The sequence below is a fragment of the Rhizobium sp. BK060 genome (assembly GCF_014193145.1).
Classification (GTDB): Bacteria; Pseudomonadota; Alphaproteobacteria; order Rhizobiales; family Rhizobiaceae; genus Rhizobium.
This window is the reverse complement of the sequence record NZ_JACHYW010000012.1, coordinates 56,965-113,927: the sequence shown is the minus strand read 5'-3', so window position 1 is coordinate 113,927 and position 56,963 is coordinate 56,965. Positions and strand designations below refer to the sequence as shown.

The following is a 56,963-nucleotide window of genomic DNA, read 5'->3' as shown; positions in this document are numbered from 1 at the left end:
ACGCATTGCGTCCGCCAAGATCGTGCTTGAAAAGACCGACCACGCCGGCCGCGTGCTGGAGATCATGGGCAGCTTCGGTGCAGACACCGACCGCTATGCCGTGCATCATCCGTGGGGTGCCCGCCTGACGCGTGAGGCCGATATCGGCGCAGCACGCCAGGGCGGCGACATGCGCCTCTCGGTCTTCCACTATCCCTTGCAGGGATGGATCGACGCGGTTGTCATGAATATGCTGATGGGCACTGCAGGCACCATCCAGCTGCGGGAACTGACCCACGTCTCCTACCAGCCGCTCGCCGAAGTGTTCCGCGCGATTCTGCCGCGAGAGGCGCATCACACCGAACTTGGCGTCGAGGCGCTGAAGCGGATTGCTGAAAATGAAGACGGAGCGACGGCCGCGCGTGAAGCGATTGCCTACTGGCGCCCGCGCGTTGCGGCAAGCTTCGGACTCTCCGGCTCGACCCGCTACGAAACGCTGGCGCGTTTCGGTCTGCGCCATACCCCCAACGAGGCGCTGCTATCTGAATGGCAGGCAGCCGTCGATGCGCAGCTTGCTGCGCTCAATCTGAACTGACCGGAAGGATAAGACAATGAACGTTCTGGTAAACCCGCCGCGCCGCCTCCAAAGCTATGTCTACGGCCGCTGGGTTCCCGGCACGAAGGATGGCGCCGAACTGCTTGATGCCTCGACAGGCGTGCCGGTGGCGTTGATCGATTCCACCGGCGTCGACTTTGCGGCGTCTTTGGCGTACGGCCGCCAAAAGGCAGGCCCGGCGCTGCGACGCATGTCGTTTCACGAGCGCGCCGCCATGCTGAAGGCGCTTGGCCAGGCGTTGATGGACCGAAAGGAAGAATTCTACGCCCTTTCGTCGGCAACCGGTGCAACGAAGGCAGATAGCTGGATCGATATCGACGGCGGTATCGGCACGTTATTGTCCTACGCCTCAAAAGGCCGACGCGAGCTGCCCAATACCCGCGTGCTCGTTGATGGCGACGTGGAAACCCTGTCGCGCGACGGTACTTTCTCGGCCCGGCACATACTGTCGCCGCTGCAGGGCGTCGCTATTCATATCAATGCCTTCAACTTCCCGGTCTGGGGCATGCTGGAGAAGCTGGCACCGACACTGCTTGCGGGGATGCCGGCGATCGTCAAGCCGGCGAGCCAGACGGCCTATCTCACCGAACTCGTCGTCCGTCGCATGGTCGAAACCGGTCTGTTGCCGGAAGGCGCCGTGCAATTGATCTGCGGCTCCGTCGGCGATCTGCTCGACCACGTCGACGGCCAGGATGCTGTCACCTTCACCGGTTCGGCCTGGACGGGCCGAAAGCTGAAGACGCATCCTCCGATCATTGAGAATTCGGTACGCTTTACCATGGAGGCCGACAGCCTCAATGCCTCGGTTCTCGGTCTCGATGCCGCCCCCGGGACGGAGGAGTTCGATCTTTTCGTCAAGGAGGTCTCCCGCGAAATGACGGCAAAGGCCGGGCAGAAGTGCACGGCCATCCGCCGTGTCATCGTACCCCGCGCCTATTGCGAGGCACTGGTTTCCGTCCTTGGCGAGCGTCTTGGCAAGACTACGCTTGGCAATGCCACCGATGAAACCGTCCGCATGGGCCCGCTTGCAAGCCTTGCCCAGCGTGACGAGGTTCGCCAGCGCATCGGCGATCTCCTCGCCGATGCCGAGATCGTCGTCGGCGATCCAGATAATCCGCGCATTGTGTCGGGTGATGCCGAGGCCGGCGCCTTCCTCAATCCGGTCCTGCTTTATTGCGACAAGCCATGGCAAGCCAAGGCGGTGCACGATGTCGAAGCCTTCGGCCCGGTCAGCACGGTCATGCCTTATGACAGTGCCGAGGAGGCGGTGGATCTTGCCCGTCGCGGCAAGGGAAGCCTGGTATCCTCGGTCTTTACCAACGACCCTGCCTTTGCCGAAGAGGTCGTTCTCGGTATGGCCCCCTTCCACGGCCGCGTGCTGATCGGCAACCGCGTGAGTGCCAAGACGTCGACCGGGCATGGCTCACCGCTGCCGGGCCTGGTGCACGGTGGTCCAGGACGCGCCGGCGGTGGCGAGGAGCTCGGTGGGCTGCGCGGCGTCAAGCACTACATGCAGCGCACCGCCGTGCAAGGTTCGCCCACACTTCTGTCGGCGGTCACGGGCCGTTGGGTTTCGGATGCCGAGGTGCGCAAGGATGGTGAGCATCCCTTCCGCAAGTCGCTGGCCGAATTGCGCATCGGCGACCAGCTGGTCACCGGCACGCGCAAAGTCACGCTTGAGGATATCGAGCATTTTGCCAATTTCACCGGTGATACCTTCTACGCTCACATGGACGAGGAGGCTGCCCGCGCCAATCCGTTCTTCGATGGGCGCGTTGCCCACGGCTATCTGATCGTTTCCTTCGCTGCCGGTCTCTTCGTCGACCCAGCCCCTGGCCCGGTTCTCGCCAATTACGGGGTCGACAACCTGCGCTTCCTCACGCCAGTCAATCCGGGCGATACGCTGCAGGTGCAATTGACCTGCAAGGAGATCAACCCGCGTATCGGCGCCGAGCATGGCGAAGTGCGCTGGGATTGCCGTGTTAGCAACCAGAGTGGCGCGACGGTTGCTCAATACGACGTGCTGACGATGGTGGCCAAGACAAGGGCTTGATTAAGATGGCGCAGGTCTATTCCTATGATGGCGTCGTACCGGTGATCCACCCAACGGCTTTCGTCCATCCGGCCGCCGTGGTGATTGGTGACGTCATCATTGGATCGGCCTGCTATGTTGGCCCCTGCGCCGTATTGCGCGGCGATTTCGGGCGGATCGTCATGGAACGTGGCTCGAACGTCCAGGAGACCTGCGTCGTTCACAGCTTTCCTGATGTGGAGGTGGTGATCGGCGAAGACGGTCATATCGGCCACGGCGCCGTGCTGCACGGCTGCCGCATCGGTCGCAATGCCATGGTCGGGATGAATGCAGTCGTCATGGACGAAGCGGTAATTGGCGAAAATTCGATTGTTGCCGCCTTGGCTTTCGTCAAGGCAGGTGCTGAAATCCCGGCAAACAGCCTGGCGGTCGGATCACCTGCCAGGGTCATTCGCGAACTCAGCGAAAAAGAAATCGCCTGGAAGCGCCAGGGAACGGGCGTCTATCAGCGCCTCGCGCTGGAAGCCAAGGACAAACTTCGACCCGTCGAGCCGCTCAGCGAACCAGAGGCGGATCGCCGGCGGATCCAGGCTCCCGCGTATGACCCGCTGATCTTGGAGCGGCTGAAATTCGGTGATTGAGCCAAGGCATGCCCCCGAACGGGAAAGGGGTTCGGGACAAGACATGCAGCCGCGGCCAGCTGGATGCTATCGCCCAGTCAAGAGCGGATAGGGGAACGCGATCTTCTCGGCTGGAAAAAGCTCGCGGCCGTCGTGGACAAGGCAGCGCAATTGCTCAAGGCGCCAAAAAAGCATGTGCATCAATCTAGGACCAAAACCGGGATCGCCACGGTTAGCGAGCAGATTCGCGCGTCAGAACATAGAGGTTGCCGTCCAACGCGGAAACGACGATCCGCCGCTCGTCCCAGACAAGCACAGACACCGGGCGGGTCAGGCCCTCGAGAATAACCTTCGGTTCCCGCGTCATCTTATTGAACTTAAGCAATCTCCCACTCGCCTTGCGAAAACCTTCCTTCTGGTCGTAGGTGCCGTGCTCGAGGACAAGCATCTCTCCATCGTTGTCGAAAGCAATGCTGACGGGCGCATTGAGCGCTTCGACGTCAATGTGCGGCATTGACTGATCGCCAGCCTCGGGAACAGAAACGATCTCTCCGGCATCGGTAAGGAAGGGAAAGCCGCCGAACAGCGCTATATAGAGGCGTCCACCGTGAAGGGCGATACCGGTCGGCACCGCATCGGTTTCGTAGCTGTTGCCTTCGGTGAACTCCGTCGGCGAAAGGTTGCGGAGTGCCGTGGCTGCCTGCCCCATGCGGCGGAATGTCAGAATCGTGCTTTTGCTGCCGTCTGGCTGTAGACGTTCGACACTGTTTCGAGCGGAGTCTATCACGTAGTAGCTTGCGCGCGCCGCAATGAAGTCGAACGGATTCCAGAAATCGCTGCTGATGACACGGACCTGACCGGCCGCGTCGAGCGCAACGAGCGCGTGGTCAAACGGCCCTTCTTTCGAGCCGACTGGCGTCCATCCCTGAGCGACGACAAGGCCATCGTGGGCGCGCACGACACGATATGGACCGGTCGGGTCGCCGATCACGTCGAGGCCATGGGGAAATACCGGACCGAATGCGACAAGCTTGCCGTCCGTGCCGCGCCGGTAGAGCCGGCCGCTGGCCAGATCACTGACGAGCAGGCCTTCGCCGTCGCGAGATAGGCCGGCGAAGGCAGCACCAGGCGTGTTGAAGGTCTTAAGCGTGTAACCGGGCGGCGCCGTCGGTTCCGCACCGGCGCCGGCGGCGAGCAGCAGAAAACCGGTGACGACGATCAAGGTGTAGAACGGACGCATCTGAAGCCACCGTTGGCTGAGAACCGGAATTCCGGATCATAGGCGAGCCGATAGGTCGTTGTCAGGTGGTTTGGATCGCTGTTCCAAGAGCCACCACGAAGCACGCGGTACAGCCCGGCACTCCTCACCGCGCTCCCGCCTTCATACGGCGCGTAGACGTCACGGGTCCACTCCCAGACATTGCCGACAAGATTGAGGATGCCCTCTTTGCTTGCGCCATCAGCGAAGGACACCGCTGGTGCGGTCATCGGATACCCATCGCGCGCGTCGCCGGAACAACAGACATCCGCTCCCGAATTTGCCCGCGCATTGCCCGGTGGCACCTCGCCCCATGGAAACGCGCTGCCCTGAGTTCCTCGCGCCGCCCGCTCGTATTGTTGTTCCGATGGAAGAACCAACCCATAGTGACGGCAAAATGCATCGGCGTCTCCCCAACTCACCCCGACGACCGGCCGGTCGTCCAATCCCAGGATTGGATGATTGGCGTAAAAGGCTGCACGATGGCCGGTCTCCTTGACGAAGAGCCCATACTGCTGGTTTGTAATCTCGGTGCGATTGATTGCAAACGCCTGCCCCTCCAGTTCGCGTCGCGGGCGTTCGTTTTCAGGGCCGTCGTCGCGGCCGAAGATGAACGTCCCGGGAGGAATCTCAATCAGCGGATTTCCAGCGATGAGGCCGCCATCGTCAGCGGTCGCAGCAAATGCAAGGATGATCACCATCACTGCCGCCCAAAGGCTAGAAGTCCACACGATCTTTGGTCTCGCCATTGAACAGAAATACGCGATCCGCCGCGACCTTGACGCCGATCTGCTGGTCGATCTGACCCGTGAAATTCTTGTCGGCACGCAAGGTCATGAGTTGACCTCCCAACCGTAGGCTCACAAGCGTGTTCTCGCCGGTGAGTTCAGCCGAATAGATCGGCGCGACCAGATTGACGTCTGCGTCACCGGCATCAGTCGGGTGGACGTCCTCCGGCCGGACGCCGAGGACAGCGCCAGAGAGGGTCACCCGGCCGATACCGCCGACCCTGAGACCGCCGCTAACGAACACACCGTCTCTCACTTCTCCTGGAATTAGGTTCATCGGCGGCGAGCCAATAAAGCCGGCAACGAAGAGCGTGCGCGGATCGTTATAGATCTCCCGCGGGCTCCCAAGCTGCTCGATAACGCCCTTGTTCATCACGGCCACGCGATGGGCAAGCGTCATCGCTTCGATCTGGTCATGGGTGACGTAGATCGTCGTGACCTGCAGCTCATGTTGCAGGTGCTTCAGCTCGGCGCGCATCTGTGTGCGCAGCTTGGCATCGAGATTGGACAGCGGTTCGTCCATCAGAAAGACGCGTGGCGTGCGCACGATAGCGCGGGCAAGTGCCACGCGCTGGCGCTGACCGCCGGAAAGTTCCTTCGGCAGCCGCGACAACATAGAGTCGAGTTCCACACGCCGTGCGACCTCGGCTATTCGTCGCTTGCATTCAGCGGGCGGCACTTTGCGGATCTTCAGCGGGTAGCCGATGTTGTCTTCGACGGTAAGGTGCGGATACAAAGCATATGACTGGAATACCATTGCAACGTCGCGATACTTGGGAAGGACACCGTTGACGCGGTCCTCGTTGATGTAGATGTCACCGAACGTCGCTTCCTCGAGACCCGCGACCATCCGCATGGTCGTTGTCTTGCCGCAACCGGAAGGTCCGAGCAAAACGAGAAACTCCTTGTCCCTGATGTCGAGGTTGAAATCATTTACGGCAACGAATTCGCCGAATTTCTTGCAGACGTTTTTGAATGTGACGGACGCCATAGGTCTCAACCTTTGATGGCACCCAGGGACAATCCCCGGACGAGATGCTTCTGGACGATGAAGGCGAAGATGACGATTGGCACGCAGGCCATGAAGCCCGCCGCACTGATTTCACCCCAATAGGTGTTGTACTGCGTTACGCGCCCGGCAATGCCGATCGGCAGCGTCTGCGACTGCTCGGTGAGCGTGATGATGAGGGAAAGTAGAAACTCGTTCCACGAGATGATCAGACAGAAGATGGCGGTGGCCGCAAGCCCAGGCCGGGCAAGAGGTAACGCCACATGCAGGAATGCGCCCCACCGTGTGTCGCCGTCGACGATCGCCGCCTCCTCCAGTTCGACCGGAAGATCCTGGAAATAGCTCTTCATCATCCACGTTGCGAACGGCAGATTGAAGGCAGTGTAGGCGACGATGAGAGCCGACTTGGTGTTGAGCATGTCGAAATAGTTGAAGAACAGGTAGAGCGGAATGATGCTGACGATAGGCGGCATCATGCGCGTCGACAGGATCCAGAACGAAATCTGCTTCCGCCACTGCCAGGGATAGCTGAACCGTGCCAAGGCATAGCCGGCCATTGTGCCGAAGGTCACGGAAATGATCGTCGTTCCTACAGCGACGAGAAAGCTATTCAACGCGTAGCGTAGGAACGGACGCTGAATAAACGCTTCGCTATAGTGTTTTAGGGTGGGGTTGCGCGGCAGCCACTCCGGCGGCACCGCGAATATGTCGATATCATATTTGAACGAGTTGGTCGCGATCCAATAGATCGGAAAAAGTGTGACGACCAGCGCGACAACGATCGTCAGATAGGCCAGCAGGCGGATGAGCACCTCTGTGGTCCGACTGCGCGCGTGTATGGTTTTGGGCAGTGTCATGGTCATTCCGCCAACCGCATGCGTTTCATGAACCAGGTGCTTAAGACGATCGTCACAAAGAGCACGAAAAGCGACATCGCCGCCGCGTAGCCTGGATCGGCGAAGCGGTAGGCGACCTGATAGATATAAAGGCTCAAGACCTTGGTCCGGTCAGCCGGCCCTCCTCCCGTCAGTATGAAGACCAGATCGAAAAGACGCAGTGCATCCATGACACGCAGAAGGAGCGCAATGGCGATAACCGGCTTGAGGAACGGCAGCGTCAGGTCCCGGAACTGCTGCCAGGACGAGGCTCCGTCGAGCGCGGCGGCCTCGTATGGCTCGACCGGCAAGCTGGCCAACCCCGCCAACATGAGAAGGAATATGAAGGGTGTCCATTGCCAGACATCAGCGACGATGATCGAGAACATCGCAAGATTCACGTCGCCCGCCCATGCCTGCAATGGCAGACCGAGGCGGAACATGATTTCGTTCAGGACGCCGAACTGAGGTTCATAGATGAGCTTCCATGTGATCGCGACCGCGATCGGCGGCAGCATCATCGGGATCATCAGGACTGTCTTCAGAAAGGTCAACTTGCGAATGAACTTATCGAGGAGCAGCGCCAGGCCGAGACCGAGGATGAATTCCGCCGTCACCGCCGCGACCGTAAATACGGTGGTGTTCCAGACAGCGACGTGAAATTGCGTGTCGGAAAAAAGCCGCGCGAAATTACCGGCACCGACGAACGTCCAGGGCAGATCGGGATTCGGGCTGATTTTGTGAACCGCCGCATAGAACATGTAGACGCTGGGAAAGATCGTCAGGCCGAGGAGTATGAGTACCGTCGGCGCAGGCATGAGGAAGCGCAAATGCCGCTCTACCCATCGCTCCAAACCGCCACCCGTTCGAAGCGGCGCGGCCACAGTTCCGCTCTCCGACGTCAACATTGACCACTCCCGTAAAGCCCTGCCCCGACGCGCCTGAATTCTCGGGTTTCAAGCTCATCGGACGCGATTGCCGGCGCAGCAAGGGAGCGGCGTCCGAAAACCCCGCTCCGAATAGCTGTTGCCTAGTAAAGGTTGGTAATCCGTGAGACCGCCTCCTGCGAGTTCTTCAGAGCCTCTTGCGGCGTGATCGTACCTGCGACCGCCTTGGAAAGCTCTATGCCGAAGGCGTTCTCGATCTCTGGCCACTTCGGGTGACGCGGACGGGGAGTCGAGGCCTGGATCGCCTCCATCAACACCGGATAGTGCCGGAACTTCTCCTGCGAGGTCAGTTCCGGGTCGGTGAAGACCGAGGTCCGGACAGGCGGATTGCCCCGTAGGGCCGAAATCTTGATCTGTTCAGGCGAGGTCGCCCACATCATGAAGTCGAAAGCTTCCTGCTTATTCTTGGAGGCCGACATGATGCCCATGGTCCAGTGGCCGATTTCCGAGCTGCCCGGTTTCGTTCCAGCAGGAATGGGACTGTAGGAGATTTTGCCGACCATCTTCGATTGGGTCGGATCTTCAAAGGTCGCAACCCAGTTCGGCCAGTTGATCGATGAAGCAGCAGTACCGGCGGCTAGCGCCGTGCCAACCTCGTTGGCGTTGTAGCTCTCCACTCCCTTCGGCGAGACATCGCGTAGCGCCATGAATGTCTTCATGGCAGCGGCCCCTTCAGACGTGTCGATCGTTACCTTGGTTCGGTCGGCGTTGAACATATCCGCACCATAGGACCAGAAGATCGGCATGAAATCGGCAACCACCGGATTTCCCTGGCCGCCTCGGAAGACGTAACCGAAATAACGGCCACCTCCGCTTTCTGTCAGCTTCGTACTCGCCTTCAACACGTCATCCCAAGTCTTTGGAGCATCTACGCCAGCTTCCTTGTACTTGGCAGCGTCATAGAAAAACATCTGCGCATTTCCCACATAGGGCAGACATACATAGGGCCCCGTATTGTAGGGATTGCGGCAGACCGCCAGCGACTTCGAAAGGAAATCACTGTCAGGCCCCTCCATTCCGGCCTTCTTGAAGTAGGCGGTCAGATCTTCCAGATGTCCATTCTCGGCGAAAAACGGAATCCACGGATCGTCCATCAGGATAATGTCGAAGACACCGGACTTGGTGGCGCCGGCATTGGCGCCCTGCTCGAACACGTTGGCATAGGGCGCCTGGACGGCCTCCACCTTCGTGCCCTTCAACTTTCCATAGTCTTCGGCAGCGGCCCTGAGACCGTCGCCCTCGCTGCCCGATGGCACGAGGATCGTGATGTCAGCCCATGCGGCTCCGTTGATCGCCAGCGCGGACGTCGCTATAGCCAAGGTGAGAAACAATCTGCGAAGCATTGTACACCTCCCATTCCGAGATGTTATCCCGAGGCCTCTTTATCGGGGGATTCAGTCTTTCCAGCATGGCGGAAACGCTACCTCGACACACAGGCGAACCACTCTGCGAAAAGTCGAAACGTCGCCGGGCATCTCATCCTCGAGCGAGTTGCAAATTTTATCACATCGGGAGCTATATTTAGAGTGTCTGTATTGGCATTTTCTGTATTTTTGCCCTGGTGGTCATCGCAGTTCTGGGGTCAGTTTTCCGACCTCCGAAGCTTTCTGAGGAAGGGGTTGCGGCAACAATCGCCATTGCGCTTTGCAGCCCGTCCGAGGATCGAGACGTCGCATCCTCGCAAGCTAAGCGTTCGAGCGAAAGCTTGAGCTTTGCGTTCGTCTCTGGACGTCCCTGCGATGCTTTCCTTTCTCTTTGTGATTTCTGACATATATTAGAAATCATGCGCGTTCCGCAGGTCGTAGCGCTGAACTTAAAGCGTTGGCGGTGGCTGCCGCCAATCCTGATCTTGTTGTTCTCGCTGCTACCAACTCTGGGCATCTTCGCGCTATCGGCGTCGTCGCAATCCAATCGCGCTGCGGTCGTCCTGAAGGTGAACGGCGCCATCGGGCCCGCAACAGCAGATTATGTGATACGAGGCCTTCAGCGTGCTGGCGAACATGGAGCGGGCTTGATCATCCTGCAGATGGACACGCCCGGCGGCCTTGACACCTCGATGCGGAAAATCATTCGCGCCATCCTTGCCTCGCCCGTGCCTGTCGCGGGCTTCGTCGCACCGAGCGGGGCACGGGCTGCCAGCGCCGGCACCTATATTCTCTACGCAAGCCACATTGCGGCGATGGCGCCAGGCACCAACCTAGGAGCAGCGACACCGATCGCGCTCGGCGCAAACCCTTTTGGCGGCGATACGAAACCCGGACAAGAACCGAGCAAGCAAAATGACAAGCAGGCCGAGGCTCCAGGCAGCGCCAGCGACAAAAAACTCGTTAACGACGCGGTGGCGTACATTCGCGGGCTTGCGGAATTGCGCAATCGCAACGCCGAATGGGCAGAGCGGGCTGTGCGGGAAGCCGCAAGCCTTTCATCGACGGCTGCCGTGCGCGAACATGTCATTGATTTCACGGCAGTTGATGTCAACGATCTCCTTGCGCAGACACAGGCGCGCATGGTGCGGGTCGGTCAAACGGATGTCCGCCTCGATACCGCCGGTTTAGCCGTGCAGGAATTCGAGCCGGACTGGCGCACACGCCTGCTTTCCGTGATTACCGATCCGAACATCGCGATCATCCTGATGATGGTCGGTATCTATGGCCTGATCTTTGAATTTCTTGCCCCCGGGACAATGCTTCCGGGCACGATCGGCGGCATCTGCCTCCTTCTTGGTCTCTATGCCTTGGCATTACTCCCGGTGAGTTTTGCCGGCATTGGGCTCATTTTCCTCGGCGTCGGATTGACAGTGGCTGAGATACATTCGCCAAGCTTCGGCGCCTTGGGCGTCGGTGGCGGGGTAGCCGTGATCCTGGGCGCAACCATTCTGTTTGATACGGATATGCCAGGCCTGGAGGTTTCGCGCCCGGTACTGGGCGCAATCGCTCTTGCATGCCTCGCTTTCAGCCTTCTCGTTGCTCGCCTCGCATTTACCTCGCGGTGGCGCGTAGTCGCTACTGGTGCGGAGCAGATGATCGGGATTTCGGGCCAGGTTGAGAGCTGGGGTGGGGCCACGGGTTACGTCATCGCGCATGGCGAGCGCTGGAAAGCGATTTCCACCGAGACGCTTACCGCTGGCGACGCCGTCAGCGTGATCGCCCGCAACGGGCTGACGCTTAAGGTCGAGAGGCGCCCCAACGAGACTTAGCCGCCTTCAGAAAGCAGGAGAAGACGTCATGGGTATGTTTGTAAATCTCGCCTTTTATCTCGTGGCGATCCTTATCTTGCTCATCATCGTCGCATCCGCGGTCAAGATCCTGCGGGAATACGAACGCGGCGTCGTTTTCACGCTTGGCCGCTTTACCGGCGTTAAGGGACCCGGCTTGATATTCCTCATCCCCTACGTCCAGCAGATGATACGGGTCGACTTGCGCACGCGAGTACTCGATGTCCCCAGTCAGGACGTTATTTCTCATGACAACGTCTCGGTCCGCGTCAGCGCAGTGATCTACTTCCGCGTCATCGATCCCGAGAAGTCGACGATACAGGTCGAGGACTTCATGATGGCGACAAGCCAGCTTGCCCAGACGACATTGCGCTCGGTACTCGGCAAGCACGACCTCGATGAAATGCTGGCGGAACGTGACAGGCTCAACTCCGACATTCAGGAAATCCTTGACGCTCAGACGGATGCCTGGGGCATCAAAGTCGCCACTGTCGAGATCAAACATGTCGACATCAACGAATCGATGATCCGCGCGATTGCTCGCCAAGCGGAAGCCGAGCGCGAGCGCCGCGCAAAGGTCATCAATGCCGAGGGTGAACAGCAGGCAGCCGCAAAGCTCCTCGAAGCGGCCGAAATACTCGCCAGGCAGCCGGAGGCCATGCAACTACGCTATTTAAGCACTTTGAACATCATCGCCAGCGAAAAGAGCTCAACGATCTTGTTTCCCTTTCCGATGGAGCTCGGTAATCTAATGCCGGCCAAACCGAAATAATCAACCGTCTGGGTTCAGCCCCGTTTGCAAAGCGCAACAAGTGAATCTGAACGATCGCCATGCGCTTCAGCGCTCAGCGCACCGCCTTGACGCCCTCGAGGATCAAGGTGGTGGCGATGTCGGCATATTCGTCACGACTGACGGGACCGCCCGGGCGGAACCACATATAGACCCAGTTCATCATCCCGAAGAGCGACATTGTCACCGGCATCAGCAGCGGCTTGTTTGCATTGAGATCCGGATTGATCTCGATGATTGTGTTGGAAAAGCGCTTGACGATCCGGCGCTCGATTGCCCGCAGTTCGTCAAGCTGCTCAGTTGAGAGCGCGCTCGTGCCGTTCAGCTGCACTTTATGCTCGTTGTCCGCGTCGCGATAATTTTCCAGCACCTGCCGCACCAGCAGCCGAAGTCTCTCCTGAGGCGTCGCCTCAGGTTCGTCTGCGGCGGCGACGGCGGCTTCCAGTTCCTCGAGATGGTTGCGAATGATGTCGAAAATCAACGCGTCCTTGCTCGGGTAGTAATGGTAAAGCAGGGCTTTGGAAACGTTGCTGCGCGAGGCAATGTGAGCCATGGAGGCTTTCTCCATCCCCATCTCGGCAAAGACGGCGGCGGCGCTGCTCAAGAGGCTGCGTTGTTTCTCTTCAAAGTCGATCGCGCGCGTTCGTGCCATGTTGTCCTGCGTTCCTGTTCTTCCTCCGCGCCCTCCACGCGACGAGCTCGTGACAGCTCTTGTTGGGTGCTACCGGAATGGTCATCACGCCGGGAAGCCGTCATCCTTATTCCTTCGGTCTGTTGTCGACGACCCGTTTCGCCTTGCCCTCGGAGCGTGCGACTCCACCGGGGTCGCGAATCTCGATCTTTGTGGTAACACCAACGACGCTCTTGATGTAGTGGGCAAGGGATTTTGCCGAGGAAGCACGTGCAATTTCGTCGGCAGCCTCCGGCGTACACTCGACATGAACCGTCATCTCGTCCATGCGGCCGGTGCGGCTGAGCTCGATCTGGAAATGCGGGGCAAGCCCCCGACACTTCAGGATCTGCTCTTCGATCTGCGTCGGGAAGACGTTGACGCCGCGAAGGATCATCATGTCGTCCGATCGACCGGTGATCTTTTCGATGCGCCGCATGGAGCGCGCCGTGCCAGGCAGGAGCCGCGTCAGGTCGCGGGTGCGATAACGAATGATCGGCAAGCCTTCCTTGGTCAGCGTCGTGAAGACGAGTTCGCCCATTTCGCCATCAGGCAGAACGTCGCCCGTCGCCGGGTCAACGATCTCCGGATAGAAGTGATCTTCCCAGATGTGCAGACCATCCTTGGTCTCGACGCACTCACTGGCAACGCCGGGCCCCATGACTTCCGAAAGACCGTAAATATCGACCGCATGCATGTCGAACGACTGCTCGATCTCCTGGCGCATGGCGTTTGTCCAAGGCTCGGCGCCAAAGATCCCAACGGCCAGCGAGCTTTCACGCGGATCGATCCCCTGGCGGCGGAATTCGTCGAGGATGGAGAGCATATAGGAGGGCGTCACCATGATGATGCGTGGCTTGAAGTCCTGCATCAGCGTGACCTGCCGCTCGGTCATGCCACCCGACATCGGCACGACAGTACAGCCAAGCCGCTCGGCGCCGTAGTGGGCACCCAGGCCGCCGGTGAAGAGCCCATAGCCGTAAGCGACATGAACCATATCGCCGCGGCGGCCGCCGGCGGCGCGAATGGAGCGTGCCACCACATCCGCCCAGATATCGATATCCTTCTGCGTATAGCCGACGACGGTCGGCTTGCCGGTGGTGCCGGATGAACCATGAATGCGGGTCAGCTTTTCGCGTGGGACGGCAAACATTCCGAACGGATAGGTATCGCGGAGGTCCTTCTTGGTCGTGAAGGGGAACTTTGCAAGATCGGCCAGCGATTTCAGATCCGAGGGATGGACGCCTGCCTCGTCAAATCGCGCACGGTAGAAGGGTGAGTTCTCGTAGGCGTGGCAAAGCGACCATTTCATCCGGTCAAGCTGAAGTGCTGCAATCTCGTCACGCGATGCTGTTTCGATCGCGTCGAGATCCCCGCAGCGGGGTGATAGGTCTTCCATGTCTGTCTCCTCCGAGATGAATGACCGGCGGCTTTACGCCTCTTCCGGCAAAAGCGTGCCCTTGACGGTGCGCGAGTGGCCGCGGAACTCGGCAATGTGCTCGCCGTTCTGATTGGTCACGTTGATATCGTAAATGCCGCCACGACCGCGCCGCGAGACCTCCCGCGCGATTGCCGTCAGGCAGTCGCCGGCAAAGGCCGGTGCGATATAGGTGACCGAACAGTGCTGTGCGACGGCCCGGTGATTGTAGGTGTTGCAAGCAAAGGCGAATGCGGAATCGGCCAGCGTGAAGATGTATCCGCCGTGGCAGGTCCCGTGGCCGTTGGTCATCTCAGGCTTGATGGCCATCGATATCACCGCCATCCCGGGCGCCACGCGTTCCATCGTCATGCCGAGGTGACGCGTCGCATTATCCTCGCGCCACATTGCGTCGGCGCAGGCATCGGCAAGCTCCTGCGCTGTCAGAACGAGCCTATCCGTCATTGTCCCTTGAACTCCGGCTTGCGCTTTTCCAGGAAGGCTAAGACGCCTTCGGCGTAGTCCGCGCTGCGTCCAGCCTCGCGCTGCAGATCGCGTTCAAGCTCCAGTTGCTCATCCAACGAATTGGTCGTCGCAGCCTGGATGGCGCGCTTGGTCATGCCGAGGCCCTTTGTCGGTCCGGCTGCGAGTCTGGTGGCAAGAGCATTGGCTTCATCAAGAAGCTCAGCATCGTCGACCGCCTTCCAGATCAGGCCCCAGCTTGCCGCTGTTTCCGCATCGAGCGGCTCGGCGGTCAATGCCAGCGCCTTGGCGCGCGCCTCGCCAAGCAGGCGTGGCAGGCTCCAGGTGCCCCCGGAATCGGGTACCAGACCGATCTTGGCGAAGGCTTGAATGAAACGCGCCGAGCGCGCAGCCAATGTGATGTCGCAAGCAAGCGCGATATTGGCGCCGGCACCTGCGGCAACGCCGTTCACGGCGCAGATGACCGGCTTTTCGAGTGTCCTGATCAGACGGATCAGGGGGTTGTAGAAAAGCTCGATCGTGCGTCCAAGGTCGGGGGCCGCCCCACCATTGCGCGGATCGCGATCGCCGAGATCCTGCCCGGCACAAAAAGCCCGACCGGCGCCAGTCAGAAGCACAGCCCGCACGGATGCATCCTGATGCGCGCGTTCGAAGCCGGCGCGCAGCGCCAGATGCATCTCTTCGTTGAAGGCATTGAGCTTGTCGGGGCGGTTGAGGGCCAAAGTAAGGACGCCACCTGCAAACGCCGATAGGACGGTGTCGGATTCGGACATGTTTCCTCCAGTTCCGCCAGGATCGGGCGGTGCATGAAAAAACTCTTGCATAAACCGACCGGCCGGTCAATTATAATTCCACAGCGTGAAAGGAACATGTGATGGATGCCCTTTTTGACCGCCACCAGCCGACACTTACCGCAGCCCTAAAGGCTGCGCAGGAACGCGGCTATTGGTCGGCCTACCCGGAAATCCCGAGTGGCAAGATCTATGGCGAAACCGCCAAGGACGATGGTCTGGCATCCTACAACGCCCGGCTTGGCAAGCCCTTCGACATGTCCGGTCATCCTGCGACGGCACAGGTCGGCGCGGAAGTTTCGCCGTTCGGCCCAACGCTCGATATCACCTATCCGGCTGCCGATGCCGGCACCCTGATTGCCGCCTCGCAGTCTGCAGCACCGGGATGGGCCACCGCCTCTGTGAAGACACGTGTCGGCATCTGCCTTGAAATTCTCGCCCGCCTCAATCGGCGCAGCTTCGAAATGGCCAATGCCGTCATGCATACGACGGGACAGGCCTTTGCCATGGCGTTTCAGGCTGGTGGACCGCATGCGCAAGATCGCGGCCTTGAGGCTGTTGCCTATGCCTACGCGGAGATGACCCGCACCCCGACACAGGCCCTGTGGACCAAGCCGCAAGGCAAAGGCGAGCCGATTGTACTGGAAAAGCATTGGCGGATCGCACCGCGCGGCGTCTCACTGGTGATCGGCTGCCAGACCTTTCCGACCTGGAATAGCTATCCGGGCCTGTTTGCCAGCCTTGCGACCGGCAACACTGTCATCGTCAAACCGCATCCGGGCGCAATCCTGCCCTTGGCGATCACGGTTGCAGTCATTCGCGAGGTGCTTGTTGAGGAGGGATTTGACGCCAATATCGCGCTCCTTGCGGCCGATGCGCCAGGAGCCGAAATCACCGGCGATCTCGTAAAGAGCGATGCGGTGTCGATCATCGACTACACTGGCTCGAACAGTTTTGGCGAATGGGTGCGCAAGCATGCTGGCGAGGCGCAGGTCTATACCGAAGAGGCCGGCGTCAATTCGATCGTCATCGCCGCCACCGGCGACTTTGTCGGCATGTGCGCCAACATCGCCTTTTCCCTGTCCCTTTACAGCGGCCAGATGTGTACCGCTCCACAGAACATCTACGTCGCCAGGACCGGCATCCAGACGAATGAGGGTCACAAGAGTTTTGACGAGGTGGCAGCCGGCATTGCCGCGGCGATCGACGATCTGCTTGCCGAGCCCGTGCGTGCCGCCGGCGTCTGTGGAGCGATCGCCAACCCCGCGACCGTTCAGCGTGTCGAAGCCGCACGCAGCCTTGGAAAAATCATTCGCGACTCTGCCCGGATCGGGTCAGGTGATGCGCGCACCGCGACCCCCCTCATCCTTGCCGTCGATGGCAACGAAACGAATGCGCATGCCCAAGAGCTCTTCGGTCCGATCGTCTTCATCGTCGCCGTCACCGATGCGACCGACGGTATTGCGCAGGCGACCTCGCTTGCTCGTCGCAAGGGTGCAATTACCGCAGGGCTTTACGACACCGACGACAGCCGTATCCACATGGCTGTCGATGCCTTTGCCGCCGCTGGCGTCAACCTCTCGGTCAACCTCACCGGCAGCATTTACGTGAACCAGAGCGCCGCCTTCAGCGATTTCCACGTCACCGGCGCCAACCCGGCCGGCAATGCCAGCCTGACCGATGCGGCCTTCGTGGCCAACCGATTTTGCACCGTCATGTGGCGCCGCCCGAAGACGGCGTGACGGGCTTTGATTTAACCTTTGTTCTCTTGGGAGGAGACTGACATGAAATTTGCGATAACGACCGCGCTGGCGGGCACGCTGGCGTTTGCCCTCGGTCTGGCCGGCCCCGCCCTTGCCGATATCCGTATCGGCGCAAGCGTCTCGGAAACCGGTCCCGCCTCGTTCCTCGGCGATCCGGAAGCAAAGACGCTGAAGCTTCTGATCGACGAGATCAATGCCGCCGGCGGCGTTCTTGGCGAGAAACTCGAACTCGTCATCTACGACGATGGTGGCGACCCGAACAAGGCACGCACCTTCGCAACGCGACTGGTCGAGGACGACGAAGTAACTGCCGTGATCGGCGGCACCACCACCGGCACCTCGATGGCGATCATTCCGGTCGTCGAAGATGCCGAGATCCCCTTCATCTCGCTTGCCGGCGCAATCGAAATTGTCGACCCGGTGAAGCCCTATACCTTCAAGACACCGCATACCGATCGCATGGCATGCGCAAAGATCTTCGATGACATGAAGAAGCAGGGCTTCACGAAGATCGGCATGATTTCCGGTTCCGACGGCTTTGGCGCCTCGATGCGCAAGCAGTGCATGGCAATCATCGGCGAGTACGGCATTGAGGTGGTCGCTGACGAAACCTATGGACCGAGCGATGCGGACATGACCCCGCAGCTTACCAACATCAAGAACACGGCTGGCGTCCAGGCGATCCTCAACCCGGGCTTTGGCCAGGGGCCTGCGATCGTCACGCGAAACTACGCACAGCTCGCGGTCGGCCTGCCGCTCTATCAGTCGCACGGCGTTGCCTCGAACGGCTTCATCGATCTTGCTGGTGCAAGTGCTGCCGAAGGTATTCGGCTGCCTGGCACGGCTCTTTTAGTGGCCGACCTGTTGCCCGAAAATGATCCGCAGCGCGCCGTCGTTGCTGCCTACAAGAAGAGCTACGAAGCAGCGACCGGCAAGCCGGTATCGACCTTCGGGGGCTATGCCCATGATGCACTGCGGATTCTGGTCGACGCGATCAACCGCGCCGGCAAGGCCGATCCGGCCGCTATCCGCGAAGCCATCGAAGGGACGAAGGGCGTCGTCGGAACGACCGGCACCGTCACCATGGCAAAGGACGACCATCTCGGCCTCGATCTCACCGCCTTCCGTATGCTCGAGATCCGAGACGGTGGTTGGAAGATCGTCGACTGAGCGCGAAGCCGCTTCCGTTGGGAGGGACCAGCTCTCCCGACCTCGGGCAGCGCAAACGGAGGGACCCATGGCCGAGTTCATGCAATTTTTGCTGTCCGGGGTGACGGTCGGCGCGGTCTACGCGCTGGTCGCGCTCGGCTTCACCATCATCTACAACGCATCCGATGTCGTGAATTTCGCTCAGGGCGAGTTCGTCATGCTTGGCGGCATGATCACCGTCTTTTCCTATCAGGCGGGCATTCCTCTGCCCCTGGCGGCGATCCTCGCAATCCTCGTCACAGCGGCAATCGGAGTCGCGCTCAACAAGCTCGCCATCGAGCCTGCGCGAGGGGCTCCCGTCGTGTCCCTGATCATCATCACGATCGGCGCATCGATCTTCATCCGCGGGCTGACGCAGATCACCTTCGACAAGCAACTGCATCGCTTTCCCGCCTTTTCAGGTGATACGCCGATCGCGATCGCCGGAGCGACCATTTTGCCGCAAAGCCTGTGGGTCGTTGCTGGCGCGTTGGCAGTCTTCATTGGCCTTTGGCTGTTTTTTACCAAGACGCTGACCGGGCGCGCGGTGCTGGCGAGCGCCAACAATCGCATCGCCGCGCAGCTGGTCGGCATCAACACCCGCTACATTATGACGTTGAGCTTCGCGCTTTCGGCGGCGATCGGCGCGCTGGCGGGGGTTCTCGTGACGCCGATCACGCTGACCAGCTATGACGTCGGCATCTCGCTCGCGTTGAAGGGATTTGCCGCCGCCATGCTGGGCGGCATGGGCAATCCCAAGGGAGCGCTGGTGGGCGGCCTTCTGCTCGGCATGCTCGAAGCAATGACGGCCGGCTACATCAGCTCACAGTACAAGGACGCTGCCGCCTTCATCGTCATCCTCGCGGTCCTCTTCGCCATGCCGCAGGGCATTTTTGGCCGCAAAGTCACGGATCGGGTATGACGATGAAACTCTCCTCGAAAGCCACCACCTTACTGGTGCTTGCGCTCCTCATCATTGCGCTGCCCTTCCTGTTTCCCTCGTCCTACTATTTCCGCGTCGGCTCGCTGATCTTTGTCAACGGACTTGCGGTCACGGGCCTCGTCATCCTCACCGGATATGCCGGCCAGATCAGCCTCGGCCATGCCGGCTTCGTCGGCATCGGCGGCTATAGCTGCGCGCTTGCGCCGCTCCATCTCGGCCTGCATCCCGCTCTGGCCGCTATCCTTGGCGCCGTGCTCTGCGCCCTCGTCGCCTGGCTGGTCGGCCGACCGATCCTGAGGCTCAAGGGATATTATCTCGCTGTCGCAAGCCTGGGGCTTGGAGCGCTGGTCGCCATGGTCCTTGCCAACGAGGCCGCCTGGACCGGCGGGCCCGACGGCATCGCTGTCGCAGATCTCGGACTTCGGGCGCTGCTGAAATCGCTCGGCCTCGACATGTCGAACCCCGTCTTCTGGTACGCATTTACCGGGCTCATCATGCTGATCGGCGCCTGGCTTGCGCTCAACCTCTTTCACAGCCCCACCGGGCGGGCGCTACGCGCGCTGCACGGCTCGGAGATCGCGGCTCGGACCGTGGGCGTCGATGTCGCCAACTACAAGCTGCGGGCATTCGTGATCTCCGCCGTCTACGCGTCGGTCGCAGGATCGCTACTGGCTCTGCAGAACAAGTTCATCACGCCCGACGTGGCCGGCTACATGCACTCGATCGAGCTGGTGACCATGGCGGTTCTGGGCGGTGCGGGTTCGGTCGCCGGCGCGATCCTCGGCGCCGCGATCCTGACGACGTTGCCGCAGGTTCTGACCGTGTTCCAGGAATACGAACAGCTGGTACTCGGCCTCATCATGATGCTTGTCATGATCTTCATGCGCGACGGCTTGCTGCCGAGCCTTGCGCGCCTGATCAGAGGGAGGGGAGAATGAGCCTGCTTCAAGTCGAGAGCCTAGGGATCGACTTTGGCGGTCTGCGTGCCGTCAACGATGTGAGCTTTTCCCTGAAGGCGGGCGAAATCGTTTCGGTGATCGGGCCGAATGGCGCGGGTAAGACGACGCTCTTTAACATGATCTCAGGCGTCTACCTGCCCGGGCGCGGGCGAATATTGCTCGCCGGGGAAGAGGTCACCGGCCTCGGCCCGCATCTTTTGGCCGAGCGCGGCCTGTCGCGCACCTTTCAGAACCTGCAGATATTCCAGACGATGACCGTCCTCGAAAATGTCACCGTGGGCCATCACCTGCATGAGCGGGGATCCGTCCTGGCCGATCTTTTGGCGCTACCGGCGTCGCGCCGCCGAAGCCGTACTTCGGAGGCTGGCGCCTACACATTACTGGAACGGGTGGGCCTTGCCCAGGCGGCGGAAAGAACGGCCGGATCGCTGTCTTATGGTGCGCTGAAGCGCCTGGAAATCGCCCGCGCGCTCGCCTTGCAGCCGCGTGTCCTGCTTCTCGATGAACCTGCCGCAGGCTGCAATGCCGTTGAGACAGAGGAGATCGATCACCTGATCGCCGAGATCGCCGCTGCGGGCGTTTCCATTCTGCTGGTCGAGCACGACATGAAGATGGTCATGCGAATATCGAACCATATCGTGGTCCTCGATCACGGCGAAAAGATCGCCGAGGGAGAACCGTCGACCGTGGCGCGCAATCCGCGGGTCGTCGAAGCCTATCTCGGTGCACAGGGTGTGGAGGCGGCCAATGTTGACTGTTGAGGGACTACGCTCTCGTTACGGCCGCATCGAGGTGCTGCACGGCATCGACCTTGAGGTGGGCTCCGGTGAAATCGTCACGGTGGTGGGCGCGAACGGGGCGGGCAAGACGACGCTCCTGCGATGCCTATCCGGCATACAGCCGGTTTCAGCTGGCACCATCGTGTTTCGTGGCGAGGCCCTGAACGCCGTTCCGGCTTACCGTCGCGCAGCACGCGGTCTCTCGCAATCGCCGGAGGGCAGGCAGATCTTCACAAATCTTTCTGTCGAGGAAAACCTGCGTCTGGGCGCTTTCCTCTATTCGGATGACAAGGTCGAACGGGACATGGAGGACGCATTCGCCATGTTCCCAATCCTGCGCGAGAAGCGCAATCTGGCGGCCGGCGGCCTCTCTGGCGGTCAGCAGCAGATGCTTGCCATCACCCGCGCCCTTATGGCCCGTCCCTCCTGCCTGCTGCTTGACGAGCCGAGCATGGGGCTGGCTCCGATCCTCGTCGCGCAGATCTTCGAGGTGGTGAAGGGCTTACGCGCGCTCAATGTCACCGTGCTGCTGGTCGAACAGAACGCCTTCGGCGCACTCTCCATCGCCGACCGTGGCTACGTGATGGAGACCGGCCGCATTACAATGTCGGGACCAGCGCCGGAGCTGATTGCCGACGAACGTATTCGCGAAGCCTACCTGGGACTATGACATCATGACCGTGACCATCGAACGCACCGGCGACGTCGCCGTCGTCACCATTGACAACCCGCCCGTCAACGCGCTCTCGCAGGGCTTGCGCCAGGAGCTGTGGAATGCGGCGGAAACGCTGGACGCCGACCCCTCGGTGCGCGCCGTGGTCCTGATCTGCCAAGGGCGGACATTCATCGCCGGTGCCGATGTCAACGAACTCGGCAAGCCGCCGATGCCCCCTCACCTTCCCGATCTCGTCGCTCGTATCGAGACGGCGACCAAACCATGGATAGCGGCAATTCATGGCAGTGCGCTCGGAGGGGGTTGCGAAGTGGCGCTCGGCTGCCGTTTCCGCATTGCCGTACGCTCGGCGAGCGTCGGCTTGCCCGAGGTCCGGCTAGGCATCGTTCCAGGGGCCGGAGGGACCGTGCGCCTGCCACGACTGATCGGACCGGCGCTCGCTGCGGACATGGTTACATCTGGTGCCCCGCTGGCGGCGCCGAAGGCTCGATCGCAAGGGCTGATCGACGCTATCGTCGAGGGTGATCTGGAACGGGGAGCGATCGACTTTGCACGGGCGGCCGTAGATCAATCTCTTCCGCTTCCACTCAGCGAAAGAAGCGTGCCCGCAGTGGACGCGACTTTCTGGGAAACAACGTCTAGGGCCGTTGCCGATCGCGCCAAGCGCGAAGACGCGCCGCTCCGCGCGCTTGCCTGCGTGCGCAAGGCGGTCGAAGCAGATTTCGACACTGCAATGGCCTTCGAGCGCCAGACATTTCTCGAATTGCGCGGCTCGTCCCAGGCTGCCGCCTTGCGCCACGTTTTCTTCGCAGAGCGTAGCGCGCCACGGCCCCCTGAGCTTGCCGGCGTCGAGACCCGCTCGATCCGTTCTGCCGCCGTCATCGGCGGCGGCACCATGGGAGCAGGGATTGTGGCAGCCCTTCGCGATGCAGGCCTTCCGGTCACTCTCGTGGAACGCGACGAGGCGGCAGTCGAGCGGGGACTATCGAACCTGCGTTCGATTTTTGAAAACTCGGTCAAGCGCGGCAGGATCACCTCTGAAACGGCGGCCGAGCGACTGTCCGGTGTAATCGGCACGACCAACTACGAGCTTCTTGCTCGGGTCGACGTCGTCATTGAGGCGGTCTTTGAAGATCTCGACGTGAAGCGCGAGGTCTTCGGCAAGCTTTCCACTGTCTGCCGTCCCGATGCCGTGCTTGCCACGAACACCTCCTACCTTGACCCCGAGCAGATAGCGGCCGGCATCAAACACCCGGAGCGCTTTTTCGGGTTGCACTTCTTCAGCCCGGCCCATGTCATGAAACTGCTTGAGATCGTGCCGACCGCTCATACGACGCCGGCGACACTCGCGACGGGTTTCGCGCTCGCCCGCATGCTGAAGAAGATTCCCGTGCGCGCCGGCATTTGCGATGGCTTCATCGGCAACCGGATCCTGAAAATCACCCGCGCCCAAGCCGAACGCCTGCTGCTATCAGGTGCGACACCAAAGGCGGTCGATGCGGCGATGCGCAACTTCGGCCTGTCCATGGGTCCCTTCGAGGCTCAGGACCTCGGCGGTCTCGACATCGCCGCTTTCCAGCGCCGGGCGGCGCGCGCCCGTGGCGAAACGCCCTTTGCGCCGATCGCCGAACGGCTTTGTGCGTTGGAGCGCTTTGGGCAGAAAAGTGGTGGTGGATGGTACGACTACGCCAAGGGCGACCGTACTCCGCAACCCTCTGATATCGTCGCTGATATCATTGCGGGGGAAGCCAAAGGAATATCCCAACGGCAGTGGGATGAAGCCGACATCATTGATTGCATTGTCCTTCCAATGATCAACGAGGCCGCGAAGATCCTGCATGAAAAGGTCGCGCTCAGGGCCTCCGACATCGACCTCGTGGAAATCCATGGATATGGATTCCCGCGCTGGCGCGGTGGCCTGATGCACTATGCTGAAGAGCGTGGACTGACTGAAATTGCGGCAAAGCTCAAAGAACTCGCAGCAAATGATCTAACCGAGCCGCCTTGCAATCAGTTCGAGAGTGCCTGAGGAAAGCGCGAGGCCTCGAGCCAGGGTTGAATGCCAAGAAGGACTGTCCGGGGCGGCCTCTTTTCCTAATAGCCATATTGTTCCTGACTGTACTGGCTCTTGTTGAGGACAACACCTAGCACGTTCGTTTTTTCGCGCAGGCTCTGCTCGCAAATATCCACTTCGCTGACTGTGCTCTGGTCGGAAGCGGCAACGAGGACGACGCCGTCCACATTCGGCAGGAAGGCGAGCACATCGTCGGTCGATAGCATTGGCGGCAAGTCATAGAGGATGACGTCCGGCTTTATCTCCTGACGCATCTCTCGTAGCGATTGAGCTGCCGCGGCACTTTGAAGGAGTTCCGCCGAATACTGTACCGCCTGCCGGTTTGGCCCAATCGCGAGGTTGTCGCCGTATCGGAAAAAGGTTTCGCGTAAGCCAGCGTCGCCCTTCAGGAAACTCTCGATAGAGCCTGGATTCTTAATGGCAAGGGTCTTGCCGATCTGCGGGCGCCGTAAATCGAGATCGACAAGGACAGTTCGACAATCCCTCTGATTGGCCAGACTGAATGCGAGATTGAGCGCAATGCACGTCTTCCCGCATGCCGGGGTAGGCGACGTGATGGCGACCGAGGTCCAGTTATTCTCCCTGAGGAGACGGAGCAGTTTCGTCCGCATCATGTCAAAGGCGCCGTGGGCCGGGGACAACCGGTCCAACGTGATAACGCGATTGTTGGCGGCTGCATCGTGGTCGATGACAAGTGGGGGCAGTCCCTCCCACGCCCCTCTCACAATTTCAAGCGGTTCCGGCAACGCCGGACTCCGATCGTCCATCTCGGCAACCCCTCTATTACGCGACGATCTGCCAACAAATTCCATTACATGTCCTCAATCACTGCGTCGAAGCCTGACGCTATTTAGGTTCACCACTTTGGCCAGCAGTCTGGGAATGCGGAACCTCTTCCCAAATTCAACGTCAATGGTAGCTGAACATCCGCGTGACGCTATTGAGCTTCCTCTTCAATGGCGGCGTTCGCGTTTCGTAGGGGGTGTTGATGAACGGGATCACCGCCAGTGGTTGTGCCTGGAGCATCTGGACCAATTCGACCGGCCGGCGGATCGTCCTGTTCAGCATTTCAAGCAATGCGATGATCGCAAAACTGAGCGCAATGCCGGCCAATAAGCCAGCAAGGACGATAAGACGCCGGCGCGATCGCAACGGTGATTGCGGCTCGGTGGCCGCTTCCAATAGCGAGAATCGGCCACCATCCGAGCGCGCCTCTATCTGCTGGCCCAATGAGGCTTCCGCGCGTTTGGCAATCGCCGTATTGTATTGCGTTTGCGTGTTTGAGAGCGTGCGTTCAAGCGCGTTCAGGCGGATGTCGGTGGCTGGCGTGGCGCTTATGGATTGCGTGAGAGAAGCGATCTTCTCGGTTATCTGCACCCGCTCCTTCTCGATTGCATCTATCCGCCTGTCCACGTCGGAGAGCTGAAGGTCAAGACCGGACTGCGCTTTGGTATCGGCGCCCTCTTGCTTTTTGGGAACGACCTTTGCGCGTAGGGCGGCAATGCGTGCTCTCAGCGCGATAATGTTGGGGCTCGTTTCGGCAAAGACCGAGAGCTGATCGGCAAGCGCTTTGTTGAGATCCAAAAGCATCTGCTGTTCGGCAGTCAGCGGCTCGCCTGTCGGATATTTGCCGGTCACCATATAGGTCTCGACCAAAAGACTGCGTCTCGTGCGAAGATCCGATTCCTCACGCTCAAGCGATATCAGGCGCTCTTGCAAGGTGCTCTGCTGGGTGCGGCGAAACTCCAGGCTCTCAGGCAGCGTATCCCTGTTTTCGTTCTTGAATTTCAATAGGTCAGCTTCAATGCGACTGAGGTCGTCGTCAAGCCTCTTCACCTCGTCGTTGAAGAACTCCAGCGTGTCCCCCGCTCTATCGGTTCTTTGCTTCTGATTGCTGTGCAGGATCGATGTCGCAAGTTCGTTAGCGACACGTGCCGCCAAGGCGGGCGTGCCAGCCTCGAATCCAATTGTGAATACCGATGCGCCATCGCCGCTGCTGAGCTCGGTTTCCTCAAAGATGAGCCGGGACCGCAAATCCTTCACCAAATACTCGACAGGAGGTTTCTCCTTCTCGCCCGCATAGATGTCGAGTTTGGCCGCGAGTCTAACCAGATTGTCCCGTGTCGTTAGATGCTGCTGGATTATTTGCAGCTGGCCAAGCGAACTTGTCGGCACTGTCGAGCGCACCAGACTGACGGGAATCTGTGGCGCCTCGACCAGGATCTTGGCTGTAGACTGATAGCTACGCGGCAACAGGAGGGCAGCAGCCAGAGCGATAGCTGTCGTCACGGTCACGCACAACAGAATTAACGGCAATCTCCGTAGCAGAATAGAAAGATAAAAACGGACATCGATGTCACCCATTACGAATTCATCCGAACTAAAGAAACGAGAGCGGCGTACTGTAGGGGTGACATCTTCGATCAGTTTTTGGATCCATGATAGTTGATCGATAGTGGGTGTGCCGCCAACGGTTTGTTAGTCCATTTGGCTAGTTTTTGTTCCCGGTGAGCCGCGTTTCAAAGCTAACCCCAATGCCCCGAGAGATTTCCTTTCCGTCACCACTGTCAGACACTCATCATTTTTGGTTATTTGGCGCCCCTTGTCGGATGGTCGCATGTGAATGTATTCTTCAAGCAACAGAGAATAGATCTAAAATAAAACTCTCGCGACATCTCTAAATTAGACTTGCAACGACGCAGAACCAACTCTGGAAGTTTGCTGATGCACTATTTGATATTGAGGATGGGCTTCGGCAACCTTTTACGGCTGCTAGCGCGGCTTCCCGCCGCAGCGATTGCTGCACTCGTTTTCCTGAATGTCGGCGCAGCTTGCGGCAGCCCACTTCTTCCGAACACGAAGATCCGGTTGACACTCGTTCAGTGGATGCCGACCAAGGGGAGCTATGAGCAATGGGCCACGGTCGGAGGCGAATATACCGTCTCGGACGCAGGAACGATATCGATCCCCCTGCTTGGACCTGTTTCCGTTGGAAACATGGATGAGACAACGCTGGCATCGACCATTGCAAAGCAGTTGAAGGAAAAGATCGGGCTTGTCGATGAGCCAGCCGCCACTATCGAGATCCTCAAATATCCACCAATCTATGTCGTTGGCGATGTTACAAATCCCGGTGAGTATGCGTTTCACACCGACATCACCGTCCTGCAGGCCTTCGCAATGGGAGGCGGCCAAATGCGCGCCTCAGCTGGTTCGCAAAACTCGGTGGACACGACCAAACTGGTGGGCGACCTAAAGGAAATCGACGACTCCATCATCCGCAGCACGGCCAGAATCGAGCGTCTGGAAGCGGAAATGGCCGGGGAAAAGAGCCTAAAATCCCGACAAGAGGGCGCGAATGCGAACCCGTTGACTGCTGCCATTTATAAGCAGGAAGAGGCAATATTCTCCGCCAGGGCAAATGAACTGACCAGACAGTCGAAATCACTGTCGGGACTACGTGACCTCCTGTCGGAGGAAATCAACGTACTGCAGGAGAAGGTAAAAAGCACGGACGCGAACATAGGCTCGGTGCAACAGCAGCTCGACAGCACGATTGCCCTCATTGAGAAGGGCGCTATCGTTGCAACGCGACAGGCCGACGTCGAGCGTGTCATGAGAGGCTATCAAAACGACCGCCTTGATCTCACGGTTGCAATAATGCGGGCCCGCCAAAGCATAAGTCAGACAACGCGAGATCTCGAGGGTTTATACGATAGAAGACAGACGGAAGTTGCTTCGGAATTGCAGGTGGAGCGGGCGACCATAGGACAGTTGCTGCTGAAGAGAGATACCAGTCAGAAGCTGCTGATGGACAGCCTGTCATCCAGCAGCGCCGCGCGGCCCGATGAGGATCCGAAGCTCGCATTCAGCATCGTTCGCAATCTTGCTGGAAAAAGCAACGAAATCGACGCCTCCGAAACAACCACGATGATGCCTGGAGATGTCCTGAAAGTTACCCTGCGGCCAGGCTCCCAAACCTCGGCGTCAAACTCCCTGAAGGCGGCCGAAACGACTGCGCGCAACATCAGCCAATGATCAGCGACCTCGACAACGACGATCGTGTTGAAAAGCCGACGCCAGGCCCGTCAAAGATGACCCCTCCCATCGGCACCGGGAGCAAGAGTTACTTACAGATCGTCAAGTCGACGATACTTATCGCCGGGTCGTCGGTTATCAATGTGATGTTTTCCATCATCCGAAACAAAGCCATGGCGCTGCTTCTCGGGCCCGAGGGCATCGGAGTGATGGCTCTTTATAGTTCGATCGCGGACATTTCACAGACCGTGGCGGGGCTTGGCATCAATGCGAGCGGTGTTCGCCAGATTGCGGCTGTCAATTCAAAAGACACTGTGCAGATAGCCGAGGTCGTAGCGGTGCTGCGCCGCGTTTCCTTGCTTTTGGGCTTCGTCGGAACAGCCCTTTTACTGCTCTTTTCGGAACCTGTTGCGCAATTTACCTTCGGTACCCCCCAGCATACCGTTGGAGTGATGCTCTTATCGCTAGCAGTATTCTTTCAGGTGGCAGCGGGAGGAAGAGCCGCGCTGATACAGGGCATGCGTGATATCTCCAGCCTTGCTTGGATGAGCGTCCTTGGGGGCCTTTTCAGCGTAGTGGTCGGGGTGCCGATCATCTACTTCTTCGGAGAGCCTGGAATTGCGATATCGCTGGTAGCTGCAGCCTTCGCAAGCTTCGTAGCCTCATGGTGGTTCAGCCGGAGGATTGACATACCTCGCGTCCCTGTTACTGCGCGACGGGCCTTGCAGGAAACCAGCGCGCTGTTCAAGCTCGGCATCGTGTTCATGGCGAGTGGCTTTTTAACCATGGGCAGTGCCTATGCCATCCGCCTTATCGTGTCATCAGAGAGCGGATTGCATGCGGCCGGCCTTTACCAGGCAGCCTGGTCACTGGGAGGGCTTTATGCGGGCTTCATCCTACAGGCCATGGGCACCGACTTCTATCCGCGCCTCACGGCCGTCTCCGAGAACAATGCAGAATGCAACCGGCTGGTCAACGAACAGACTGAAGTCAGCATCCTGTTGGCCGGTCCTGGCCTGATCGCGACGCTAACACTTGCCCCGGCCGTCATGGCGCTGTTCTACTCTTCTGCATTTCAGGGAGCGGTCGATATTCTGCGCTGGATTTGCCTTGGAATGATGCTGCGCATTGTGGCCTGGCCGATCGGATTCATTATTCTCGCCAAGGGTGCAAAAGCGATTTTCTTCTGGTCAGAAGTCGCTGCCGCCGTCGTTCACGTTGGACTGGCGTGGCTGTGTGTGCCGGCATTTGGCGCCGCAGGCGCTGGCCTTGCCTTCTTCGGCCTCTATGTTTGGCACAGCGTCCTGATGTATTGCGTGGCGCGACGCTTCACGAACTTCCGCTGGTCACCCGCCAATCGCAAATTAATTACGGCCTATCTCCCGATATCGGCACTTGTCTTCGGCGCATTCCAGTGTTTGCCGCTCTGGCAAGCAACAAGCCTTGGACTGTGTATCGCAATTCTGGTTGGTCTATTCTCGCTGAGGATGCTTGCTGGTCTGCTTCCACAACACATGTTCCCGAAAGCAATTCGGCCGCTGCTTGAAGGTATACGGGGTGCATAAATATCCACGGCCCCTCCATCTCGTTGGTTAGCGGATGCGGGCCAGTGAAATTGAGACTTGGGGCAAGACACAGCGTGAAAGATCAACCCACCTGTTCGATTGCCAATTCAGGCGCGCAAACGGACGCTTTCACTGCCTCGGCAACCGACGTCAATTCGCTCGCCGTCATCTGCACAAACAGCGGGAGAATGATCGAATGCTGCTGTGCCAGGACACTTTGTTGCAGGCTGGTTGCGACGCGATGCGAGCCAGGTTCGGCATAGGCGGCCTCAAGATGGATGTTCATGATCCCGCGTCTCGTCGAGACGCCCTGATCAAGCAACTCCTGCATGACTTCATGCTGATCGAGATCTCGTGACAATCCCAAGCAGAAGCTCTGCCAATTGCTGCGCGCCCACGAGGGCTCGATGGGCGGCGCAACCCCCGCTGCTGCATAAAGCTGTTCGGCATACTGGCTCGCAAGTTCGCGCCGACGCACAATGATCGCCGGCAAACGCTTGAGTTGCTCGCGGCCAACGGCTGCCTGCATGTCCGTCATCCGATAATTGTATCCAAGCTCGGGATAGGACTCGAAAATAACCTGCTTCGAACCGTGCCGCACAGCATCGGTGACGCTCATTCCATGTTGCCGCCACAGGCGGAACTTTCGATCATACTCGGGATTGGCCGTCGTCAGCATGCCGCCGTCACCCGTTGTCACCACCTTGCGAGGATGAAACGAAAAACAGGCTACATCGCCGTGGGGCTTGCCGATCTTTTCCCAGCGGCCCTTCCAGAGAATTTCGCTGCCGGTGGCGCAAGCGGCATCCTCGATCACGGGGATGGAATGACGGGCCGCGATCGCAACGACGCGATGCAGATCGCAAGGCATTCCGAGCTGATGGACGCAAATGACGGCCTTGGTACGGGGCGTGATGGCCGCCTCGATCAGGTCGGGATCGATGTTGTAGCCGTCTTTTTCGATATCGACGAAGACGGGCACGGCACCGCAATAGCGGATCGCATTTGCGGTTGCGATGAAGGTGTGGCTAACGGTGATGACTTCATCGCCGGCCTCGACGCCGACCGCCTTCAGGGCGAGGTGAAGCGCGGTCGTGCAATTGGAAACGGCACATGCATGCCGGGCACCGACAAAATCGGCGAACTCTTCTTCGAAGGCAGCGACCTCTGGCCCTTGTGTAACCCAACCGGACAGAATGACGCGGCGAACCGCCTCGACCTCCTGCTCATCGAGGACGGGCTTGGCAACCGGGATCTGGTTCATGCTGCCTCTCCTGCGTTCAGGCTCTTTTCCTGGCGCCACCACTCTACGAGATTGCGCAGGCCCTCTTCCATTGTCACCTTTGTGCTGAAGCCAAGAAGCTTCTCGGCCTTGGCGGTCGAGGCAAGGCGCCGCGGCACGGCGTTGACTTTACGCGCCGGTCCGAATTGCGGCTCCAACGACGAGCCCATGACCTTGGTCAACAGGGCTGCAAGCTCACGCAAGCTCGTCTCGGTGCCGCTTGCGACGTTGAAGACTTCGTCGGTCACATCGGATTTCGCGGCAAGCAGATTGGCCCGCGCGATGTCGTGTACATGAACGAAATCCATCGTCTGCGTACCGTCCCCGAGGATGATCGGCGGCAAGCCGCCGGCAATGCGTTCCATCCAGCGGATCAGAACTTCCGTGTAGGCGCCGTAGACATCCATGCGCGGACCGTAGACGTTGAAGTAGCGAAGCGCCACGTAGCGCAGGCCATACATCTCCGCAAAGCTGCGCAGCAAACCCTCGTTGAAGGCTTTGGCGGCGCCATAGATGGTACGATTGTTGTAGGGGTGATGTTCCTCGGTGGTCGGGAAGGTGTCGGCCAGTCCAAGGACCGACGCTGAGGACGCGGCCACAACTTTCGACACCCCGGCCAGCACCGCCGCTTCAAGCACGTCGAATGTCCCACCTGCCAGGACATCAAAAGCAAGCCGCGGTTCCTCGGCGCACTGCGTGATGCGAATGGCGGCCTGGTGGAAGACGACATCGATGCCTTGGCTGACTTCCTTGATAAGCGCGCGATCCCTGATGTCGCCCTCGACTATCGTCACGGGAGCCCGGTTCACGGCGTCGGCCAGGTTCTCACGCCTGCCGCGGACGAAATTGTCCAGGATCACTATTTCCTTGGGTTCCTCGCGGGCGACGAGATCGGCAATGTGCGAGCCGATGAGACCGGCACCGCCGGTGATCAAAATCCGCTTATCCTTCATACTCTAACACTCCGAATTTGGTCCGCTCGAATCCTGATCCGTTCGCCAGCGGAGGAATTTTGCAGGAACGCCGGCCACGACAGAGAAGGGGGCAACATCGTCAACAACAACGGCACCCGCGCCGACAATTGCGCCTTTGCCGACGGTCACGCCGGGAAGGATCGTGGCATTGGTGCCGATGTCTGCCCATGCGCCAATGCGGACCGGTTTGATTTCGAGGTCGGTGCGGATAATCGGCATATCGACTGGCATTGCAGTATGGCTTGAGCCCAGGACCTTCGCGCCTGGGCCCCACCCAACATGATCCTCAAGCACCAGGTCACGCGCATCAAAATAGGCCTGGGGGCCGATCCAGACGTTGTTTCCGATGCGGCACGTGCCGTCGAATCTGCCCTGAATGTAGGCTTGTGCGCCGATAAAAACCCCGTCGCCGATTTCGAAGGTTTCCGGATGTTTGAAACCAGCGCCGCTGCCGACCTGCAAGCCGTTGCCACAGCCGCGCGCCAGGCTTTTCCAGATCGCCTTGCGCATGAAACTGTCAACAAAACCGTCGCCGGTCGCGAAGCGTGCGTAGAGTTCTACGAGGCCCACGGTACCATAGGAGCGCGTCAACTCTTCGGCCAGATGAACGACATAGTCGGGGTCCACGGAGGTTTGCTGGCGCCCATGGACAGCCAGGACAAGACGCACGCCGGTGACGGGGTCAGCTGACATAGGCGTCCTGCTCCACAGCAGCTGCAATCTGATCGACTTGCTCCAATGTCAGCTCCGGATAGATCGGCAGCGAGAGCACCTCACGCGCTGCGGCCTCCGATACCGGGAGATCTCCGGCGCGATACCCAAGATCAACATGCGCTTTCTGCAGGTGGATCGGGATCGGATAGTGGAGCCCGGTATGGATGCCCTCTGACCGCAACGAGTGCTGCAGATGCTCACGGTCGCGGCTGCGCACGGCGTAGACGTGGTAGACGTGGCGGCGATCCATCATCGCAACGGGAACGCGCACCGAGCGCGAGTCGGCCAAAAGCGTTGAGTAGCGATCGGCACGAACCCGTCGTGCTTCGGTCCAGGCTTCGAGATGTCGAAGCTTGATCCGCAGGATCGCGCCCTGGATCTCATCCATGCGGTAGTTGAAGCCCTTCAGCGTGTGGTGATAGCGCTGCTCCTGACCCCAGTCCCGCAACATTCTGATTTTCTTGGCATGTTCGTCATCGTTGGTGACGACGATACCACCTTCGCCACAGGCGCCAAGGTTTTTGCCGGGGTAAAAGCTGAAGCAGCTCGACACACCGATGCTTCCCGCACGCCGTCCCTTATATTCGGCGCCATGGGCCTGGCAGGCGTCTTCGATCACCGCAATTCCATGCTTGTCAGCGATAGCCTTGATTGCGTCCATGTCGGCCATCTGCCCATAAAGATGGACGGGCATGATGGCCCGGGTCCGCGGTGTTATCGCGGCTTCCAGCTTAGCCGGATCCATTGTCAGCGTCGCTGGCTCGACATCAACGAAGACTGGACGAGCGCCCGTGTAGCAGACTGCGGATGCGGTCGCGACAAAGGTGAAGGAAACGGTAATAACCTCGTCGCCTGGACCTACGCCGGCAGCAAGCAGGGCAAGATGCAAAGCGCTTGTCCCGGTGTTGACTGCGATCGCATGCTTGGCATCGCAATAGACCGCAAATTCGTCCTCAAAGCGAGCGACTTCCTCGCCGAGGACATAATGGCCCGAGGCGAGCACGCGCATCACGGCGGGCTCGACCTCGCTCTTGATAGAGGCATACTGAGCCTTGAGGTCGAGAAGGGGGATCATGCGATCAGCCTCGCCGGCTCGAGTTCGATGACACGCCCGCGCTGTGCCAGCGACTGGGTGGCGGCTTCAAGAATGCGCACGACGCGCAGTCCTGCATGGCCATCGGCAATCGGCTGGCTGTTTGTCATGACACAATCGACAAACTGCTTGAGCTCCCGGCCAAGTGCTTCCGTCATATCGAGTTGTGGGGCGTACATGTCGCCGGTGCGGTAGCCTACGCGCATGTCGTAGACCTTCTCGCCGTCCGACTGCGGATTGCCGTTGAGCGTGATACCCTTGTCGTAGACCTTGATCTTCTCACTTGGCTCCAGATCGTCATAGACGATCATCTTGCTGCTGCCGCCGATCAGCGTACGGCGCACCTTTACGGGTGCGAGCCAGTTGACGTGGATGTGGGCGATCAGCTTGCTCTCGAAGAAAAGTGTCAGATAGGCGATGTTCTCGGGCTCGCCGGCAACGTGACCCATGCCCGTCGCCGAGACCGCCACCGGCTTTTCCGGCAGGACGTAGTCCATGATCGACAGATCGTGGACGGCGAGATCCCAAATGACGCTGACATCATGCTGGAACAGGCCGAGATTGACGCGCACGGAATCGTAGTAATAGATCTCTCCGAGACCATTCTCGATGATTTCCCGCATCTTGCGGACGGCGCCGGTATGAATGAAGGTGTGGTCGACAGCGAGAACAAGACGGCGGCGCGCCGCCTCCTCCACCATCCGGCGAGCCTCTTCGGAGGTTGACGCCATCGGCTTTTCAACAAACACATGTTTTCCGGCCATCAGGGCTTTCATCGCCAGCATGTAGTGAGCCGATACCGGCGTCGCGATGGCGACGGCATCAACGCGGGGATCACGCAACACCTCGTCGAAATCGTCGGTGATCTGGACCGTCGGATAGCGCAGCTGGACGCCGGCAAGGCGATCCTTCTTGAGATCGCATACCCAGACAAGCTTTGCGCCCGGCGTTTCTGCAAGATTGCGGACCAGATTCGGCCCCCAATACCCGTAACCGACGACAGCAACCCCAATCATCTTGCTCTCCCGGATGAAATGACTTCGAGCGGCGCATCCTTTGCGCGGCCGATAACTCTTGCCGGTACGCCGGCAACAACTGCGTAGGCAGGCACGTCCTTGGTGACGACCGCGCCTGCGCCAATCTGCGCGCCTTCGCCAATCGTTATGCCGGCGACGATGGTCGCGTTGCTGCCGATCGAGGCGTAACGCTTGACAAGCGTCGGCACGACCGACCAGTCCGCGTCGGATTGAAGGGTGCCATCGAGATTGACGGCACGTGGATGCAGGTCGTTGGTGAACATCACGCCGTGGCCCACGAAGACGCCATCTTCGATAGTCACGCCTTCGCAGATGAAAGAGTGGCTGGAGATCTTGCAGTTTTCTGCGATTGAGGCGTTCTTCTGGATCTCGACAAAGGTTCCGATGCGCGAGCCCCGGCCGATCGAGCAGCCGTAAAGATTTACGAGATCTGGATGATGGATCACGACGTCATCGCCCAGCCTTACGCTTTGTGCGATCATGGCATCCGCCTCGCGTAGCAACCGCTCGATCCCAGCGGATCGTCATTTACCTCGAGCATAAAACGCGCCCCCAGCTGAACAATGTACTGAAGACAAAGAAGTCTTTTTTTATCCTTCGAGTAAAGAAAACAAAAATCGGTATTCGATAGATCGAAAGGAGTACGCGTGAAATCAATTTGCCAGTTTTACATTGCGTAGCGAAAGTAATTTATAGAATAGGATTGAATTTGGTCATGCAGACGCAATTGACCAGGCGGAAAGACACCGTCGCGGCAGGCGAGCGTAAAGACCGCATTGGGCACGGAGACGGCACGATTGCCACTTACATCAAAGAAGTTTTCGGGCGTCAGTCTCCTCGCGTCGACAATTGCGATCGTGACGACAGCACGCACACAGCTGAATCGTCGTACGCGTCAGATCAAGCGCCTTGTGTTCGATGAGGGGCCGGGCGCGCTCACTGACAAAATCAGGACCAAGCTGTCGGACGCAATTCGACCCAAGACATTTATGTGGCACGTTTTTCCATCGGATATCCTGCAGGCCGACCTGTCGAAGCCGCAACACCAGACCATCCCGGTCATAAACGACGGCCAGCCGATCGAGCTAAACTGGATCGTGGGCCCCGCTGGACCCGGATCGGGAGGCCACACCACCATCTATCGGACGCTAAAGCATCTTCAGGCCGCCGGGTATCACAACCGCGTCTACTTTTATGACCCCTTCGGCGGTGACGGCCAATACTATCAGGACTTGGCACGGTCTTATTATGGACTGACCTGCGAGATCCAGGACATTCGCCATGGCATGAAGGATGCCCACGGCGTCATAGCAACGTGCTGGCCCACTGCCTATGCCGCGTTCAACGCGTCGTGCTCCGGCAAAAGGTTCTATTTCATCCAGGATTATGAACCGTACTTTTACCCCGTGGGCACCAACAGCGCTCTGGCAGAGACTACCTACAGAATGGGATTCCACGGGCTCACCGCGGGACGTTGGCTCTCGGAAAAGCTCACGCGCGAGTTCGGAATGGACACGGACTGGTTTCCATTCGGATGCGATACGACACGCTATCGTTTTGATGCCAATTCGCAACGCTCCGGCGTTGCCTTCTATGCGAGGGCAGGCACCCCGCGCCGCGCGGTCGAGATTGGGCTGCTTGCTCTCGAGCTGTTTTCCAAGCGGCAGCCTGATGTCGAGTTGCACCTGTTTGGCCAGCGGATGGGAAGCCTTCCCTTTAAGTTCACCAACCACGGCCTGGTCTCTCCGGACAAGCTCAACCAGATCTACAACCGCAGTTTTGCAGGGTTAAGCCTCTCGTTGACGAACGTCTCGCTCGTACCTCATGAAATGCTTGCCTGTGGCTGCATGCCAGTCGTCAACGAAGCGGATCACAATCGCATCGTGCTGGACAATGCTTATGTCCGATACGCCGCGCTGCTGCCGCATGCGCTTGCCGAAACACTAGAAGCGATCGTGACAATGCCAAACTTTGGCAGTGCGGCCAAAAGAGCTGCCGACAGTGTCAAGTCGACGTCTTGGGATATCGCCGGGGCAGCTGTCGACACTGCAATTCGCAATGCGATCATCGCGGAGACCGCCAGATCACGATCTCGACGGGCCTTTCCGATCTCAATCTCGTCATAAAGAGGCCAACATGACCACTGTCGATATTGTGATTCCCTGCTATCGCTACGGCAAATTTCTCAAACAATGCGTCGACAGCGTCATCACTCAACAAGATGTCGAGGTAAGGTTGCTCATCATCGATGACGCCTCGCCTGACAATTCACCTGAGATCGCAGAAGAACTCGCGCGTCAGGACAACCGGATTGAGTTTGTTCGTCACACAAGAAACAAAGGACATATAACGACCTACAACGAAGGGATCGAGTGGGCCAAGGCCGACCTTTTCCTCCTTCTATCCGCGGACGACTATCTGCTTGCCGGTGCGCTCTCGCGTGCCGCCGAACTGCATAGAGCCAATCCAGACATGAGCTTTGCCTTTGGGGATGCGATTTTGGCCTACGAAGATGGGACGCAGGCCGCACGCAAACCGTTTGGAACTGCATTCAGCGACACTACGAAAGTGTTCGCCTGCGCGGACTTCATCAAGGCTATGGAAGGCAGGAACATTGTTCCAACGCCGACCGCGATCGTGAAAACCGCGGTACAAAAGAAGGTCGGCGGTTATTCTCATCATCTCCCACACGCCGGCGACATGGCGATGTGGCTGAACCTGTCGGCCGAAGGACCTGTGGGGTTCGTTGGCGCCCCTCAGGCGGCCTACCGCATGCATTCGCATAATATGTCACGTTCCTACTCATCGGCCCGCCTGCCCGATCTCCAACAAAGGCTGGCGGCCATTGAGCATTTTCTGGAACGTGTCGGCTCGACGCGGACAGGCGTCGAGCAATTTCGAAGGACATTGATGCGAGATCTTGCCGTGAACGCATCCCTCCAGGCCGCGGCCGCCCTTGATGAGCGTGAATCCGATATCTCCCGCCAACTGGCCGAATTTGCACTTGCTCTGGACCCGACCATTCGATTCAGCCTGCCGTGGCTGCGACTGCATCTGCATAAGGCTATCGGACCCCGGGGATGGCAGATCCTGCGCTCATCACTTGGAGTGTCCGCTCGCGTTCCCGACTGATCGATGTATCGCTTAGAAAAATCGACTCATGGGCGCGTTGCAAGGCGGCTGACACGCATTGGTGCTCCGCCGGCAGCGCGGTCACTGACTGTTCGGCCTGACGGGTTTTCATGACCACGCGAATCCAGGATCCAGGCGCCGGCGCCGCCCAGGAAGAAAAACCACGCATATGTGGCACCCCAGAAATGCACGGTGGCGCCGACGAAAACGAAGCTTGCCATGCAAATAAGGTAGGCGGTGCGATAGGAGGCAACAACGGGCTCCAAAACCTTCCTACGCGCAATCGCAAACCACAAGCCGAACCAGGACAACACCATAAGTGTAACGCCAGGGATGCCGTGCCGCATTGCCAAGATAAGCCAGAAGTTGTCTATACTATCGCTCACCATCCAGCCCGGACGCATCCAGTCGCCAAGGCCAATTCCAAAGATCGGGTGCCTTTCGACTGAGGCGGTGCCATACTCCCAGATCCACATGCGGTACCAGCCAGTCTGCTGCTCGAAGGTAAAATGTGAGACGTAAAACTGCGCGGGCGTTTGGTTGGAGCCGAACTCGATAGCACCGATGCCGAGGATTGCGACCGCCCACAATAGCTTCCAACGTCCCGGGAAGCCACGTAGCAATCTGTCCCAGGTCAGGAGCGCAATCTGCAACGCAAGTCCAGCAATTGGAGCCGACGACATGGAAAGGACAGCACTGCCGACAACCACGCTTGTGAAGAATACCGCGGTGAAACCGTTGTAACGGAATGACGATGCCCGGCATACTAGGGCAAGCAGGCTAGCGCAAAACACGCCGTACAGGATCGAATGACTAAACGGTCCCTGTACGCGCCATAAGCCCATACGTGGATACATCCGGGTGATCTCGACCGTGGGAAAAATCGTGCCAAGGATCGTCAGGAGCGGCTTTTGCCCAGTCAACCATTCATAGAGACAGAACGGCAGCAAGCACACGAGCAGCTTCGAGACGAACATTACCATGCTGCGAAAATCATCTGGCGTACGGATGAAGCATCGGGCCATCAAGTAGGAGCCCATGCCCTCGATGAACAGCATGCCACCCGGTTGAATCGCTGGACCGATTCCGTGGACAACGACAAGTCCAACGGCGGCCCAGAGGTGGAACAGCGTCAGCCCCAGATCAGGGAGACGAATGCGTCCAGCCCTGCCCTGCATCCAGAGCACCGAGCATGGCACGAATGCCACCAGCAACACGATTCTATAGGCCGATAGATTGAGGGAACCAAACGGAATGATCCATGGCAGGACCAGGCCGACCAAGAAGAGCTTCACTGGCAGTGCAAGCCCGTGGTTAGGTTGCGCCACCATCTCTGGTGCCGCTTTCGCCGATATCTCGGGCTTTCGAAACGGTCGATCGACGGGTTGATAGCGGTGCACTGTGGTCATGAATGCCCAACGGCCTGATATACGCTCAAACTGCAAGCACAACGGGCTTGTTTTACTCGGAACAATACTAATCTGAACCGCTAAACATTGCGCTTATTCTTTCTGGTGCGCGTATTTCGCCCAAAGGAGGATGCCAGTCACGCCTGACCTGCTTGCAGGCGATCGCCTACTCTCAAAGAGCGGGCCTAACAGGCGGTGCCCGATCGAGGGACAAACGTGCAAGCCACCGTGGCCGGCATCAGCATCAAACCGACGGTGGGAGTATAAGATGCCCTACGACCAAGCACTAAGAGTCATGCGCGCCGCTCTGCGAAGCCGCCTCATGGCGGGCAGGTGACCATCCAAAATATGGTCGATCATCGCATCCGTCATGCTGCTGCGTATCGAGGTGCGGGCCTGCAGGAATCGACCGGTCGTGGTGTCACCGCCGTCACTCGAATAGACGGTTTCGTAGCCACAAGCGCGCAGCTTCGCCAGTGTCGCGCGATTATAGCGACCGAACGGGATAGAGGCCGAATGCAAATGATGGCCGCAGATCTCCTCGAGCAGACGTTTCGACTGACAAAGTTCCCATTCGAGTTCGCCATCCGACAGATCGGACCAATCGCGGTGGTCGATCCCATGACTGCCGACACGCATGCCCATCTTCAGAAGCCATCGAACGTCGTCTCGATCGAGCGAGCCTGTCTTGCCCAGTCTCCCGGTTAGCACGAAGAATTCCGCGTCCAGACCCCGCCGGCATAGTTCCGGCGCCGCAAGGCGAAGATCTGACAGGTTGCCATCATCAAAGGTGATCAGAATTTTGTCTCGATCGACGTGGTGGCAGACGCGATCCAGAATATCGCAGAACCGGTCAAGGCCAATCCAGTAATCAGCTTCTCCCGGATCGAGAAGTCGCTCAGGCTCACCTATTCCGTGAAACGTCAAAATCCGGCGCTTCATGACTTTCTCCAACTCAGGCTCGGGCCGTCGCCCGGAATTGCGATAGCGCCCCGGAAGGCCGCAATGCGCCACCTAGTCCGGCGCGGTGTGTTGACCCGCGCCAGCATCGAAGCATCTGCCCGAAGGCGATTCCCGAAGCAAACAACGCCGCTTTCAGCCGTCCGTGATGTCGGCGATAGTAGCGAATTCGATTCGCAGTCATCAGCGCGAACAACCGCGGGCTGCTGCCGCTACCACCACCGGCATGCATGACCTTTGCCTGCGGTTCAAAGATAATCGAAAGGCCAGCCTCTCGCACCCGTCGCTGATAGTCGACTTCCTCGCTATAGAGGAAGAAGGACTCGTCCCACTCACCGACGATCCTGCGTGCTTGCGCGGAGATGAGAAGCGCCGACCCGGTTGCCCATTCGGCGGCACCGCAGCTGTCGTAGCGTGCGGACAAATCGACAATTTCTCCCCACCCTACCCTCGCTGCCAGGCTTCCGCCCAGAACCGCCTCTGCCCAGGCGCTCAGAACCGAGGGCTCGCGACGCAGCGTTGGGTCGACGCTCCCATCCTGCTTGTAATTGATAGGCACAACCACGCCGACACCCGGGTTTGCCAGATGCTCGACGAGCGGTTTTGCCGCGTCTGGATAAAGTCGCAGATCCGGATTGAGAACGAGCAGGCTGACGCCTTGGCGAACGGTTGCAGCAGCCGCGTTGATCGCCGCGGCATAGCCGGCATTCCACCCCATGCGGATCACCCGTGCTCCAATGGGATGGGCCGCGGCAAGGTCCGAGGAGCCATCGTGCGAATTGTTGTCGGCGACGACTACCTCGAACCGCTCGATGCCGCGAAGTCCGTCTGCAAGCGAGTCAAGCAAAGCCGGCAAAGCCTCGGCACTGTTATAGGTGACGATGATGACCGCAAGCCCACCTTTGTCGTCGGGCGATGTTTCGACAATATCCATGGTTGCCCCATGCTCCTGCCCAAGTCCCTCGACCTCCGCACCTAGCAACGGTGCCCGGATGGCCAAGCGTCAATGCGTTCGATGCCGATCGACAAACGCCGCGAGTGAGCCGACTGTCTCGAAAATCTCGCCGGTGAAATCGTCGTCGTCGATCTGGAATCCGAACCTGGACTCCAACGCCGATGCCAGACTTAGCACCGCGAAGGAATCGAGTTCGGGGATGTTGCCGAACAACGGCGTGGAGGCTTCCGCGATGCGGGCGCGGTCGGCGATACCAAGCGTATCTGCGATCACGTCCTTGACCGATTCGAATATTGACGAATTCATGGCACCTCACCGTTTCTAATGAATAGCGTGGATCTGAAGCTTACTAGACAAGGATCTCCGGCGGCATCGGATGCCCGAGAAATGCGGTTGGGCTGGCCGTCAATCCGTAGGCGCCAGCCTGGAAAATGACCACCAGATCGCCGACCTGGGCCGGCGGCAGGCATACGTTCTCCCCGAGCAGGTCGAGCGGCGTGCAAAGGCAGCCGACCACCGACACCGTCTCGCGGTCCTCCACGCCCATCCTGTTGCCGATGACAAGCGGATAGTTGCGACGAATGACCTGACCAAAGTTACCGGAGGCGGCCAGTTGATGGTGAAGCCCACCATCGACAACCAGATAGGTCCGGCCGCGCGACACCTTTCGGTCGATGACGCGCGTCACATAGACTCCGGATTCACCGACGAGGTAACGGCCGAGTTCTATCACCACACGTGCGTCCGGCAGAGCCGGGCGAATTGCGCTTTCTACCAGATCGCTCAGTCTGCGCCCAACCGGCACGAGGTCAAGTGGTTGATCCTTCTCGAAATAAGGAATTCCAAAGCCACCGCCAAGGTTGAGATAGCGAACAGGATATCCGCACGTTTCGGCAAGCTTGAGTAGCAGCTCGACATTGTGGGACAAGGCATCGCAAAGAATGTCGGCGTGCAAGTTCTGAGAGCCGGCGAACACATGGAAACCGACGAAGTCGAGATCAGCGCTTGCGAGATGGCGAAGCAGCGCCGGCACCTCTTCGGCATCGATGCCGAACTGCTGCGAGCCGCCGCCCATCTTCATGCCGGAACCCTTGACCTGATAGTCCGGGTTGACCCTGAGCGCGACGCGCGGTCGGATTCCAAGGCGGTTGCCGGCTTCAACGATGCGCATGGCTTCGCCCGCTGACTCCATCTCAATGGTCACGCCGGCGGCCACGGCTTGGGAAAGTTCCTGCGATGTTTTGCCGGGGCCAGCAAAACTGATGTTGGATGGCGGCACGACCGTGTCCAGCGCCGTCTTCATCTCATATGCCGAGGCAACGTCGAAGGAATCGACAAGTCCAGCCATATGCTGGACCAGTGCTGGCATCGGATTGGCTTTGACCGCGTAACTGAGCTTCACATCCTTCGGCAGAACAGAGCGAAGATAGGAAATGCGCGAGTTGATCAGCCGACGGTCATACGCGAAAAACGGCGTTGTCCCGACGCGCTCGGTCAAACGGTCAAGGGGTATGCCGCCGACCGCCAGACAGTCTTCGGCAACATCGAACATGCCAATGGAAGGATGTACGCTCACGAACCCAGTTGCTCCCTCAACAGTACACGGTCGAACTTGCCGTTTGGATTTGTCGGAATAGACGTCATCTCTATGACCTTGGACGGCACCATGTATTGCGGCAGCTGGCGCCTGAACGCGCTCAGCAGGGCAGCAACGTCCAGCGTTTCTGATACCGGGCTGGCGACGAGGACAATACGCTGCCCGAGCGCTTGGTCATCAACGCCCATGGCAACCACGTCACGTGTGAGGCCTGTCGCGTAGGCAACCTCCTCGATTTCTGTCGGACTGACACGATAGCCAGACGTCTTGATCATCTCATCGCGCCGACCGACAAAATAGAGAAAGCCGTCATCATCCCGCACGACCGTGTCGCCAGAAAAGACCGCCATTTCAGGCTGCTTCCAACTGGCGACAGTGCCCGGCCATGGCTTGAAGCGTTCACCAGTGCGGACTGGATCGTTCCAGTATCCGAGGGCCACAAGCGGCCCCCTGTGCACCAGCTCCCCTGGCTCTCCCGGGTCGCAAAGCGATCCGTCTGGCCGCACGACGAGGATCTCTGCGTTCGGAATCGCCTTGCCGATTGAATCCGGCCGGCGGTCTATTTCAGCCGGATCGAGATAGGTCGATCGGAATGCCTCTGTCAGTCCATACATCAGGTAGGGCAGTGCGTTCGGGAAGGCCGATCGCAGCCGTTCGAGCGTCGCCTTGGGCATGCGACCACCGGTATTGGCGAAATAGCGCAGTCGAGCAGCCACCTCAGGCGGCCACGCCAGATCGCAGACTTGGATCCAAAACGGCGGAACACCAGTAATTCCTGTTATCTTATGCCTCTCGCACAGCCGCACCACATCGGAAGGGAGGAGATAGTTCATCAACACTAGGTGGGCACCGGAATGAAAGGCCGTCGTCAATTGGCTCAGGCCCGCGTCGAAACTCAAAGGCAGAACTGACAAAATGGTATCGTGCTCTCCATTGCCGAGATAGTGACTGACGCTCTCGGCGCCCACGATCATGTTGCGGTGGCTGAGAACCACGCCCTTTGGCTTCCCGGTGCTCCCGGACGTGTAAAGAATTGCGGCAACGTCGCTGTCTACGCCCGCAGGTCTTGATGCCTCGCCTTGCGAGGCCGCGACCTGTTCAGTCCAGGAATGGAGGCGCCATGGCTCACTCGGGGTGGTGCTCTCGTTGCCAGCTGGCGCATCGACAAGGATAACATGCTGAAGGGCGCTGTCGCTGTCGACGAACTCTCGCAGTTGCGCCAGCCGGTCTGGCGAGGTCACAAGTGCCCGAACATCGCAATCGGCAAGGATATAGGCGACCTGTTGCGGTCGCAGTAGCGGATTGATTGGCACGCTAACGCAATTCGCAGCCGCCGTCCCAAATATCGTTACGACTGTTTCAACGCGCTTGTCGAGCAGCACCGCCACCCGATCGCCGCGAGCGACCCCGAGCCTATTGAGCGCGGATGTGAAGCCGAGGACATATTGCCACATCTCTTCATAGCTGAGGGTGGTCGCCTTGAAGGTGACAGCCGGGGCGGATCCATGGCGGGCTGCTCCGTTGCGAAGGAGATCAGAAAGATTGATGTTGACCGGTGATCGCATGTTCGCCCCAACGTCTACCAAGGCACGCACGTGAGTTCGCTATAAAGGTAATCGACCTGACTTGGCGTCACACGGCTGCTCAAGATCATCTTCGGACGCGGCGATTTGAGCGGTAGTGACAAGAACAGCGGGGCGCTCGCGAACCGTTCCTCAATCAGCGTGGCCGGCAGACCGAAGCGCGTCAGCAAGTAGCTGCGCAAATGCCAGGCGGTCTCTGAAAACAGAGATCTATCCCCAACGTGCAGGATCGAAGCGAACAGGCGCAGGCCCTTGCGCGTATCCTTGCGGAAGATCACGTAGCAGCTTCGATGCCCTTTGACGATGACCAGATGATGCGCAGCCGGCGCACTGACATGGTCCCTGTAGATCTCGAGGTCCCGACCAGACAGGTAGGTCTGCATCAAGGCGGGATGATCGACGATGCGCACGCCGCTTCCCCATCTCGGCCACGGCAGATTGACCGCCAGCGCGGCAGCCGTGTTAAGTGCCTGGAACTTCAGGCGACGATTGAGCGGAACGACATTGCCACTTGGCGACAGATCAGTGAAGCTGTAGCCAGGCTGATCGAGTAGCGCCTTTAAGAGGCGCAGGCTGTGGGCGCGATAAGTATCAAGCACACACCACGCAGCAAGGTTGCAGAATTTCTCGTTCTGTCCGTCGACGATGCGCTGCGAGTAGAAGGCGACGTGTGCGCCAACAATGTGCCCCCCCGAGAGCAGCATGAAGCCGTGGTTTGGAGCCTCGCTTTGCCAGCCCGGACGAATGGCCTGCGCCCAAGAGGCCGGCGTTAAGCGGGGATTTAGCTCCTCATGAAGGAAAGATGCGACCCGATCCACGTCATCGGCGGTGATGGGGCGCACCGTTGCTCTTTGATCGTCAACTTGGAGAACGGACCGCGCCACTTTCTAAAAATTCCCCTAGTACACGTTACAAACACCATCAAATCCGGACCACTGTTTTACAAGTATAACTGACCTACTTGGTAGATACCCTTATGGCTGAAGCGGATATACACAAAAGATCCGCTCGACTATCCCGTTTGCTAACTGGAGAATTTCCTCTGAAGAGATTTGAATTGAGGCACAAACCCGCTCAATAAACACACGGGAGGCCGCCATTTCTAGGAACAACCACATTCTAATCTTGGTCGAGAACTTGCCGGTCCCCTTCGATCGCCGAGTCTGGCAGGAAGCACAGGCGCTCGTTGAAGCCGGGTTCGACGTTTCCGTCATCTGCCCGCAAGGGAAGGGACACGACAAGAGCTACGAAGTGTTGAACGGCGTGCACATCTACCGGCATCCACTTCGCGAGGCGAAGTCCGCCGCCGGCTACCTTCGGGAATATTGGATGGCTCTCTTCCATCAGATGCGTCTGTCTTTTCGCGTCCGGCGCCGACAGTCGATCGATGCCATTCAGGCCTGCAACCCTCCCGACCTGATGTTTCTCGTCGCGCTCGTACACAAACTTCTATTTGGCACGCGCTTTGTGTTCGACCATCACGATCTCAGCCCCGAACTCTACGTGACGAAGTTCGGGCGGAAGGACATCCTTTATCGCCTCCTGTGTTTCTTCGAGAAGCAGACCTTCAAAATGGCAGATGCCAGCATCGCCACGAACGAAACCTTCAGGGATATCGCAATCTCGCGTGGCGGCATGGCGCCTGATCGCGTGATTGTCGTCAAGAGCTATCCCGAAGCGTCGCGCTTCCGCCGCACCATTGCCGACCCGTCGCTGGTCATACCCGGCAAACATCTGATCGGCTATATTGGCATCATGGGTGAGCAGGACGGGGTGGAATCGCTCGTTCGCGCCCTGGCAGAGATCGTCCATGTCCGCAAGCGCAACGATGTTCACGGGCTGATCATCGGCGACGGCCCTGAACTGCCGCGCCTGCGGGCGATGGCCACCGAGTTGGGCCTCAATCACGTGCTACGTTTCAGCGGTTATCTGACCGGTCAACCTCTGATGGCGCACCTTTCGGCGCTGGATGTGGGCGTCATTCCCGACCCCCCGAATGACTTCAATGACAAGCTTTCGATGAACAAGGTCTTTGAATACATGATGCTCGGTTTGCCGATCGTTCAATTCGACCTCAGACAAGCCACGCGCGACGCCGGAAACGCGGCTGTGGTGGTGCGAGAGCATACGCCGATGGCCTTGGCTGAGGGCATTCTCTCCCTCGTCGACGACCCGCGACGCTGCAGCGAGATGGCTTCCGTGGGCCGGGCCGTGGCCGAACGCGAGTTCAGATGGACGACGGAATCACGTCGCTACCTAGGGGCTTACCGAAGCCTGCTTCGCAGGAGCCTGGATATCAATGATCAGCGTCATTATCCCGCATCTTGACCAACCGGAACTGCTGAGCACCTGCCTGGCGTCTCTCGCAGCCCAGACCGGCGTCCGGCAACCCTACGAGATCCTTGTCGTCGACAACGGCTCGAAGCAACTGCCCACTGGGGTTTGCGCAGCTTATCCCGGAACAGTTCTGCTGTCGGAGACGGTGCCGGGCCCGGGGCCGGCGCGCAACCGTGGCGTATCGAAAGCGACGGGCGACATCCTCGCATTTATCGATGCGGACTGTCGGGCAAGCAGCGTTTGGCTCAGTGAAATCGAGCGCCAGTTTGCTGACTCGAGTGTGACCATTATCGGGGGCGATGTGCGCATCGGCTTTGAAGATCCCGCATGCCCGACGCTTCTGGAAGCTTATGAGAGTGTCTATGCCTATCGAATGAAGGAATACATCGCCAAACAGGGCTTCACAGGCACCGGAAACCTGGCAGCGCGAGCGAATGTTTTTGCCGCCGTTGGCAAATTTGGCGGCATCGACATTGCTGAAGACCGCGACTGGGGCCAGCGGGCCTTGGGTTGCGGATATCAGACGCGGTACTGCCCCGACATGATCGTCTTTCACCCCGCCCGCAAAACGTTTGCAGAGCTGGCACGCAAGTGGCAGCGACACACGGCTCACGATTTTGCGCGTGTTCGCGCGCGACGCGCCTGGTGGCCGCGATGGATGCTTCGCACGGCAGCCGTCGCTCTGTCGCCGGCTGCCGAGTGGTTCCGCATCGGCCGCTCGGACCGCCTGCATGGAATAAGAGCGCGGCTCCTGGCCTTCACCGGTCTGACCCTCATTCGCTGCTACAGGGCAGCGATCATGCTATCGCTTGCGTTTGGTGCCAGCGCGACACGCATGAGCGCTCAATGGAACCCGGCATCCATGCCGGCCCTGCCCCGCGATAGCTAGGCGACCAGAAGGCCTGCATGCCGCACGACGCCGATCATTTGAAACAGGAGCTCCAATGCCTATCGACAACCGTAACACGCATGCTGCGCTTTCACTCATTCTTGCTGCCGCGGTTGGTGGGTCGGGAACGCAGGCGGCAGGAGGGGTCGACCTGGCGGCGTTTCCAGGCCCGGACAATACCGGGATACCATCCGGAATTACCTTGACGCCCTACGATGGCCCTTGCGAGATCACCCAGCCCAACACCATCATCGATGCGAAGACGGTCAGCTGTCCGCTGGTGATCCGGACAACCGGCGTCGTCATCTCGCGAAGCAAGACCTCGCGCATCGATGTTGACGGACGAGGCGTATCATTGACGATCGAGGACAGTGAGGTCGACGGCGGGAAATGGCAGGGGCCGGCCATCGGATTCTCCAATGTCACGGTCCGGCGCTCGGAGGTCAGGGGCGGACAGACAAGCATTCAGTGCACGCCGGAGTGCCTCGTTGAGGACTCTTGGTTGCATGGCCAATATATGCAACCAGGGAAGCCCCAACATCTCGGCGGTTTTCTCTCAAATGGCGGGCATGACGTAACCTTGCGGCACAACACGATCGTGTGCGACGTACCGGACAATGATGTGGGTGGCGGTTGCTCGGGAAGCGCACAAATCTACGCCGATTTTTCCGCACTCACCAGGTTCCGCTTCGAACGCAATTTCTTCCGCGCAACTCCAGGCGGCTTCTGCACGTCATTCGGGTTGAATCCTGGCAAACCGTTCGGGGACAACCCGACCTACGTTGTCGTTGCCGACAATGTTTGGGAACGGGGACCTAATGGCAACTGCGCGGTCTATGGACCAACCACGTCCTTTCACGCAGGAGGCCAAGGCAATGCGTGGCGCGGCAATGTCTGGGACGACGGAACCCCGCTGGAGGCGCGCTAGCCGCTCCCAGCGGGACTACGGTCAGCTTCCGAAGCCGCCGGCTGTCGGCGTTGTGACGATGATCGCCTCACCCGCTTCCAATACCGTCTGATCGCTTGCCTTCAGGGCCTCCACGCTACCATCCAGCCGTCGGACGCTCGTTGCCCCCACACGGCCGTTGCCGCCCCCGTTTATTCCCCGAGGCGGGTGGTCGCGGTGGGAGGACAGAATTGCGCTTTCCATCCGCTCCAAAAACCGAATGGTTCGCTCGGTTCCGTCGCCTGCGTTCCATTTGCCGCTTCCGCCCGAGCCCGGTCTGATGTGGAAGTCCTCCAACAGGACCGGGAATCGAAGTTCCAGCACCTCGGGGTCGGTGAGCCGCGAATTTGTCATGTGGGTATGAACGCCAGCCGTCCCGGCAAAGCCGCGCCCGTCGTTCATCTGTCCCGCAGGCGAGCCCGAGCAAATCGTTTCGTAGTACTGGTACTTGGCATTTCCGAAGGTCAGATTATTCATCGTACCCTGCGAATTGGCCATCGCTCCCATGGCGCCGAAGAGCGCGTTGGTTACGTGCTGCGACGTCTCAACATTTCCCGCGACAACCGCGGCAGGATAGGCGGGACTTAGCATACAACCGTCCGGGATGATGATGTTTATCGGTCTCAGGCAGCCGGCGTTCATCGGGATGTTCGCTTCAACCATCACGCGGAATGCGTAAAGAACCGCAGCGCGGGTGACCGGTTCCGGCGCATTGAAGTTGTTCATCTCCACCTGGGACGTGCCAGTAAAATCAACGGTGGCCTCACGTTTCTCGCGATCAACTGTGATCTTGACCTTGATGACTTGCCCCGTGTCGGTCGGGTAGTGGTATTGGGCCGTATCCGGCAAGCGATCGATGACACGACGCACACTTTCGGCTGCATTGTCCTGGACATGCCCCATATAGGCTTCGACCACCGATAGGCCAAAATGGGCAACCATTTTGCGCAACTCCGCGACGCCCTTTTCGTTCGAGGCAATCTGAGCCTTTAAGTCGGCGATGTTCTGGTGCGGATTGCGCGCCGGATAACAATGATTTGTGAGGAGCTCGAACAGTTCGGCTTCGCGAAAACGGCCGCCTTCGACCAGTTGGAAATTATCGAAAAGGACACCTTCCTCTTCAACGGTCGTCGCAAGCGGTGTCATCGAGCCCGGTGCGGTTCCTCCTATGTCGGCGTGATGTCCGCGCGAGGCGACATAAAACAGGATCTCGGTTCCCGCGTCGTCAAAGACAGGCGTGACGACTGTTATATCGGGGAGATGGGTGCCACCGTTGTAAGGGGCGTTGAGCGCGAACACATCACCCGGGTGGATGTTCCCTGTGTTCAACTTGATGATCGTTTCGACTGACCGGTCCATGGAGCCGAGATGAACCGGCATATGCGGTGCATTGGCCACCAGCGCGCCGGTTCGATCGAAGACGGCGCAAGAAAAATCCAACCGTTCTTTGATATTGACGGAATAGGCGGTGTTTTGCAGCGTGACGCCCATCTGTTCGGCGATCGACATGAAGAGATTGTTGAATATCTCCAGCATAATCGGATCGGCCTCAGTCCCCAGCGCGGCTGCGGTCTTCTTCTTTTCAATACGGCGCAGCAACACGTGGTTTCTTGAGGTGATTTCTGCCTGCCATCCAGGCTCAACGACAATTGTCTGATTGGCTTCGATGACAAGTGCTGGGCCGAGCGCTTGGCAACCCGGGGAGAGATCCTTACGCCTGAAAACGCTGGCATCACACCAGGCGCCCTCGAAGAATACGCGACGGCTTTCAGGAGCATGAGCGACCCTTGCCGCCGTCTCGTGACTTGCCTCCTGATAGCGGTCCGCGGTTTGATCGGTTCCCTCGACGCCCACGGATTCAACGACAATTGGTTTCCCGTCGTAGATGAAGCCAAACTGCGCCTTATGCGCCCGCTCGAAGTCGGCCCTGGCATCTGATATCGAGCCAAGGCTGAAGTCGACCGGCAGCGCGGTATCCGTACCGTCATAGCGCAAGTCCAGGACGGGCCTGAATTCCATTGAAGACGGGGAAATGCCTTGTGCCTCCAATTCTTCGCGAACGTCCACGCTCAAGGCTTCGATCAAACGACCGAGCTCCGGGAGCACCTCTGCGGATAAGGGTTTGATGAACGCCTGCTGTCGCGATGCGAAGATCGATGACAAGCCCATGCCGTAAGCTGAGAGCAGGCCTGAGAACGGGTGGATGAGCACCGTGGACATGCCGAGGGCATCGGCGACAAGGCATGCATGCTGGCCGCCGGCACCGCCGAAGCAGTTCAGCAGGTAGCCGGTCACGTCGTAACCACGCTGCACCGAAATCTTCTTGATGGCGTTGGCCATATTTTCAACTGCGATCTTGATGAAGCCTTCCGCAACACTCGCCGCGCTATGCCCGGTGGCTGCTTGCACCGATAGGTCCTCGAATCTTTGGCGCACGGCCTCAATGTCCAGCGGCTCGTTCTGGCCGGGCCCGAAGATTGCGGGAAACAGGTCTGGCTGCAGCTTGCCAAGCATGACGTTGGCGTCGGTTACCGCCAGCCGACCGCCGCGACGATAGCAGGCTGGGCCCGGGTTGGCACCGGCCGAATCGGGGCCAACGCGAAAACGACCAGCTTCAAAATGAAGGATGGAGCCGCCGCCGGCGGCGACCGTGTGAATACGCATCATCGGCGCCCTTACACGAACCCCTGCAACTTCGGTCTCGAAGGCACGTTCATACTCGCCGGCATAGTGGGCGACATCGGTTGAGGTTCCCCCCATGTCGAAACCGATGACCTTGTCGAAACCGGCAAGCTTTGCAGTCTCCACCATTCCGACCACGCCCCCGGCCGGTCCGGAGAGGAGTGCGTCCTTACCCCGGAACATATCTGCAGCAGTCAGGCCACCCGATGACATCATGAAACTGAGACGCGGCGAGGCATTCCCGGCACGTGCCACGCCCAAATCGCCAGCCACCTCTTGGACGTAACGCGACAGGATCGGTGAAAGGTAAGCGTCCACGACAGTCGTATCGCCGCGGCCGACCAGCTTGAGCAGCGGAGAGACTTCGTGGCTCACTGAAATCTGCTTGAAGCCCGCCGCCCGGCACAGCTGTGCGACCACTGTTTCATGCTGGGGAAACTTGTAGGCGTGCATGAACACGATGGCAACGGCATCGAAACCATCGGCCCTCGCTGTTGCGATCGCCGCCTCGACGCTGGAGGTCTCAAGCGGCACCTCGATCGAACCGTCCACGCGCACACGCTCGTCGACTTCGACGACGCGCTCATAAAGTTGTTCTGGTAGAATGATTTCCTTGGCGAAAATATCGGGGCGCGCCTGGTAGGCGATGCGGAGCGCGTCACGGAATCCCTTCGTGATCAGCAATAGCACCCTGTCGCCCTTGCGTTCCAGTAGCGCATTTGTGGCAACCGTCGTTCCCATGCGAATGTCGCCAATGCGATCGGCCGGAATGGGATCCTCTTCCTTGAGGCCCAGGAGCCCTCGGATTCCGTGAACCGCTGCGTCCCGATAGGCTTCCGGGTTTTCGGAAAGAAGCTTTCGCGGATGCAAACTGCCATCGGGTGCGCGGCCCACAATGTCGGTGAACGTGCCTCCACGATCAATCCAGAAGTCCCACACCCCGTTAGACATATCCTCACTCCGTACCGAAGACTAGCTATCGGTGTTAGTGCCGCGCCTGCTCGAGCAAAACAATCCATAAAATTGACCTGATCATTCAGCGTATCGAAGTCGGCATGATCCGGAGCGGTGATGCTAACGCTCGCTTTCTCGACAAGCCCCTGCAGCGAGCCTCTTTCAAATTGCTGCAATCGGACTTATTGGTGTCATCCGCACAGACAGTCCCGTCGTCGGGAGGCGGCAGTTGAAACCGAAGCAATCGATATTCATGCAGTGGATGGTGCGCATATCTTGCGCCATCGCACTTCTGTTTGTCGGATTCGCTCACCAGGCCCCGGCCTTCGTCAAAGACAGCTTCGTTCCCGCAGAGTTCGCCGAGTACGTTCTGCCGGACGGCACATTGCCTGTCATCTGCACTGACGGCAGCAAGCATGCCGTCGATCAACATGGAAACGCGCATAGCCATGGCTGTGAGGCATGCCGTATTGCTGCCTCGACTCTCCTGCCGTTGCCCAATTTAGCTGACGTCGTAAGTCTTCGGATCAACACCAGCATCACCCTACCGGTGATGCGTGAAGCAAGGAACGAGGAACCGTTTCCGCCCAACAAAGGCCCGAGAGCGCCGCCCCAGATTCCGGTTTTTGGGTAGTCCTGAGCCGCGGTCGACACCGTGACATCAGTACATTGTCGGTCGTCATTCGCCGGTGCGCCGGTCGAGCACTCGTGGATCCCATCGTCTCATTTCATTCACACAGGCACGTCAACGAGGCCGGCATGATCCGCTGACCCACGTGACGGCCAAACCGAGAATAGCCATCATGAAAAAGCTTACAACCTTCATCGCCGGCCTCCTGTTTACCGGTCTAATTACTGCCGTTGCCGCGGCCAATGACATCAAGGTCGGCGACATCGACATCGCCCACCCGCATGCGCGCGCCATGGTGCCGGGCGCCAAGGTCGGTGGCGGCTACCTGAAGCTGACCAACACCGGTTCGACTGACGACAAGCTGGTCAGCATCACGTCTGATCGGGCCGCGACAACCGAAGTCCATCAGATGAGCGTCAACAACGGTGTAATGACCATGCGCTCCGTTGCGGATGGGCTCGTCATTCCGGCCGGCCAGACCGTCGAGCTGAAGCCTGGCGGCTTCCACGTCATGTTCATGGACGTGGAAAAGCCCTTCAAAGAGGGCGAGATGATCAAGGCAACCTTAACATTTGAGAAGGCGGGCTCCGTTGACGTTGAATTTGATGTTGGAAGCGCTGCGGGAGCCGGTGGCAAAGACCACCACTCCGACATGGGCGGCATGGATATGTCCAAACCGCAATAGGCTTACTAACCCCTAGCGAAACCGTCGTCTGAATTTAGGAAGTAAGAACATGTCGACACTTTCCCGCCTTGTCGCATTGTCCGCCGTTGCAATCCTCGGCATTGCCGGGCAAGCCCTCGCGCATGCACACCTGACAAAAACTGTTCCTGCCGACAATGCAACGGTCGCTGCCTCCCCTGCCGAACTCGACCTTCACTTCTCAGAAGAGCTCAACATCAAGTTCTCCGGTGTGAAAATCACCGGCCCAGACAAGGCTGTAGTGAAAATCGGCGACGCTATGTTGATGGATGAAGGCAAGACGCTGATGGTCCCTCTTGCGCAAACGCTGAGCCCGGGCGCTTACGCGGTGGAATTCCACGTCCTGTCGACGGATGGGCATAAGACCAATGGTACTTACCGCTTCACGGTCAAGCCGTGACGCCAGACGCTGCGCTCATCCTGTGCCGCTTCCTGTTTGATGGCGCCGCCGTATTTCTATGGGGCGCGTCAGCTTACATCTGCTGGATCATGCCTGCAGACTTGGCAGCACAGGTGGGCCGACGGCTCCGGCATTGGTATGCGCTTGCAACCTTCTTGATCATCGGCACGACCGCGTCGCATCTCCCGCTGCAAGCGGCAACGATCGGAGACGGCTGGGCCGATGCGCTTGCGCCGCAGATGCTGAGCTCCATCCTTTCGGGAACCAGTGTCGGGCAGGCCTGGATTGCCCAGGCTGGTGCCGCCATTGTGCTGGTCGCCTCTTGCCTAGCACCAGTCCGGTTCAGATACCGCGTCCGCGCGCTCAGCGCCGGGCTGTTGCTCATCAGCCTCACGATCAGCGGTCATGCCGCGATGAATAGCGACTGGTTACGCACGATGCATCGCCTCAACGATGGCCTTCATCTCCTGTCAGGTGGCGCCTGGCTCGGGGCGCTAATACCTGTCGTCGTTATCTTGCCGATGCTCCACGACGCGCGACGGCAGCAGGATGCACGGACGGCGCTGATGCGGTTTTCGACCGCGGGCCATGTTGCGGTCGCCCTCGTCATCGTGACCGGCATGATCAATACGATCCTGATCGTCGGATCTGCTCCGCTGGATTGGCAGCTCGACTATCAGTTCCTGCTCAGCATCAAGATCCTGATCGTGTTCGTCTTGGTCGCGCTTGCGGTAACCAATCGCTACCTTCTTGTCCCGAGGCTCTCTCGCAACCCATCACTGCAGCCGCTCAAGTGGGCGACTGGCGCCGAAATAGCCTTGGGCTTCGCCGTGCTTGGCCTTGTCTCCGTGTTTGGCACATTGCAGCCAACTTGAGGGGTTCGGCGTCGACCTACGTCAAATGACGGTGTCGCTCATTTTTTCGCTTTATCCCCCTGATCCCGCGTGCCATTTTCGGCGCGACATGCACAAAGTAGGGGCCACTTATGTTTTCAAAGATTTCCAGATTTAGCGCCGCGATCGCGGCTTGCGTCCTTGCTCCATCACTCGCCTTCGCGCACACTGGTCTTGGACAAACGGTTGGTTTCGTTCACGGTTTCACCCACCCCGTCTTAGGGGTCGATCACGTCCTCGCGATGGTTCTTGTTGGCGTTCTCGCCTGGCAGCTCGGCGGCCGTGCGCTCTGGCTCGTTCCGACAACCTTCGTCTCGGTGATGGCCGTCGGCGGCGCACTCGGCATGCTGGGAATTTCGCTCCCCTTTGTCGAAGCCGGAATCGCGTTCTCCGTCATCATCCTTGGAGCCGTCGTCGCGCTTGGTATCCGCGCTCCCGTCGCCATCGCCGCAGGGGTCGTCGGCCTCTTTGCGATCTTTCACGGATACGCACACGGCTGCGAAATGCCGGCGGCGGCCGGCGCCATCGCCTATGCGGCGGGCTTCATGCTGGCGACGGCAGCGCTGCACATTGCCGGCATTGCCCTCGGTTATCTGGTCGGCAAGCAGGGCGCAATTGTCATGCGCTCGGCTGGCGGCATTGCTGCAGTGGCCGGCGTCGGCCTGCTCACGGGCCTGATTTAGCAGTTGACCGCCCGGCCGAAGGGCCGGGCACCGCCCTCAGCGCACCCCGATACCAGCCGTCAAACCTCCATCGATGCGGTGATCCGATCCGGTAATGAACGCAGCCTTGTCCGACGCGAGGAAGGCCGCAAGTGCGGCCACCTCTTCGGGCTCACCAATGCGGCCAAGTGGGTGGGCTTCGCCGAAACGTCGAAACACGGCATCGACGTCAGCTCCCTCTCCTTCGAATGTGCGCGCGGCGAGTTCCAGGATCGGCGTACGCACCGAACCGGGACTGATCGATACGACGCGAATATTGTCTGCCGCAAAGTCGATCGCCATCGCCCGCGTCAATGCGTGGATCGCCCCCTTCGATGCGACGTAGGCCGAGACGCCGGACTGGCATGCAAAGCCTTGTACGCTCGAGATATTGATGATCGCGCCGCCGCCGCGCTTGCGCATTTCCGATATGCCATATTCCGCCGTCAGATGGATCGAGCCGACGTTCACCGCCATGCAGCGCATGAACGTCTCAAAGGGCGTGTCCGTGGCATTGCCGTAAGGATGCACCGCCGCCGAATTGACGATGATATCGACGCCCCCAAACGCGGCGACCGCTTCGGCAACGGCGTCGGCCACGTTGGTCGGGATGGAAACATCCGCATGGATGACACGAAGGGCCAGACCCGCTGCGGCACCGATCTCCGCAAGCTCGTTGTTCGCCTTTTCATCGATGCCAACGGACGCGACGGACGCGCCCTCGCGCGCCAGATGCAATGCGATCGCGCGTCCGATGCCGGTGGTCCCTGTGACGATTGCGATCTTGCCGGTGAATTCTCCCATCAGCCTCCCCCACTCTTCTCGGTAGAAATGAATTCAAGACCGGCGCTGAGATGTCGATCCATATGGTAGACAAAGGCAATGCGGTCGCGATCACTAAGGGCCTGAAGAATGTCGCAGTGCTCGGCCACGACCGCCTGCAATGTCGGTCGTTGCGATTTGCCCGCAAGCATCAATCGCTGAATGACCGGCTTCAACATGCCATAGGTTTCCGACAATGTACGATTGCCGGCCGCGTCCACCAGCAGGCGGTGAAACTGGAAGTCAAGCTCGGAGGCACGCTCGGCGTTTTGCGCCGTCAGGATGGCTGCATTGACCGCTTCCATCTCGGCAAGAGCCTGGCCGGTCAGGCGTTCAGCAAGCAGATCAAACAGGTTCATTTCTGTGAGCCGCCGATATCCCTGTATGTCGCGGAAGGCGTCGACTGAAATCTCCATGGCGAAGGAGAAAAGATCGCGCATCGCGTTCTGATGCTGGTCTGTCAGGACGGCGCCGACCTTTTGCCTGGATTCGGCGACACCATAGGCCTTCAAGGTGCGGAAGGCTTCGCGCACCGTATTGCGACTGGAATCGAACATCGTGGCCAGCTCGACTTCGCTCGGCAAGACGTCGCCCACGCCGAGCCCCCGTTCGCGGATCAGAACGCGGATTTGCCGGACGACATCATCCACAGCCGAAGCGCGATTGCTTGAGTCCACAGGCAGCACCTCCATTTTTATAAAGCCTAATATGTTGGCCTTATTTTGGCAACGCTCGCTTTTGGCTTGCGTTAATCCCGAAAAATGCGCTTAATTGTCCAACATTTTAGGAAGGTGTTGC

At 59.3% G+C, this 56,963-nt stretch carries 52 protein-coding genes (1 of these 52 running past the window's edge); 24 read left to right on the top strand and 28 right to left on the bottom strand.

Annotated elements, in window-relative coordinates:
* The 3 genes in view from FHT71_RS15210 to FHT71_RS15200 are tightly spaced (at most 16 nt apart) and all read left to right on the top strand, a layout consistent with a single transcriptional unit that may run on beyond the window.
* Positions 1-574, top strand: partial view of a Phenylacetic acid catabolic protein gene (locus FHT71_RS15210; protein ID WP_183720683.1) — the 3' portion only. 182 nt of this gene lie to the left of the window's left edge; the window shows 574 of its 756 coding nt (coding positions 183-756); the start codon falls outside the window, past its left edge; it ends in the stop codon at positions 572-574.
* 16 nt (positions 575-590) lie between these two features.
* A complete protein-coding gene (gene paaZ, locus FHT71_RS15205) occupies positions 591-2,648 on the top strand; it encodes a phenylacetic acid degradation bifunctional protein PaaZ (RefSeq protein WP_183720680.1) in 2,058 nt (685 codons plus the stop codon).
* A 5-nt stretch (positions 2,649-2,653) separates the two neighbouring features.
* Positions 2,654-3,268, top strand: a complete 615-nt coding sequence (locus tag FHT71_RS15200) for a transferase hexapeptide repeat family protein (protein ID WP_183720773.1) — start codon at positions 2,654-2,656, stop codon at positions 3,266-3,268.
* A 211-nt stretch (positions 3,269-3,479) separates the two neighbouring features.
* Here FHT71_RS15200 and FHT71_RS15195 read toward each other — a convergent pair whose 3' ends face one another.
* From FHT71_RS15195 to FHT71_RS15170, 6 genes are all read right to left on the bottom strand, one after another.
* On the bottom strand, positions 3,480-4,487 hold the full coding sequence (locus tag FHT71_RS15195) for a ScyD/ScyE family protein (protein ID WP_183720677.1): 1,008 nt from the start codon (positions 4,485-4,487) through the stop codon (positions 3,480-3,482).
* Complete coding sequence (locus tag FHT71_RS15190; RefSeq protein WP_132590214.1) at positions 4,466-5,206, bottom strand: SUMF1/EgtB/PvdO family nonheme iron enzyme; 741 nt, start codon at positions 5,204-5,206, stop codon at positions 4,466-4,468. The genes FHT71_RS15195 and FHT71_RS15190 overlap by 22 nt, the downstream gene beginning before the upstream one ends.
* 16 nt (positions 5,207-5,222) lie before the next feature.
* On the bottom strand, positions 5,223-6,284 hold the full coding sequence (locus FHT71_RS15185) for an ABC transporter ATP-binding protein (protein ID WP_132590216.1): 1,062 nt from the start codon (positions 6,282-6,284) through the stop codon (positions 5,223-5,225).
* Between the two features lie 5 nt (positions 6,285-6,289).
* Positions 6,290-7,165, bottom strand: a complete 876-nt coding sequence (locus tag FHT71_RS15180; RefSeq protein WP_037083828.1) for a carbohydrate ABC transporter permease — start codon at positions 7,163-7,165, stop codon at positions 6,290-6,292.
* On the bottom strand, positions 7,162-8,085 hold the full coding sequence (locus FHT71_RS15175; RefSeq protein WP_132590218.1) for a sugar ABC transporter permease: 924 nt from the start codon (positions 8,083-8,085) through the stop codon (positions 7,162-7,164). Before FHT71_RS15175 ends, FHT71_RS15180 begins: the two co-directional genes overlap by 4 nt.
* 122 nt (positions 8,086-8,207) lie before the next feature.
* Positions 8,208-9,467, bottom strand: a complete 1,260-nt coding sequence (locus FHT71_RS15170) for an ABC transporter substrate-binding protein (protein WP_132590220.1) — start codon at positions 9,465-9,467, stop codon at positions 8,208-8,210.
* 440 nt (positions 9,468-9,907) lie between these two features.
* Here FHT71_RS15170 and FHT71_RS15165 point away from each other — a divergent pair, with 440 nt between their 5' ends.
* Positions 9,908-11,320, top strand: coding sequence for a nodulation protein NfeD (locus FHT71_RS15165; protein WP_183720675.1), 1,413 nt, complete (start codon positions 9,908-9,910; stop codon positions 11,318-11,320).
* A 28-nt stretch (positions 11,321-11,348) separates the two neighbouring features.
* Positions 11,349-12,110 (top strand): slipin family protein, encoded by a 762-nt coding sequence (locus FHT71_RS15160; RefSeq protein WP_132590224.1) that lies wholly within the window; start codon positions 11,349-11,351, stop codon positions 12,108-12,110.
* 73 nt (positions 12,111-12,183) lie between these two features.
* Here FHT71_RS15160 and FHT71_RS15155 read toward each other — a convergent pair whose 3' ends face one another.
* From FHT71_RS15155 to paaG, 4 genes are all read right to left on the bottom strand, one after another.
* Positions 12,184-12,780: a TetR/AcrR family transcriptional regulator gene (locus tag FHT71_RS15155; RefSeq protein ID WP_132590226.1), complete on the bottom strand. Its 597-nt coding sequence runs from the start codon at positions 12,778-12,780 to the stop codon at positions 12,184-12,186.
* 106 nt (positions 12,781-12,886) lie between these two features.
* Complete coding sequence (gene paaK, locus FHT71_RS15150) at positions 12,887-14,197, bottom strand: phenylacetate--CoA ligase PaaK (RefSeq protein ID WP_132590228.1); 1,311 nt, start codon at positions 14,195-14,197, stop codon at positions 12,887-12,889.
* 33 nt (positions 14,198-14,230) lie between these two features.
* Positions 14,231-14,680, bottom strand: coding sequence for a hydroxyphenylacetyl-CoA thioesterase PaaI (paaI, locus tag FHT71_RS15145; protein WP_183720672.1), 450 nt, complete (start codon positions 14,678-14,680; stop codon positions 14,231-14,233).
* Complete coding sequence (gene paaG, locus FHT71_RS15140; RefSeq protein WP_183720669.1) at positions 14,677-15,471, bottom strand: 2-(1,2-epoxy-1,2-dihydrophenyl)acetyl-CoA isomerase PaaG; 795 nt, start codon at positions 15,469-15,471, stop codon at positions 14,677-14,679. Before paaG ends, paaI begins: the two co-directional genes overlap by 4 nt.
* 101 nt (positions 15,472-15,572) lie before the next feature.
* On the opposite strand from paaG, the gene paaN reads away from it, so the two are divergent.
* The 7 genes from paaN to FHT71_RS15105 all read left to right on the top strand — a co-directional run bounded on the left by paaN (position 15,573) and on the right by FHT71_RS15105 (position 23,823).
* Complete coding sequence (paaN, locus tag FHT71_RS15135) at positions 15,573-17,231, top strand: phenylacetic acid degradation protein PaaN (RefSeq protein WP_183720666.1); 1,659 nt, start codon at positions 15,573-15,575, stop codon at positions 17,229-17,231.
* A gap of 42 nt (positions 17,232-17,273) precedes the next feature.
* Positions 17,274-18,422, top strand: coding sequence for an ABC transporter substrate-binding protein (locus FHT71_RS15130; protein WP_183720663.1), 1,149 nt, complete (start codon positions 17,274-17,276; stop codon positions 18,420-18,422).
* A 67-nt stretch (positions 18,423-18,489) separates the two neighbouring features.
* Positions 18,490-19,362 carry a branched-chain amino acid ABC transporter permease gene (locus FHT71_RS15125; protein WP_132590237.1) on the top strand — a complete coding sequence of 291 codons (873 nt, stop codon included), beginning with the start codon at positions 18,490-18,492 and terminating at the stop codon, positions 19,360-19,362.
* Entirely contained in the window at positions 19,359-20,321 is a 963-nt protein-coding gene (locus FHT71_RS15120; RefSeq protein ID WP_132590239.1) for a branched-chain amino acid ABC transporter permease, read from the top strand. Before FHT71_RS15125 ends, FHT71_RS15120 begins: the two co-directional genes overlap by 4 nt.
* The gene (locus FHT71_RS15115) at positions 20,318-21,103 is read left to right on the top strand and encodes an ABC transporter ATP-binding protein (protein ID WP_132590241.1); all 786 of its coding nucleotides are present in this window, start codon (positions 20,318-20,320) and stop codon (positions 21,101-21,103) included. The genes FHT71_RS15120 and FHT71_RS15115 overlap by 4 nt, the downstream gene beginning before the upstream one ends.
* Complete coding sequence (locus FHT71_RS15110; protein WP_007799939.1) at positions 21,090-21,791, top strand: ABC transporter ATP-binding protein; 702 nt, start codon at positions 21,090-21,092, stop codon at positions 21,789-21,791. The genes FHT71_RS15115 and FHT71_RS15110 overlap by 14 nt, the downstream gene beginning before the upstream one ends.
* 4 nt (positions 21,792-21,795) lie before the next feature.
* Positions 21,796-23,823: a 3-hydroxyacyl-CoA dehydrogenase NAD-binding domain-containing protein gene (locus FHT71_RS15105; RefSeq protein ID WP_183720660.1), complete on the top strand. Its 2,028-nt coding sequence runs from the start codon at positions 21,796-21,798 to the stop codon at positions 23,821-23,823.
* 65 nt (positions 23,824-23,888) lie between these two features.
* Here FHT71_RS15105 and FHT71_RS15100 read toward each other — a convergent pair whose 3' ends face one another.
* Both FHT71_RS15100 and FHT71_RS15095 read right to left on the bottom strand, forming a co-directional pair.
* On the bottom strand, positions 23,889-24,635 hold the full coding sequence (locus tag FHT71_RS15100) for a CpsD/CapB family tyrosine-protein kinase (protein WP_007799935.1): 747 nt from the start codon (positions 24,633-24,635) through the stop codon (positions 23,889-23,891).
* 142 nt (positions 24,636-24,777) lie between these two features.
* Positions 24,778-26,232, bottom strand: a complete 1,455-nt coding sequence (locus FHT71_RS15095; protein ID WP_183720657.1) for a Wzz/FepE/Etk N-terminal domain-containing protein — start codon at positions 26,230-26,232, stop codon at positions 24,778-24,780.
* A gap of 360 nt (positions 26,233-26,592) precedes the next feature.
* Between FHT71_RS15095 and FHT71_RS15090 the strand changes: the two genes are divergently transcribed.
* Both FHT71_RS15090 and FHT71_RS15085 read left to right on the top strand, forming a co-directional pair.
* Positions 26,593-27,906 (top strand): polysaccharide biosynthesis/export family protein, encoded by a 1,314-nt coding sequence (locus tag FHT71_RS15090; RefSeq protein WP_183720654.1) that lies wholly within the window; start codon positions 26,593-26,595, stop codon positions 27,904-27,906.
* Between the two features lie 56 nt (positions 27,907-27,962).
* Positions 27,963-29,471: an O-antigen translocase gene (locus tag FHT71_RS15085; protein WP_183720767.1), complete on the top strand. Its 1,509-nt coding sequence runs from the start codon at positions 27,963-27,965 to the stop codon at positions 29,469-29,471.
* A gap of 82 nt (positions 29,472-29,553) precedes the next feature.
* Here FHT71_RS15085 and FHT71_RS15080 read toward each other — a convergent pair whose 3' ends face one another.
* From FHT71_RS15080 to FHT71_RS15055, 6 genes are read right to left on the bottom strand one after another with little or no spacing between them, the layout of a single operon-like run.
* Positions 29,554-30,735: a DegT/DnrJ/EryC1/StrS family aminotransferase gene (locus FHT71_RS15080; protein WP_183720651.1), complete on the bottom strand. Its 1,182-nt coding sequence runs from the start codon at positions 30,733-30,735 to the stop codon at positions 29,554-29,556.
* Complete coding sequence (locus tag FHT71_RS15075; RefSeq protein WP_183720648.1) at positions 30,732-31,706, bottom strand: SDR family NAD(P)-dependent oxidoreductase; 975 nt, start codon at positions 31,704-31,706, stop codon at positions 30,732-30,734. Before FHT71_RS15075 ends, FHT71_RS15080 begins: the two co-directional genes overlap by 4 nt.
* 3 nt (positions 31,707-31,709) lie before the next feature.
* The gene (locus tag FHT71_RS15070; protein WP_183720645.1) at positions 31,710-32,420 is read right to left on the bottom strand and encodes an acyltransferase; all 711 of its coding nucleotides are present in this window, start codon (positions 32,418-32,420) and stop codon (positions 31,710-31,712) included.
* On the bottom strand, positions 32,410-33,516 hold the full coding sequence (locus FHT71_RS15065; RefSeq protein ID WP_183720642.1) for a DegT/DnrJ/EryC1/StrS family aminotransferase: 1,107 nt from the start codon (positions 33,514-33,516) through the stop codon (positions 32,410-32,412). The genes FHT71_RS15070 and FHT71_RS15065 overlap by 11 nt, the downstream gene beginning before the upstream one ends.
* Complete coding sequence (locus tag FHT71_RS15060) at positions 33,513-34,550, bottom strand: Gfo/Idh/MocA family oxidoreductase (RefSeq protein WP_183720638.1); 1,038 nt, start codon at positions 34,548-34,550, stop codon at positions 33,513-33,515. The genes FHT71_RS15065 and FHT71_RS15060 overlap by 4 nt, the downstream gene beginning before the upstream one ends.
* Positions 34,547-35,053, bottom strand: a complete 507-nt coding sequence (locus FHT71_RS15055) for an acyltransferase (protein WP_183720635.1) — start codon at positions 35,051-35,053, stop codon at positions 34,547-34,549. Before FHT71_RS15055 ends, FHT71_RS15060 begins: the two co-directional genes overlap by 4 nt.
* Positions 35,054-35,368: 315 nt before the next feature.
* Between FHT71_RS15055 and FHT71_RS15050 the strand changes: the two genes are divergently transcribed.
* Both FHT71_RS15050 and FHT71_RS15045 read left to right on the top strand, forming a co-directional pair.
* Complete coding sequence (locus FHT71_RS15050; RefSeq protein WP_183720632.1) at positions 35,369-36,697, top strand: glycosyltransferase family 1 protein; 1,329 nt, start codon at positions 35,369-35,371, stop codon at positions 36,695-36,697.
* A gap of 10 nt (positions 36,698-36,707) precedes the next feature.
* A complete protein-coding gene (locus tag FHT71_RS15045) occupies positions 36,708-37,703 on the top strand; it encodes a glycosyltransferase family A protein (protein ID WP_183720629.1) in 996 nt (331 codons plus the stop codon).
* A gap of 26 nt (positions 37,704-37,729) precedes the next feature.
* Here FHT71_RS15045 and FHT71_RS15040 read toward each other — a convergent pair whose 3' ends face one another.
* The 7 genes from FHT71_RS15040 to FHT71_RS15010 all read right to left on the bottom strand — a co-directional run bounded on the left by FHT71_RS15040 (position 37,730) and on the right by FHT71_RS15010 (position 45,049).
* The gene (locus FHT71_RS15040; protein WP_183720626.1) at positions 37,730-39,112 is read right to left on the bottom strand and encodes a polymerase; all 1,383 of its coding nucleotides are present in this window, start codon (positions 39,110-39,112) and stop codon (positions 37,730-37,732) included.
* 273 nt (positions 39,113-39,385) lie between these two features.
* A complete protein-coding gene (locus FHT71_RS15035; protein WP_183720623.1) occupies positions 39,386-40,054 on the bottom strand; it encodes a polysaccharide deacetylase family protein in 669 nt (222 codons plus the stop codon).
* 13 nt (positions 40,055-40,067) lie between these two features.
* On the bottom strand, positions 40,068-41,006 hold the full coding sequence (locus tag FHT71_RS15030; RefSeq protein ID WP_183720620.1) for a glycosyltransferase family 2 protein: 939 nt from the start codon (positions 41,004-41,006) through the stop codon (positions 40,068-40,070).
* Positions 41,007-41,075: 69 nt separating this feature from the next.
* Positions 41,076-41,333 carry an acyl carrier protein gene (locus tag FHT71_RS15025; protein WP_132590270.1) on the bottom strand — a complete coding sequence of 86 codons (258 nt, stop codon included), beginning with the start codon at positions 41,331-41,333 and terminating at the stop codon, positions 41,076-41,078.
* Between the two features lie 43 nt (positions 41,334-41,376).
* Positions 41,377-42,603, bottom strand: coding sequence for a pyridoxal-dependent decarboxylase, exosortase A system-associated (locus FHT71_RS15020; protein ID WP_132590272.1), 1,227 nt, complete (start codon positions 42,601-42,603; stop codon positions 41,377-41,379).
* Positions 42,600-44,189, bottom strand: coding sequence for an acyl-CoA ligase (AMP-forming), exosortase A system-associated (locus tag FHT71_RS15015; protein WP_183720617.1), 1,590 nt, complete (start codon positions 44,187-44,189; stop codon positions 42,600-42,602). Before FHT71_RS15015 ends, FHT71_RS15020 begins: the two co-directional genes overlap by 4 nt.
* Before the next feature lie 14 nt (positions 44,190-44,203).
* Positions 44,204-45,049 carry a hypothetical protein gene (locus FHT71_RS15010; RefSeq protein ID WP_132590276.1) on the bottom strand — a complete coding sequence of 282 codons (846 nt, stop codon included), beginning with the start codon at positions 45,047-45,049 and terminating at the stop codon, positions 44,204-44,206.
* Positions 45,050-45,344: 295 nt separating this feature from the next.
* Here FHT71_RS15010 and FHT71_RS15005 point away from each other — a divergent pair, with 295 nt between their 5' ends.
* Genes FHT71_RS15005 through FHT71_RS14995 form a run of 3 tightly spaced genes read left to right on the top strand, consistent with a single transcriptional unit; the run spans position 45,345 to position 48,361 of the window.
* The gene (locus FHT71_RS15005) at positions 45,345-46,535 is read left to right on the top strand and encodes a glycosyltransferase family 4 protein (protein WP_244423805.1); all 1,191 of its coding nucleotides are present in this window, start codon (positions 45,345-45,347) and stop codon (positions 46,533-46,535) included.
* Positions 46,507-47,433: a glycosyltransferase gene (locus tag FHT71_RS15000; RefSeq protein ID WP_183720614.1), complete on the top strand. Its 927-nt coding sequence runs from the start codon at positions 46,507-46,509 to the stop codon at positions 47,431-47,433. The genes FHT71_RS15005 and FHT71_RS15000 overlap by 29 nt, the downstream gene beginning before the upstream one ends.
* A 55-nt stretch (positions 47,434-47,488) precedes the next feature.
* A complete protein-coding gene (locus tag FHT71_RS14995) occupies positions 47,489-48,361 on the top strand; it encodes a hypothetical protein (protein ID WP_183720612.1) in 873 nt (290 codons plus the stop codon).
* A gap of 21 nt (positions 48,362-48,382) precedes the next feature.
* On the opposite strand, the gene FHT71_RS14990 is transcribed toward FHT71_RS14995, so the two are convergent.
* Positions 48,383-52,012, bottom strand: a complete 3,630-nt coding sequence (locus tag FHT71_RS14990) for a hydantoinase B/oxoprolinase family protein (protein WP_183720608.1) — start codon at positions 52,010-52,012, stop codon at positions 48,383-48,385.
* Between the two features lie 232 nt (positions 52,013-52,244).
* Here FHT71_RS14990 and FHT71_RS14985 point away from each other — a divergent pair, with 232 nt between their 5' ends.
* The 5 genes from FHT71_RS14985 to FHT71_RS14965 all read left to right on the top strand — a co-directional run bounded on the left by FHT71_RS14985 (position 52,245) and on the right by FHT71_RS14965 (position 55,325).
* Positions 52,245-52,649, top strand: coding sequence for a hypothetical protein (locus FHT71_RS14985; RefSeq protein WP_007799885.1), 405 nt, complete (start codon positions 52,245-52,247; stop codon positions 52,647-52,649).
* A gap of 169 nt (positions 52,650-52,818) precedes the next feature.
* Positions 52,819-53,331: a copper chaperone PCu(A)C gene (locus FHT71_RS14980; RefSeq protein WP_183720606.1), complete on the top strand. Its 513-nt coding sequence runs from the start codon at positions 52,819-52,821 to the stop codon at positions 53,329-53,331.
* A gap of 49 nt (positions 53,332-53,380) precedes the next feature.
* A complete protein-coding gene (gene copC / locus FHT71_RS14975; protein WP_132590288.1) occupies positions 53,381-53,749 on the top strand; it encodes a copper homeostasis periplasmic binding protein CopC in 369 nt (122 codons plus the stop codon).
* Positions 53,746-54,624 (top strand): copper homeostasis membrane protein CopD, encoded by an 879-nt coding sequence (copD, locus tag FHT71_RS14970; RefSeq protein WP_183720603.1) that lies wholly within the window; start codon positions 53,746-53,748, stop codon positions 54,622-54,624. Before copC ends, copD begins: the two co-directional genes overlap by 4 nt.
* A gap of 110 nt (positions 54,625-54,734) precedes the next feature.
* Complete coding sequence (locus tag FHT71_RS14965; protein WP_183720600.1) at positions 54,735-55,325, top strand: HupE/UreJ family protein; 591 nt, start codon at positions 54,735-54,737, stop codon at positions 55,323-55,325.
* Between the two features lie 36 nt (positions 55,326-55,361).
* Here the strand turns inward: FHT71_RS14965 and FHT71_RS14960 are convergent, their stop codons facing one another.
* A complete protein-coding gene (locus FHT71_RS14960) occupies positions 55,362-56,147 on the bottom strand; it encodes an SDR family oxidoreductase (RefSeq protein WP_183720597.1) in 786 nt (261 codons plus the stop codon).
* On the bottom strand, positions 56,147-56,842 hold the full coding sequence (locus FHT71_RS14955; protein WP_183720594.1) for an FCD domain-containing protein: 696 nt from the start codon (positions 56,840-56,842) through the stop codon (positions 56,147-56,149). Before FHT71_RS14955 ends, FHT71_RS14960 begins: the two co-directional genes overlap by 1 nt.
* Between the last annotated feature and the right edge of the window lie 121 nt (positions 56,843-56,963).

What these genes read in the sequence shown, in the direction of transcription:
- paaZ (WP_183720680.1), top strand. Translation starts at nt 591, where the DNA reads ATGAACGTTCTGGTAAACCCGCCGCGCCGCCTCCAAAGCTATGTCTAC.
- FHT71_RS15200 (WP_183720773.1), top strand. Translation starts at nt 2,654, where the DNA reads ATGGCGCAGGTCTATTCCTATGATGGCGTCGTACCGGTGATCCACCCA.
- FHT71_RS15195 (WP_183720677.1), bottom strand. Translation starts at nt 4,487, where the DNA reads ATGCGTCCGTTCTACACCTTGATCGTCGTCACCGGTTTTCTGCTGCTC.
- FHT71_RS15190 (WP_132590214.1), bottom strand. Translation starts at nt 5,206, where the DNA reads ATGGTGATCATCCTTGCATTTGCTGCGACCGCTGACGATGGCGGCCTC.
- FHT71_RS15185 (WP_132590216.1), bottom strand. Translation starts at nt 6,284, where the DNA reads ATGGCGTCCGTCACATTCAAAAACGTCTGCAAGAAATTCGGCGAATTC.
- FHT71_RS15180 (WP_037083828.1), bottom strand. Translation starts at nt 7,165, where the DNA reads ATGACCATGACACTGCCCAAAACCATACACGCGCGCAGTCGGACCACA.
- FHT71_RS15175 (WP_132590218.1), bottom strand. Translation starts at nt 8,085, where the DNA reads ATGTTGACGTCGGAGAGCGGAACTGTGGCCGCGCCGCTTCGAACGGGT.
- FHT71_RS15170 (WP_132590220.1), bottom strand. Translation starts at nt 9,467, where the DNA reads ATGCTTCGCAGATTGTTTCTCACCTTGGCTATAGCGACGTCCGCGCTG.
- FHT71_RS15165 (WP_183720675.1), top strand. Translation starts at nt 9,908, where the DNA reads ATGCGCGTTCCGCAGGTCGTAGCGCTGAACTTAAAGCGTTGGCGGTGG.
- FHT71_RS15160 (WP_132590224.1), top strand. Translation starts at nt 11,349, where the DNA reads ATGGGTATGTTTGTAAATCTCGCCTTTTATCTCGTGGCGATCCTTATC.
- FHT71_RS15155 (WP_132590226.1), bottom strand. Translation starts at nt 12,780, where the DNA reads ATGGCACGAACGCGCGCGATCGACTTTGAAGAGAAACAACGCAGCCTC.
- paaK (WP_132590228.1), bottom strand. Translation starts at nt 14,197, where the DNA reads ATGGAAGACCTATCACCCCGCTGCGGGGATCTCGACGCGATCGAAACA.
- paaI (WP_183720672.1), bottom strand. Translation starts at nt 14,680, where the DNA reads ATGACGGATAGGCTCGTTCTGACAGCGCAGGAGCTTGCCGATGCCTGC.
- paaG (WP_183720669.1), bottom strand. Translation starts at nt 15,471, where the DNA reads ATGTCCGAATCCGACACCGTCCTATCGGCGTTTGCAGGTGGCGTCCTT.
- paaN (WP_183720666.1), top strand. Translation starts at nt 15,573, where the DNA reads ATGGATGCCCTTTTTGACCGCCACCAGCCGACACTTACCGCAGCCCTA.
- FHT71_RS15130 (WP_183720663.1), top strand. Translation starts at nt 17,274, where the DNA reads ATGAAATTTGCGATAACGACCGCGCTGGCGGGCACGCTGGCGTTTGCC.
- FHT71_RS15125 (WP_132590237.1), top strand. Translation starts at nt 18,490, where the DNA reads ATGGCCGAGTTCATGCAATTTTTGCTGTCCGGGGTGACGGTCGGCGCG.
- FHT71_RS15120 (WP_132590239.1), top strand. Translation starts at nt 19,359, where the DNA reads ATGACGATGAAACTCTCCTCGAAAGCCACCACCTTACTGGTGCTTGCG.
- FHT71_RS15115 (WP_132590241.1), top strand. Translation starts at nt 20,318, where the DNA reads ATGAGCCTGCTTCAAGTCGAGAGCCTAGGGATCGACTTTGGCGGTCTG.
- FHT71_RS15110 (WP_007799939.1), top strand. Translation starts at nt 21,090, where the DNA reads ATGTTGACTGTTGAGGGACTACGCTCTCGTTACGGCCGCATCGAGGTG.
- FHT71_RS15105 (WP_183720660.1), top strand. Translation starts at nt 21,796, where the DNA reads ATGACCGTGACCATCGAACGCACCGGCGACGTCGCCGTCGTCACCATT.
- FHT71_RS15100 (WP_007799935.1), bottom strand. Translation starts at nt 24,635, where the DNA reads ATGGACGATCGGAGTCCGGCGTTGCCGGAACCGCTTGAAATTGTGAGA.
- FHT71_RS15095 (WP_183720657.1), bottom strand. Translation starts at nt 26,232, where the DNA reads ATGGGTGACATCGATGTCCGTTTTTATCTTTCTATTCTGCTACGGAGA.
- FHT71_RS15090 (WP_183720654.1), top strand. Translation starts at nt 26,593, where the DNA reads ATGCACTATTTGATATTGAGGATGGGCTTCGGCAACCTTTTACGGCTG.
- FHT71_RS15085 (WP_183720767.1), top strand. Translation starts at nt 27,963, where the DNA reads ATGACCCCTCCCATCGGCACCGGGAGCAAGAGTTACTTACAGATCGTC.
- FHT71_RS15080 (WP_183720651.1), bottom strand. Translation starts at nt 30,735, where the DNA reads ATGAACCAGATCCCGGTTGCCAAGCCCGTCCTCGATGAGCAGGAGGTC.
- FHT71_RS15075 (WP_183720648.1), bottom strand. Translation starts at nt 31,706, where the DNA reads ATGAAGGATAAGCGGATTTTGATCACCGGCGGTGCCGGTCTCATCGGC.
- FHT71_RS15070 (WP_183720645.1), bottom strand. Translation starts at nt 32,420, where the DNA reads ATGTCAGCTGACCCCGTCACCGGCGTGCGTCTTGTCCTGGCTGTCCAT.
- FHT71_RS15065 (WP_183720642.1), bottom strand. Translation starts at nt 33,516, where the DNA reads ATGATCCCCCTTCTCGACCTCAAGGCTCAGTATGCCTCTATCAAGAGC.
- FHT71_RS15060 (WP_183720638.1), bottom strand. Translation starts at nt 34,550, where the DNA reads ATGATTGGGGTTGCTGTCGTCGGTTACGGGTATTGGGGGCCGAATCTG.
- FHT71_RS15055 (WP_183720635.1), bottom strand. Translation starts at nt 35,053, where the DNA reads ATGATCGCACAAAGCGTAAGGCTGGGCGATGACGTCGTGATCCATCAT.
- FHT71_RS15045 (WP_183720629.1), top strand. Translation starts at nt 36,708, where the DNA reads ATGACCACTGTCGATATTGTGATTCCCTGCTATCGCTACGGCAAATTT.
- FHT71_RS15040 (WP_183720626.1), bottom strand. Translation starts at nt 39,112, where the DNA reads ATGACCACAGTGCACCGCTATCAACCCGTCGATCGACCGTTTCGAAAG.
- FHT71_RS15035 (WP_183720623.1), bottom strand. Translation starts at nt 40,054, where the DNA reads ATGAAGCGCCGGATTTTGACGTTTCACGGAATAGGTGAGCCTGAGCGA.
- FHT71_RS15030 (WP_183720620.1), bottom strand. Translation starts at nt 41,006, where the DNA reads ATGGATATTGTCGAAACATCGCCCGACGACAAAGGTGGGCTTGCGGTC.
- FHT71_RS15025 (WP_132590270.1), bottom strand. Translation starts at nt 41,333, where the DNA reads ATGAATTCGTCAATATTCGAATCGGTCAAGGACGTGATCGCAGATACG.
- FHT71_RS15015 (WP_183720617.1), bottom strand. Translation starts at nt 44,189, where the DNA reads ATGCGATCACCGGTCAACATCAATCTTTCTGATCTCCTTCGCAACGGA.
- FHT71_RS15000 (WP_183720614.1), top strand. Translation starts at nt 46,507, where the DNA reads ATGATCAGCGTCATTATCCCGCATCTTGACCAACCGGAACTGCTGAGC.
- FHT71_RS14995 (WP_183720612.1), top strand. Translation starts at nt 47,489, where the DNA reads ATGCCTATCGACAACCGTAACACGCATGCTGCGCTTTCACTCATTCTT.
- FHT71_RS14990 (WP_183720608.1), bottom strand. Translation starts at nt 52,012, where the DNA reads ATGTCTAACGGGGTGTGGGACTTCTGGATTGATCGTGGAGGCACGTTC.
- FHT71_RS14980 (WP_183720606.1), top strand. Translation starts at nt 52,819, where the DNA reads ATGAAAAAGCTTACAACCTTCATCGCCGGCCTCCTGTTTACCGGTCTA.
- copC (WP_132590288.1), top strand. Translation starts at nt 53,381, where the DNA reads ATGTCGACACTTTCCCGCCTTGTCGCATTGTCCGCCGTTGCAATCCTC.
- FHT71_RS14965 (WP_183720600.1), top strand. Translation starts at nt 54,735, where the DNA reads ATGTTTTCAAAGATTTCCAGATTTAGCGCCGCGATCGCGGCTTGCGTC.
- FHT71_RS14960 (WP_183720597.1), bottom strand. Translation starts at nt 56,147, where the DNA reads ATGGGAGAATTCACCGGCAAGATCGCAATCGTCACAGGGACCACCGGC.